The 56,471-nt window shown below is 68.8% G+C and carries 52 protein-coding genes (2 of these 52 cut by a window edge); 25 read left to right on the top strand and 27 right to left on the bottom strand.

Annotation, left to right across the window (positions count from 1 at the left end):
* From bioD to aceK, 8 genes are all read right to left on the bottom strand, one after another.
* A protein-coding gene (gene bioD, locus HWX22_RS02590; protein WP_059703257.1) for a dethiobiotin synthase crosses the window boundary here: on the bottom strand, positions 1-454 show its 5' portion. It extends 266 nt beyond the left edge of the window; 454 of the gene's 720 nt are visible here — the first part of the coding sequence; its start codon is at positions 452-454; its stop codon lies off the left edge, out of view.
* Positions 451-1,683, bottom strand: coding sequence for an 8-amino-7-oxononanoate synthase (bioF, locus tag HWX22_RS02585; RefSeq protein WP_175914996.1), 1,233 nt, complete (start codon positions 1,681-1,683; stop codon positions 451-453). The genes bioD and bioF overlap by 4 nt, the downstream gene beginning before the upstream one ends.
* A 23-nt stretch (positions 1,684-1,706) precedes the next feature.
* A complete protein-coding gene (gene bioA / locus HWX22_RS02580; RefSeq protein WP_059523950.1) occupies positions 1,707-3,053 on the bottom strand; it encodes an adenosylmethionine--8-amino-7-oxononanoate transaminase in 1,347 nt (448 codons plus the stop codon).
* Between the two features lie 526 nt (positions 3,054-3,579).
* A complete protein-coding gene (locus HWX22_RS02575; RefSeq protein WP_175909226.1) occupies positions 3,580-4,839 on the bottom strand; it encodes a CocE/NonD family hydrolase in 1,260 nt (419 codons plus the stop codon).
* A 107-nt stretch (positions 4,840-4,946) separates the two neighbouring features.
* Positions 4,947-5,384, bottom strand: coding sequence for a YchJ family protein (locus HWX22_RS02570; RefSeq protein ID WP_175909228.1), 438 nt, complete (start codon positions 5,382-5,384; stop codon positions 4,947-4,949).
* Between the two features lie 39 nt (positions 5,385-5,423).
* Entirely contained in the window at positions 5,424-6,101 is a 678-nt protein-coding gene (locus HWX22_RS02565) for an SDR family oxidoreductase (RefSeq protein WP_175909230.1), read from the bottom strand.
* A gap of 116 nt (positions 6,102-6,217) precedes the next feature.
* On the bottom strand, positions 6,218-6,985 hold the full coding sequence (gene can, locus HWX22_RS02560; protein ID WP_059691403.1) for a carbonate dehydratase: 768 nt from the start codon (positions 6,983-6,985) through the stop codon (positions 6,218-6,220).
* A gap of 67 nt (positions 6,986-7,052) precedes the next feature.
* The gene (aceK, locus tag HWX22_RS02555) at positions 7,053-8,873 is read right to left on the bottom strand and encodes a bifunctional isocitrate dehydrogenase kinase/phosphatase (protein ID WP_175914995.1); all 1,821 of its coding nucleotides are present in this window, start codon (positions 8,871-8,873) and stop codon (positions 7,053-7,055) included.
* A 327-nt stretch (positions 8,874-9,200) separates the two neighbouring features.
* Here aceK and HWX22_RS02550 point away from each other — a divergent pair, with 327 nt between their 5' ends.
* Positions 9,201-10,280, top strand: a complete 1,080-nt coding sequence (locus tag HWX22_RS02550; RefSeq protein WP_175914994.1) for an MBL fold metallo-hydrolase — start codon at positions 9,201-9,203, stop codon at positions 10,278-10,280.
* 16 nt (positions 10,281-10,296) lie between these two features.
* Here the strand turns inward: HWX22_RS02550 and HWX22_RS02545 are convergent, their stop codons facing one another.
* From HWX22_RS02545 to argS, 6 genes are all read right to left on the bottom strand, one after another.
* Positions 10,297-11,937 (bottom strand): ABC-F family ATP-binding cassette domain-containing protein, encoded by a 1,641-nt coding sequence (locus HWX22_RS02545; RefSeq protein WP_175914993.1) that lies wholly within the window; start codon positions 11,935-11,937, stop codon positions 10,297-10,299.
* A gap of 190 nt (positions 11,938-12,127) precedes the next feature.
* Positions 12,128-13,723 (bottom strand): ABC transporter substrate-binding protein, encoded by a 1,596-nt coding sequence (locus HWX22_RS02540; protein WP_059691407.1) that lies wholly within the window; start codon positions 13,721-13,723, stop codon positions 12,128-12,130.
* 539 nt (positions 13,724-14,262) lie between these two features.
* Complete coding sequence (locus HWX22_RS02535) at positions 14,263-15,036, bottom strand: SDR family oxidoreductase (protein ID WP_059465877.1); 774 nt, start codon at positions 15,034-15,036, stop codon at positions 14,263-14,265.
* Positions 15,037-15,055: 19 nt separating this feature from the next.
* The gene (locus HWX22_RS02530; RefSeq protein WP_175909238.1) at positions 15,056-15,697 is read right to left on the bottom strand and encodes a thiol:disulfide interchange protein DsbA/DsbL; all 642 of its coding nucleotides are present in this window, start codon (positions 15,695-15,697) and stop codon (positions 15,056-15,058) included.
* Between the two features lie 69 nt (positions 15,698-15,766).
* Positions 15,767-16,666 (bottom strand): SPOR domain-containing protein, encoded by a 900-nt coding sequence (locus tag HWX22_RS02525; RefSeq protein WP_059691408.1) that lies wholly within the window; start codon positions 16,664-16,666, stop codon positions 15,767-15,769.
* Between the two features lie 95 nt (positions 16,667-16,761).
* Positions 16,762-18,543 carry an arginine--tRNA ligase gene (gene argS / locus HWX22_RS02520; RefSeq protein ID WP_059523968.1) on the bottom strand — a complete coding sequence of 594 codons (1,782 nt, stop codon included), beginning with the start codon at positions 18,541-18,543 and terminating at the stop codon, positions 16,762-16,764.
* A 200-nt stretch (positions 18,544-18,743) separates the two neighbouring features.
* Here argS and HWX22_RS02515 point away from each other — a divergent pair, with 200 nt between their 5' ends.
* Positions 18,744-19,067, top strand: coding sequence for a DUF1840 domain-containing protein (locus HWX22_RS02515; protein WP_059819854.1), 324 nt, complete (start codon positions 18,744-18,746; stop codon positions 19,065-19,067).
* Between the two features lie 117 nt (positions 19,068-19,184).
* On the opposite strand, the gene metH is transcribed toward HWX22_RS02515, so the two are convergent.
* The 5 genes from metH to HWX22_RS02490 all read right to left on the bottom strand — a co-directional run bounded on the left by metH (position 19,185) and on the right by HWX22_RS02490 (position 25,958).
* Positions 19,185-21,902, bottom strand: a complete 2,718-nt coding sequence (metH, locus tag HWX22_RS02510; RefSeq protein ID WP_059523972.1) for a methionine synthase — start codon at positions 21,900-21,902, stop codon at positions 19,185-19,187.
* Positions 21,903-21,948: 46 nt separating this feature from the next.
* Positions 21,949-23,016, bottom strand: coding sequence for a homocysteine S-methyltransferase family protein (locus HWX22_RS02505; RefSeq protein ID WP_059523975.1), 1,068 nt, complete (start codon positions 23,014-23,016; stop codon positions 21,949-21,951).
* A 180-nt stretch (positions 23,017-23,196) separates the two neighbouring features.
* Entirely contained in the window at positions 23,197-23,454 is a 258-nt protein-coding gene (locus HWX22_RS02500; RefSeq protein ID WP_006477667.1) for a DUF3567 domain-containing protein, read from the bottom strand.
* Between the two features lie 245 nt (positions 23,455-23,699).
* Positions 23,700-24,965 carry a DUF3108 domain-containing protein gene (locus tag HWX22_RS02495; RefSeq protein ID WP_175914992.1) on the bottom strand — a complete coding sequence of 422 codons (1,266 nt, stop codon included), beginning with the start codon at positions 24,963-24,965 and terminating at the stop codon, positions 23,700-23,702.
* 117 nt (positions 24,966-25,082) lie between these two features.
* Positions 25,083-25,958, bottom strand: coding sequence for an IclR family transcriptional regulator (locus HWX22_RS02490; protein ID WP_059523979.1), 876 nt, complete (start codon positions 25,956-25,958; stop codon positions 25,083-25,085).
* A gap of 126 nt (positions 25,959-26,084) precedes the next feature.
* Between HWX22_RS02490 and HWX22_RS02485 the strand changes: the two genes are divergently transcribed.
* The 6 genes from HWX22_RS02485 (at position 26,085) to rfaE2 (ending at position 32,114) form a co-directional block, all read left to right on the top strand.
* Complete coding sequence (locus HWX22_RS02485; protein WP_059523981.1) at positions 26,085-27,077, top strand: fumarylacetoacetate hydrolase family protein; 993 nt, start codon at positions 26,085-26,087, stop codon at positions 27,075-27,077.
* A gap of 130 nt (positions 27,078-27,207) precedes the next feature.
* A complete protein-coding gene (locus HWX22_RS02480) occupies positions 27,208-28,035 on the top strand; it encodes an enoyl-CoA hydratase/isomerase family protein (RefSeq protein ID WP_175909246.1) in 828 nt (275 codons plus the stop codon).
* Positions 28,036-28,114: 79 nt separating this feature from the next.
* On the top strand, positions 28,115-28,852 hold the full coding sequence (locus HWX22_RS02475) for a PhaM family polyhydroxyalkanoate granule multifunctional regulatory protein (protein ID WP_175909248.1): 738 nt from the start codon (positions 28,115-28,117) through the stop codon (positions 28,850-28,852).
* Positions 28,853-28,876: 24 nt separating this feature from the next.
* Positions 28,877-30,103 (top strand): patatin-like phospholipase family protein, encoded by a 1,227-nt coding sequence (locus tag HWX22_RS02470; protein WP_059819850.1) that lies wholly within the window; start codon positions 28,877-28,879, stop codon positions 30,101-30,103.
* A 484-nt stretch (positions 30,104-30,587) separates the two neighbouring features.
* The gene (locus HWX22_RS02465; protein ID WP_059451551.1) at positions 30,588-31,466 is read left to right on the top strand and encodes a ferritin; all 879 of its coding nucleotides are present in this window, start codon (positions 30,588-30,590) and stop codon (positions 31,464-31,466) included.
* 162 nt (positions 31,467-31,628) lie between these two features.
* Positions 31,629-32,114 (top strand): D-glycero-beta-D-manno-heptose 1-phosphate adenylyltransferase, encoded by a 486-nt coding sequence (gene rfaE2, locus HWX22_RS02460; protein ID WP_059451616.1) that lies wholly within the window; start codon positions 31,629-31,631, stop codon positions 32,112-32,114.
* Positions 32,115-32,129: 15 nt separating this feature from the next.
* Here rfaE2 and HWX22_RS02455 read toward each other — a convergent pair whose 3' ends face one another.
* From HWX22_RS02455 to HWX22_RS02435, 5 genes are all read right to left on the bottom strand, one after another.
* Entirely contained in the window at positions 32,130-32,372 is a 243-nt protein-coding gene (locus tag HWX22_RS02455) for a hypothetical protein (RefSeq protein ID WP_059511893.1), read from the bottom strand.
* Between the two features lie 174 nt (positions 32,373-32,546).
* Complete coding sequence (locus HWX22_RS02450) at positions 32,547-33,335, bottom strand: type III pantothenate kinase (protein ID WP_059523989.1); 789 nt, start codon at positions 33,333-33,335, stop codon at positions 32,547-32,549.
* A complete protein-coding gene (locus tag HWX22_RS02445; protein WP_175914991.1) occupies positions 33,332-34,252 on the bottom strand; it encodes a biotin--[acetyl-CoA-carboxylase] ligase in 921 nt (306 codons plus the stop codon). The genes HWX22_RS02450 and HWX22_RS02445 overlap by 4 nt, the downstream gene beginning before the upstream one ends.
* Positions 34,253-34,567: 315 nt before the next feature.
* Entirely contained in the window at positions 34,568-35,413 is an 846-nt protein-coding gene (locus tag HWX22_RS02440) for a tetratricopeptide repeat protein (RefSeq protein WP_175914990.1), read from the bottom strand.
* A gap of 14 nt (positions 35,414-35,427) precedes the next feature.
* Positions 35,428-37,491, bottom strand: coding sequence for a bifunctional 2',3'-cyclic-nucleotide 2'-phosphodiesterase/3'-nucleotidase (locus tag HWX22_RS02435; RefSeq protein WP_059819848.1), 2,064 nt, complete (start codon positions 37,489-37,491; stop codon positions 35,428-35,430).
* A 320-nt stretch (positions 37,492-37,811) separates the two neighbouring features.
* On the opposite strand from HWX22_RS02435, the gene HWX22_RS02430 reads away from it, so the two are divergent.
* The 10 genes from HWX22_RS02430 (at position 37,812) to HWX22_RS02385 (ending at position 46,914) form a co-directional block, all read left to right on the top strand.
* Complete coding sequence (locus tag HWX22_RS02430) at positions 37,812-38,936, top strand: ABC transporter permease (RefSeq protein ID WP_059819847.1); 1,125 nt, start codon at positions 37,812-37,814, stop codon at positions 38,934-38,936.
* Complete coding sequence (locus tag HWX22_RS02425; protein ID WP_175914989.1) at positions 38,933-39,874, top strand: ABC transporter ATP-binding protein; 942 nt, start codon at positions 38,933-38,935, stop codon at positions 39,872-39,874. Before HWX22_RS02430 ends, HWX22_RS02425 begins: the two co-directional genes overlap by 4 nt.
* A 27-nt stretch (positions 39,875-39,901) precedes the next feature.
* Positions 39,902-40,837, top strand: a complete 936-nt coding sequence (locus tag HWX22_RS02420) for an MlaD family protein (RefSeq protein ID WP_175914988.1) — start codon at positions 39,902-39,904, stop codon at positions 40,835-40,837.
* Positions 40,838-40,899: 62 nt separating this feature from the next.
* Entirely contained in the window at positions 40,900-41,523 is a 624-nt protein-coding gene (locus HWX22_RS02415; RefSeq protein WP_059691471.1) for an ABC-type transport auxiliary lipoprotein family protein, read from the top strand.
* A gap of 19 nt (positions 41,524-41,542) precedes the next feature.
* A complete protein-coding gene (locus HWX22_RS02410; RefSeq protein ID WP_175914987.1) occupies positions 41,543-42,694 on the top strand; it encodes a VanZ family protein in 1,152 nt (383 codons plus the stop codon).
* 159 nt (positions 42,695-42,853) lie between these two features.
* Positions 42,854-43,171 (top strand): ferredoxin, encoded by a 318-nt coding sequence (locus HWX22_RS02405; RefSeq protein WP_011694422.1) that lies wholly within the window; start codon positions 42,854-42,856, stop codon positions 43,169-43,171.
* A gap of 13 nt (positions 43,172-43,184) precedes the next feature.
* Entirely contained in the window at positions 43,185-43,829 is a 645-nt protein-coding gene (locus tag HWX22_RS02400; RefSeq protein ID WP_059691419.1) for an alpha/beta hydrolase, read from the top strand.
* A 485-nt stretch (positions 43,830-44,314) separates the two neighbouring features.
* On the top strand, positions 44,315-45,631 hold the full coding sequence (locus tag HWX22_RS02395; protein WP_059703286.1) for a D-alanyl-D-alanine carboxypeptidase family protein: 1,317 nt from the start codon (positions 44,315-44,317) through the stop codon (positions 45,629-45,631).
* A gap of 48 nt (positions 45,632-45,679) precedes the next feature.
* Positions 45,680-46,606, top strand: coding sequence for a D-amino acid aminotransferase (locus tag HWX22_RS02390; RefSeq protein ID WP_059524008.1), 927 nt, complete (start codon positions 45,680-45,682; stop codon positions 46,604-46,606).
* Complete coding sequence (locus tag HWX22_RS02385; RefSeq protein WP_059524041.1) at positions 46,606-46,914, top strand: YbeD family protein; 309 nt, start codon at positions 46,606-46,608, stop codon at positions 46,912-46,914. The genes HWX22_RS02390 and HWX22_RS02385 overlap by 1 nt, the downstream gene beginning before the upstream one ends.
* Here HWX22_RS02385 and HWX22_RS02380 read toward each other — a convergent pair.
* On the bottom strand, positions 46,898-47,887 hold the full coding sequence (locus HWX22_RS02380; protein ID WP_175914986.1) for a transcriptional regulator GcvA: 990 nt from the start codon (positions 47,885-47,887) through the stop codon (positions 46,898-46,900). The genes HWX22_RS02385 and HWX22_RS02380 overlap by 17 nt on opposite strands.
* 102 nt (positions 47,888-47,989) lie before the next feature.
* Here HWX22_RS02380 and HWX22_RS02375 point away from each other — a divergent pair, with 102 nt between their 5' ends.
* From HWX22_RS02375 to HWX22_RS02350, 6 genes are all read left to right on the top strand, one after another.
* Positions 47,990-48,316 carry a DUF2917 domain-containing protein gene (locus tag HWX22_RS02375; RefSeq protein WP_059524043.1) on the top strand — a complete coding sequence of 109 codons (327 nt, stop codon included), beginning with the start codon at positions 47,990-47,992 and terminating at the stop codon, positions 48,314-48,316.
* Between the two features lie 83 nt (positions 48,317-48,399).
* Entirely contained in the window at positions 48,400-49,155 is a 756-nt protein-coding gene (gene lipB / locus HWX22_RS02370; protein WP_057928547.1) for a lipoyl(octanoyl) transferase LipB, read from the top strand.
* Entirely contained in the window at positions 49,148-50,140 is a 993-nt protein-coding gene (gene lipA / locus HWX22_RS02365; protein ID WP_057928546.1) for a lipoyl synthase, read from the top strand. Before lipB ends, lipA begins: the two co-directional genes overlap by 8 nt.
* Before the next feature lie 257 nt (positions 50,141-50,397).
* On the top strand, positions 50,398-51,414 hold the full coding sequence (tauA, locus tag HWX22_RS02360) for a taurine ABC transporter substrate-binding protein (protein WP_175909268.1): 1,017 nt from the start codon (positions 50,398-50,400) through the stop codon (positions 51,412-51,414).
* A 48-nt stretch (positions 51,415-51,462) separates the two neighbouring features.
* On the top strand, positions 51,463-52,260 hold the full coding sequence (locus HWX22_RS02355; protein WP_175909270.1) for an ATP-binding cassette domain-containing protein: 798 nt from the start codon (positions 51,463-51,465) through the stop codon (positions 52,258-52,260).
* Positions 52,260-53,213, top strand: a complete 954-nt coding sequence (locus HWX22_RS02350; protein WP_059819841.1) for an ABC transporter permease subunit — start codon at positions 52,260-52,262, stop codon at positions 53,211-53,213. The genes HWX22_RS02355 and HWX22_RS02350 overlap by 1 nt, the downstream gene beginning before the upstream one ends.
* 43 nt (positions 53,214-53,256) lie before the next feature.
* On the opposite strand, the gene ggt is transcribed toward HWX22_RS02350, so the two are convergent.
* Positions 53,257-55,140, bottom strand: a complete 1,884-nt coding sequence (gene ggt, locus HWX22_RS02345) for a gamma-glutamyltransferase (RefSeq protein WP_175914985.1) — start codon at positions 55,138-55,140, stop codon at positions 53,257-53,259.
* 70 nt (positions 55,141-55,210) lie between these two features.
* Entirely contained in the window at positions 55,211-56,173 is a 963-nt protein-coding gene (locus HWX22_RS02340) for a LysR family transcriptional regulator (protein WP_059691426.1), read from the bottom strand.
* A gap of 250 nt (positions 56,174-56,423) precedes the next feature.
* Here HWX22_RS02340 and HWX22_RS02335 point away from each other — a divergent pair, with 250 nt between their 5' ends.
* Positions 56,424-56,471: the 5' end (the start) of a 3-hydroxyacyl-CoA dehydrogenase NAD-binding domain-containing protein gene (locus HWX22_RS02335; protein WP_175914984.1), read on the top strand. It continues 2,094 nt past the right edge of the window; the window shows 48 of its 2,142 coding nt (coding positions 1-48); its start codon is at positions 56,424-56,426; the stop codon falls past the right edge of the window.

Raw genomic sequence — 56,471 nt, 5'->3', positions numbered from 1 at the left:
GCCGCATGCCGACGACGAGCACGACGGGCAGGCCGAGCGCGACCGCGAGGTCGGCCGTGTCCTGCGTGTCGTTCAGCGGCACGCGGAAGCCGCCGACGCCTTCGACGACGACGACGTCCGCGCGCGTCAGCGCTTCGCGGTGGCTCGCGACGATCGTGTCGAGGTCGAGCGTCACGCCTTCCTGCGCGGCGACGATGTGCGGTGCGGCGGGTGCCTTCAGCAGGAACGGCGTGCGCAGCTCGGGCGGCAGCGCGACGTTTGCGGCCGCGTCGAGCTGGTCGGCGTCCTCGTTGTGCCAGACGCCGTCGCGTTCGTACGCGCCGGCGGCGACGGGCTTCAGCGCGGCCGCGCGCAGCCCGTGCCGCGCGAAGCCGTGCAGCATCGCGGCCGACACGAAGGTCTTGCCGATCTCGGTGTCGGTGCCGGTGACGAAGAGGGAAAGCGGGGCCGTCATGCCGCAGCTTCCTCGGGGGGCAGCGAACGTGCGTGAGCGTCGGGGTGGTCCGCCCCCTCGCTGGCCTCGATCAGCGCGGTTTCGAGCCGCGCGAGATCGTCGAACGAATGCGCGGCCGACAGCGAGATGCGCAGCCGCGACGTGCCGGCGGGCACCGTCGGCGGCCGGATCGCGGGCACCCACAGGCCGTGCGCGTCGAGCGAGCGCATCGCCGCGAGCGTCGCGTCGTTGCTGCCGATCACGAGCGGCTGCACGGCCGTATGCGAGTCGACCGGCTGCCAGCGCGTCATGCGCAGCAGCGCGCGCGTGCGCTCGATCAGCGCGGCGAGGTGCGCGCGTCGCGCATCGCCTTCGTCGCCGCCGATCACCTTCAGGCTCGCCGAGACCGCATGCGCGACGGCCGGCGGCGCGGCCGTCGTGAAGATGTAGCTGCGCGCGCGCTGGATCATCCATTCGATCACGGTCTCGTGCGCGACGACGAACGCGCCCGCGACGCCGGCGGCCTTGCCGAGCGTGCCGACGTACACGAGGTTCGGCGAGCGCAGCGCGGCGGCCGCGAGCGCGCCGCGGCCTTGCGGGCCGAGCACGCCGAAGCCGTGCGCGTCGTCGACGACGAGCCACGCGCCGTGGCGTTCGGCCAGCGCGACGAGTTCGGCGAGCGGCGCGATGTCGCCGTCCATGCTGAACACGGTGTCGCTGACGATCAGTTTCGTTTCGGCGTCCGATGCATCGAGCAGCGCGGCGAGCGCGGCCATGTCCGCATGCGGGTAGACCTGCACGGTCGCACGCGACAGCCGGATTCCGTCGATCAGCGACGCGTGGTTCAGCGCGTCCGAGAAGATCGTCGCGTGTTTGCCGGTGAGGGCTGTCATCGCGGCGAGGTTCGCCATGTAGCCGGTGCTGAAGTACAACGCGCGCGGTGCATCGGAGAAGCCGCCCGCGAAGGCGGCGAGTTCGTCCTCGAGCGTCGCGTGCGCGCGCGAATGGCCGCCGAGCAGATGCGAGCCGCCGCTGCCGGAGCCGTAGCGCTGCGCGCCTTCGCCGAACGCGGCGACGAGCGCGGGGTGCGCGGCGAGGCCGAGGTAATCGTTGCTCGCGAAGCCGACGATGTCGCGGCCGTCGACGCGCATGTGCGCGTCGCAGGCGGTGTCGGCGGTGCGGCGCACGCGTCGCAGGCCCTGCGCGTCGAGTTCGGCGAGGCCGCGCTGCAGCGTGTCGAGCAGGGGCATGGTCGTTTCCCGTGAGGATTGCTTCATCGCGCCACCTCCGCGAGCGTCGCGTCGAGCGTGTCGCGCGTGCGTTGCGCGAGCCACGCGATGTCGTCGTCGCTCATCACGTACGGCGGCATCAGGTACACGGTCGTGCCGATCGGGCGCAGCAGCAGCTCGCGTTCCAGCGCGCGTTCGAAGAAGCGCCGCGAGAAGCCGCGTGCCGCGTCGCCGTCGAGCGCGACGTCGAAGGCGAATAGCGTGCCGCGCTCGCGCAGGTGACGCACCTGCGGGTGCGCGTCGAGCGGCGCGAGCGCGGCGCGCATCGCGGCCGACTTGCGCGCGTTGCTCGCGAGCACGTCGTCGCGCGCGAACAGGTCGAGCGTCGCGACCGCCGCGCGGCACGCGAGCGGGTTGCCGGTGTACGAATGCGAATGCAGGAAGCCGCGCGTCGTGTCGTCGTCGTAGAAGGCCGCGAACACGTCGTCGCGCGTGAGCACGAGCGACAGCGGCAGGTAGCCGCCGCTGATGCCCTTCGACAGGCACAGGAAATCGGGCCACACGCCGGCCTGCTCGCAGGCGAAGAAGGTGCCGGTGCGGCCGCAGCCGACCGCGATCTCGTCGGCGATCAGGTGCACGCCGAATTCGTCGCACAGCGCGCGCAGCCCGCGCACGTACGACGGATCGTGCATCGCCATGCCGGCCGCGCATTGCACGAGCGGCTCGACGATCAGCGCGGCGATCCGGTCGGCGCGTTCGGCGAACAGACGCCGCACGTCGTCGAGCGCGCGGCCCGCGACGTCGGCGGCCGTCTCGCCCGGCAGCGCGCCGCGTGCGTCGGGCGACGCGACCACGTGTGCATGGCGGATCAGCGGGTCGTACGCATCCTTGAACAGCGCGACGTCGGTCACGCCGAGCGCGCCGATGGTCTCGCCGTGATAGCTGTTCGCGACGCACACGAATTCGCGCTTGTCCGCGCGGCCGCGGTTGCGCCACGCGTGGAAGCTCATCTTCAGCGCGATTTCGACCGCCGACGCGCCGTCCGACGCGAAGAACGCATGACCGAGCGTGCGCGCGGTGAGTGCGTGCAGCCGCTCGGCGAGCTCGATCGCCGGCTCGTGCGTGCAGCCGGCGAGCATCGCGTGCTCGAGCGTGTCGAGCTGGTCCTTCAGCGCCGCGTTGATGTCCGGGTTCGCATGGCCGAACAGGTTCACCCACCACGAGCTGATCGCGTCGAAGTAGCGGCGCCCGTCGCGGTCGTACAGCCACAGGCCCGCGCCGCGCGCGACAGGGATGAGCGGCAGGCGCTCGTGGTGCTTCATCTGGGTGCAGGGATGCCAGACCGCGCGCAGGCTGCGCGCGACCCAGTCGTCGGTGGCTGGCGTACTCAAGGCAACTCCGGGGGTAAAACGGCGGCGGGCATCGAACGGGATGCCGCGCGGCGACGGACGGAAAACGCGCTGAGATTAGCGTGTTCCGCCGCACGTTGCACTACCGGTTACAAACACCGCAAAGCCTTGCTGGGCGGGAGTTCGGCGCAGATGCGAGGTGCTCGGGACGGTACGCGCCAGAAGCCCAGAAATGACCGCAGATGACGACGTTCGAGTGAGACCCCCCGACAGAAAAAAATCGTGGGCAGGCGGATGCCGACGGGCGAAAAATCGGGGCGGGAAGCGCGACGCGACGTGCACGGTCGCCGGCGAATGGCGCGCGGATTCCGGCGCGGCCGGGGTTCAGGAAACGCCCGAAAACGACCCCGGACGGCGTTGCGGGCCAGGCGCTCTTCGGGCGGCACATGCGGCCGCGTGAACGGGCGTGCGAACGCCGCCGCGGGCCGCGGCGCGCGTTCATGAAACGGAGAAGGGGGAAGGGGAGAGACGCGGGCAGCGCCCGCCCCGGAGCGCCGCGGCTCGCGCGTCAGCGCGAAGCCAGTGCGCGCGAGTTGGCGCTGCCGTCGTCGGCCGTTTGCGTCGCGTTCGCGTTCCACACGACGCGGTCGTTGACCGCATACAGCCGACATGCGCCCGCACCCTGCTTCGAGCAGTTGTCGAGCGCGAGCGCCATCGGATCGTCGCCGCCTTCGGCCCACGACCATGCGCCTTCAGCGGACACCGCGAATGCACGGCTCGGATGCTGGTTCAGGAAGCGGCGATAGCCTTCGCGGCCGGCTTCGTCGAGGAACGGCACGGCGTCGACCGCATCGATCGACGCATAGCCGGTCGCATTCGGTTCGTGCGGGTTGGCGACCGCGTAGCGCACCGAGGTCGGCAGATTCAGGTCCGCGAGGAACGCATTGACGGCCGGCCACCACACGGGCACGCCGTCGCGATCGACGATCAGCCGGTGCGCGTCGTCCTTGTAGCGGCCGAAATCGATGAATTGCGCCTGCGTGCCGTGCGACACGTACGCGTCGTGCATCTGCGCGACGAGCGCGGGAGTCCACACCGAATCGTTGTCGCCGTACAGCCACAGCGAACGTACAGCCGTATGCGCGCCGTAATGGTCGAACGCATCGACGAGATTGCGCTGCCAGCCGTCGCACAGATCCTGGCGCAGCCCGCCGGAGAAGTTGATGATGCCGCGCACGCCGGGCGCCGCTTCGGTGCCGTACGCGACCGACACGAGGCCGCCGTGCGACGTGCCCGCGACCACGATGCGCGACGCATCGACGTACGACTGGCGCGACATGTAGCGGACCGTCGCGTCGACGTCGGCGGCCTGCGTGAGCCCGTTCTTGCCGACGTTGCAGCCTTCCTGCTGGTACGAGCCGCCCGACCCCGCGAAACCCTGGCGGTTTGGCGCGATCACCGCATAGCCGCGGCGCACGAATTCGCGCGCGAACGCGAGCGGCCGGCTGCGCGGCTGCTGATGGAGGTCACCGGTGTTCTTGCCGTGGTTGAAGACGACGAGCGGGAAGGGGCCGGGGCCGTTCGGCTTGAACAGCGTGGCCTCGAGCATCACGGCGCCCGAGGCATCGGCCGGAATGCTGATGATTTGTTCGTTGAGGTTGGCGGCGACCTGCGGGAGGCCCGAATCGCCGTAATCGAAGCGCTCGGCGTGGGCGAGCGAGCCGCCGGCCGTGGCCGCGCCGGCGTTTGCGCCCGGCAGCGCACCGGCCTGAGCGGCCGACAGCGCACAGGCCGCCATCCATCCCACCAATACCTTGCTGAACGCCATTCGTAAGCCCTGCCATGCAACATGACCAATCTGAGGGCCATCCTAGCCCGACAAATTCAGGTTGTGCAATGCGGGAATTACCCGGCGTCTGACATGGCAACTATTTATCAGCGTTCACTTACTTCGCCGTCGACATAGCGCCAGAAACCGTGCTCGTCGCGGGTGAACCGGCTCGTCTCGTGGAGCCGGTACGCCCGCCCGCCGACCTTGTAGCGGGCCACGAATTCGACCTCCGCGTGCCGTTCGTCGAGCGGCGCATGGCGCTTGATCGCGAGGCCGAGCCAGCGCGGCGCGTCGGGCGCATCCGGGTCCGCATCGAGATCGGCCGGACAGGTGCGCGCGTCCCAGGTCGCGCGCAGGTAGTCGGTCGCGCCGAGCACGTACGCGCTGTACCGCGAGCGCATCAACTCGAGCGCGGTCGGCGCGGCTTCGCCGTCGTCGATGAAGCGGCCGCAGCAGGCCGCATAGCGCGGCGCCGGGGCTTTGCCGGCAGGCGCCGGGGACGCGCCGCCGCACGGGCACGCGTCAGGTCGGTTCAAAATCATGCGAATCGCGAATTAACGACGTCGGGTTGTGATGCCGGCTCACCAACTGAGCTCGACGCCGTCGTACTGGAAGAAACGGCCGTTGGACTGCGAAACGTCCGCGCCGGCCTCCGCGATCACGCGGCGCATGCCGGTCACGCTGGTTTCCGGATCGATCGCGGCCTGCGCGCCGCCCATGTCGGTGCGCACCCAGCCGGGATGGAGCGAGATGCATGCGGCGTGGCGCGTCTGCAGCGACGCGATGCGCAGCACGTCGTTCAGCGCGGCCTTGCTCGCGCGGTACAGCCAGCCGGTCGTGCCGGTCGCCTCGGCGATGCTGCCCATCCGGCTCGAGACGACGGCCAGCACGCCGCGCGCGTCTTCGACGAGCGGCAGCAGGATCGGCAGCAACTGCATCGGCCCGCGCACGTTCGTGTGCATCACCGCGTCGAAATCCTCGGCGCCGATGGTTTCGACGCCTTCGGTGCGCGGCCCGTACACGCCCGACACGAGCACGGCGGCGTCGAGCCGTTCGCCGTCGAGCTTCCAGCCGAGCGCCGCGATCTGTTCGGGCTGCGCGATGTCGAGTGCGTGCGCGTGCGCGCCGAGTTCGCGCAGCGCGGCGAGCGACGCGTCGTCGCGCGCGGTCGCGATCACGTTCCAGCCGTCGCGCCGGTATTGCCGGACGAATTCGCGTCCGAGGCCGCGCGATGCGCCGACGATCAATACGGTTTTCATGTTCGCCGCTCCTTCGCAGTGCACCGCCGTCGCGGCAGTGTCGGTGTCAGATCAGTTCGATGCCCGTCGCGGCCGGGCGCGCGATGCGTCTTCGGCCGCGACGGCGCGGGCGTACGTTACTTCGCGTCGTCGCACGGCTTCAGCGTGTCGGCGACCGCCTGCGCGACGTCGTCGAGCCGTGCGGCATCCGCCGCGACCATGTCGTTGTCGGGCGCGTGCTGGCCCCGCGCGGTCAGCGCCGCGACGCAGCGCTTGTAGGTCGCATCGAGCGCGTCGAAGTTCGACACGGACATCCCGAGGTTGCGCATCCGCCCGTCGTGCACGCCGTACACGAGCCCGTGCACCGTGAGCGACTGGCCGCGCGCCCACGCGTCGTTGACGATCGTCGTGCGGCACACGTTGACGACCTGCTCGATCGAGTTCAGCTCGATCAGGCGGCGATAGCGCGCCTCGCCGACCGGCCATTCGTCGAGCAGCGCCGCGTGGCGCTCGCGCACGTCCTGCACGTGATGCAGCCAGTTGTCCGCGAGGCCGACGCGGCGGTTGTGGAGCGCCGCGTTCACGCCCGAGCAGCCGTAGTGGCCGACGACCATGATGTGCTTCACGCGCAGGATGTCGACCGCGAACTGGATCACCGACAGGCAGTTCAGGTCGCTATGGACGACGACGTTCGCGATGTTGCGGTGCACGAACACTTCGCCCGGCGGCAGGCCGATGATCTGGTTCGCGGGCACGCGCGAATCCGAACAGCCGATCCACAGATATTCCGGCGCCTGCTGGTCGGCGAGACGCGCGAAGAAGTCGGGATCGTCGGCGAGCTGGCGCTTGACCCAGGCGTCGTTGTTGTCGAACAGATGTGAAAGCGGATTGTCTTGGGTATTCATCGGTGTGGATTCCGTTGGCGGAAAGCGGGTCGATAACGGGTTCGATTCGATTGGATCCGGTCGCGTGTCAGGCGGCGCGCTGCGCGTCGCCTGCGTCGTCACCGGCGTCCGGCGTCGCGTCGAAGCGCGCGGGGAAGCGCACGCTGAAGCGCAGCGACGCGTCGTACGGGAAAAAGTCGGGCAACTCGCCCTGCAACAGCTTGTCCTTGCTGGCCTGCCACAGCGCGGGCTCGAAAAAATCCGCGTGATGCTTCATGAAGACCGTCCGCACGCGCGGGTCGCCGAGCAGGAACGGTCCGTAGGTTTCCGGAAAGATGTCGTGCGGGCCGACGGTATACCACGGCTCGCCGGACAGTTCGTCTTCCTCGTTGCGCGGCGGCGGCACGCGCCGCACGTTGCAATCGGTCAGGTACTCGATCTCGTCGTAGTCGTAGAACACGACGCGGCCGTGACGCGTGACGCCGAAGTTCTTGTACAGCATGTCGCCCGGGAAGATGTTGGCCTTCATCAGCTCCTTCACCGCGTTGCCGTATTCCTTCACGCCGTGCTCGACGTCCGCGTCGGTGCCGTTCTGCAGGTAAAGGTTGAGCGGCGTCATCCGGCGCTCGATGTACAGGTGCTTGATCACGAGATTGCCGTCCTCGTATTCGAGCAGCGACGGCACTTCCTTCTCCAGCTCGCGCACGAGCGCATGGTCGAGCCGCGACAGCGGCAGCGCGACGCTCGAATACTCGAGCGTGTCGGCCATCCGCCCGAGACGGTCGTGGCGCTTCACGAGCTGGTACTTTTCCATGATCTGCGCGCGCGTCGTTTCCTTCGGCGGCGGGAAGTGATCCTTGATGATCTTGAACACGTACGGGAACGACGGCAGCGTGAACACGAGCATCACGAGGCCCTTGATCCCGGGCGCGATGATGAAGCGGTCGCTCGAATGCGACAGATGGTGCAGCAGGTCGCGGTAGAACAGGTTCTTGCCTTGCTTTTGCAGCCCGACCGACGTGTAGATCTCGGCCTTCGGCTTGCCCGGCATGATCGTGCAGAGGAAGTCCACGTAAGCGGACGGCACGCCCATGTCGACGAGGAAATACGAATGCGAGAAGCTGAAGATGATCTGCAGCAGGTCGCGGCGCAGCAGCACGGTGTCGAGCGCGAGCAGGCCCGGGCGCACGTGGCGGATCGGCACCGCGAACGGCAGCACGCGATCGGCGTTGATAATGCGGCCGACGATGTACGCGCTCTTGTTGCGGAAGAAGAGCGACGACAGCACGTGGATCTGGAAATTCGGCGCGGCGTCGAACTCGCCGAATTCGTCGGCGATCGCCTGCATCACGCAGCCGATGTCGCGCGTGAGATCCTCGAACGGCGGCTCGAGCTGGAAGTTCGTGACGATGCGCTCGAGCGTGGCCGCGAGGCCGTCGGTGCCCGGGTAGTACGCGCGATAGGTCGGCTTCGCGGCCGGCTCGTCGTTCTCGAGGTATTCGGTCGAGATCGCGGGGCGCACGAAGATGAAATCGTTGCTGAAATACGAGCGGTGCAGGATCTTGCAGCACACCGAATTGAAGAACGTCTCCGCGCACTCGGGCTGGCGGTGCGACGTGAGCAGGCCGATGTAGTGCAGCTTGATCTGCTGCCACACTTCGTCGTCGATGTTCTCCGCGTCGTATTCGTCCTCCAGCACCTCGACGCATTCCTGCACGCGATCGTCGTACGACGTGATCCGCTCGCGCGCCAGCCGCTGCAGGCCGTGCCAGTCGCCGCGCTCGAATAGCGTCTTCGCCTCGACGGCGGCTTCCCGGAAGATCCGGTAGTGGCGGTCGAAGTATTCGAGCATCGTCTGTGCGACGTCGAAACCGATCTGCGACGACAGCAGTTTGGGGAAGTGATTCATCGCGTGCAGGCTCGTTCGAGAGGGACTGTAAGCACTCGCCATTTTAGCGCCCAAGTCGGCGTTTCAATGACTTTCGGGGGCCGGCGCCAAGCGCCGTCAATGCGCGGGTTGTGCGCCGTTACATGCCGTTCGGTGCATCTTCGCGTAAAGATACGGGTACGGAATCGATTCTGACACGAACTTTTTTTGACCGTCCGGCGCCCCGCCGGGCACGCGTTTCGCGCGACGGCGATAGAATCGACGCGATGCCCGCCGCGGCCTGCCGCCCGCGCGCGCGCCCCGCATTCGCACGGGCATTTGCCCTGACAACGACGAGACGCCCCACCGATGAACGCACTGGAACACCAACTCGACTATCCCTTCGCCGACACGCTGCCCGCCGCGGGCGACACGTTCGAGGTCGCGCCCGGCGTGCGCTGGCTGCGCATGCCGCTGCCGTTTTCGCTGGATCACATCAACCTCTGGCTGCTGCGCGACGAGATCGATGGGCAGGCCGGCTGGACGATCGTCGACTGCGGGATCTCGTCGGATGCGATCCGTACGCACTGGGAACAGATTTTCGACACGCATCTCGACGGGCTGCCGGTGCTGCGCGTGCTCGTCACGCATTGCCATCCCGATCACTTCGGCCTCGCGAACTGGCTCTGCGAAGGCGGCGACAAGGGCCGCTGGAACGTGCGGCTGTGGATGACGCTCGGCGAATACATGTTCGGCTGCCTGATGGCGGCCGGCAACGGTTCGAACGCCGGCGGCGCGGCCGCGGCCGATCATTTCGCGCGCCACGGCCTGACCGATCCGGTCGCGCTCGAGAAGCTGCGCAGCCGCCGCAGCTACTACTCGGACCTCGTGCCGGCCGTGCCGCCGCGCTACCGGCGCCTGCGCGAAGGCGACGCGGTGAAGATCGGCGCGCGCACATGGCGCGTCGTCACCGGCTACGGTCATTCACCTGAACATTGCGCGCTTCACAGCGAAGCGGACGGCGTGCTGATCTCCGGCGACATGGTGCTGCCGCGCATCTCGACCAACGTGTCCGTGTTCGACCTCGAGCCGGAAGCCAACCCGCTCGCGCTGTACCTGGAATCGCTCGGCCGCTACGAGACGATGGCGCCCGATACGCTCGTGCTGCCGTCGCACGGCAAGCCGTTCCGCGGCGTGCGCACGCGCATCGCGCAGTTGCGCGCGCATCACGACGCGCGGCTCGACGAAGTGCGCGTCGCCTGCGCGGAAAAGCCGGCGAGCGCGGCCGACATCGTGCCGATCATGTTCCGCCGCCGCGAGCTCGACATCCACCAGATGACCTTCGCGCTCGGCGAGGCGCTCGCGCACCTGAACCTGCTGTGGCTCGCGGGCGAACTCGTGCGCGAGCAGGGCGACGACGGCGTGCTGCGTTTCCGTTGCGCGCGCTGAGCGCGCGTCGTCGCCGTCACGCGACGGGTTCGTAACGCCACCCGTCGCGCTGCCATTGCATCGTGTGCGTCGGTGCGAGCGCCGCGAGAAACGCGTCGTCGTGCGACGCGACCACGAGCGCACCGGGGAAGCCGGCCAGCGCGGCTTCGATTGCGCGCACCGATTCGAGATCGAGGTGATTGGTCGGCTCGTCGAGCAGCAGCAGCTGCGCGGGCGTGCCGCGCCACAGCGCACACGCGAGCGCGGCCTTCAGCCGTTCGCCGCCGCTCAGGCGGTGCACCGGCTGCGTCGCGCGCGCGGCATCGAGCTGCAGCAGCGCGAGCCGGCTGCGCAGGTCGCCTTCGGCGAGCGGCGTATCGAGGCGTCCCAACTGCTCGACGATCGAGCGTTCGGGGTCGAGCAACGCGAGCCGCTGATCGAGATACGCAGCGCTCACGTGCGTCGTGCACGTCCCGGCGCGCGGCGCGAGTTCGCCGGCGAGCATGCGCAGCAGCGTCGATTTTCCGCAGCCGTTCGGGCCCGTCAGCGCGATGCGCACGGGGCCGCTGGCCGACCACGTGATCGCGTCCGTGCGGCCCGCGGTGCGCCACGGCAATTGCGCGCGCTCGAGCGCGAACAGCTGGCGGCGCGCGCTCACCTCGGTGCCCGGCAGCGACACGAGCACCGGCGCGTCGGCTTCGACGCGCGCGGCTGCTTCCTGCACGCGCGCATCGAGCGTCGCCTTGCATTCGCTCTGGTGACGGCGGATGGTCCCCATGATGCTGCGAGCCGCCCCCTTGCGGCTCTGTCGCGCCATCGACGACAGGTTGGCCGTCTTCGCGTTGCGCAGCGAGCCGGCCGCGTGGCGCTGGATCGTGTCGTGTTCCTGTTCGAGCCGGCGCCGCGCGCGCCCGCGCTCGGTGCGCGCATGCTCGAGCGCGGCCTGCGCGGCATCGTGTTGCGCATCGCGTTGCGCGCGATACAGCGCGTAGTTGCCGCCGTATGCGCGCACGCCATGCGGGGTCAGCTCGACGATGCGTTGCACGTGCGCGAGCAACGCACGGTCGTGACTGACGACGACGACACCGGCGCGCCAGCCGTCCAGCGCGCCGCGCAGCCATGCACGGCCCGGCGCATCGAGGTGGTTGGTCGGTTCGTCGAGCACCAGCAGCCCGGCTTCCGACAGCAACGCGCCGATCAGCGCGACGCGCGCCATCTGGCCGCCGCTCAACGCATGCGCGGGCGTGTCGGCGCGCACGTCGTGCAGGCCGGCCGCGTCGAGCGCCGCGCGCAGCCGCTCGGCCAGGTCCCAGCGATCGCCGATCAGGTCGAAGTCGTGCGCCGTCGCGCGCCCGTCCGCGAGGCGCGCGAGGGCCGCGAGCGGCGCGTCGAGCGCGGCGATTTCCGCGACGCTCCGCGTGCCGGCCCGCGCGTCGTCGTGCTGCTGCGCGACGTAGACGACCGGCGTCTGCCGGTCGATCGTGCCCGCGCTCGGCGTGCGCCGGCCCGCGATCAGTTGCGCGAGCAGGCTCTTGCCGACGCCGTTGCGGCCGACGATGCCCGTCGGCGTGCGATCGATGGAAAGGTCGAGCGAATCGAACAGCGTGACGCCGTCGTCGAAGCGGAAAGAAACGTGATGAAGCGCGACGAGCGCGCCGGTCGGCGTGGCAGCAGCCATAAGCACCTCCGAAAATGCGTGAAACCCTTCGCGCGGCGTGCGTGGCACGGCGGCGAAAACATTTTTTGGAAGGCTTAGTTGTTCACTTTGGCTGGCGTCCGGTATGAGGAATGAGCGCGCAGTGTAGCAAGCGCGGCGCGCGGGCCGCAAGCGACGGGCGAGCGTGCCGTCGCTTGCGCGCCACGTGCGGTTACTGCACGGCGACCGCCGCGAAGTTCTGGCGGCCGAACGGGCTGACGTGATAGCCGCTCACGTTCGCGCGCGTGAGCGCGGCTGCGGTCGGGTAGCCGAGCGGAATCCACAGCGCCTGGTCGTGGATGATCTTCTGCGCGGATTCGTACAGCTTCGCGCGCCTGGCCTGATCGGCGGTCGCCTTGCCGTCGGCGATCAGCTTGTCGAGCTGCGCGTCGCAGAAGCGCGCGAAGTTGATGCCCGACTTCACCGCGTTGCAGCTGAACAGCGGCGACAGGTAGTTGTCCGGATCGCCGTTGTCGCCGGCCCAGCCCATGAACAGCATGTCGTGCTGGCCGAGCTTCGCCTGCTTGATCAGCTCGCCCCACTCGATCACCTTCACCTCCGCCTTCACGCCGATCTTCGCGAGATCGGCCTGCAGCAGTTCCGCGCCGGCCTTCGGGTTCGGATTCAGCACGCTGCCCGTCGGGCGCGTCCAGATCGTCGTCGAGAAGCCGTTCGGGAAACCGGCCTGCGCGAGCAACTGCTTCGCCTTCGCGGGATCGTACGCATACGGCGCGACGTCCTTCGCGTAGCTCCACGTGTTCGGCGGATACGGGTTGTTCGCGGCCGTCGCCGTGTTGTCGAACACCACCTTCAGGTAGGTCGCGCGATCGAACGCGAGGTTCAGCGCCTCGCGCACCTTGTCGTTGTCGAGCGGCTTCTTCTGCGTGTTCAGCGCGACGAACGCGGTCATGAACGCGGGCGTCTGCACGACCTTCAGCGCGCTTTCGCCCTTCGCGGCGAGCACGTCCTGCGGCTTCGGCGACAACGCGATCTGGCATTCGCCGGCCTTCACCTTCTGCATGCGCACCGACGCGTCGGGCGTGATCGCGTAGATCAGCCGGTCGACCTTCGGCTTCGTGCCCCAGTAGGCCGGGTTCACGTCGTAGCGGATCAGCGCGTCCTTCGTGTAGCTCTTCAGCACGAACGGGCCGGTGCCGATCGGCTTCGCGTTCAGGTCGGCCTGCTTGCCGGCCTTCAGCAGCTGGTCCGCGTATTCGGCGGAGTAGATCGACGCGAAGCCCATCGTCAGGATCGGCACGAACGTCGCGTTCGGCTCGTTCAGCACGAACTTCACCGTGCTGTCGTCGACCTTCGCGACCGACTTCACGAGCTTCACGAGGCCCATCGACTGCGCGTGCGGGAAGCCGCTCGCGCCGGCGACCTTGTGCCACGGGTTCGCATCGTCGAGCATCCGCGAGAACGTGAACACGACGTCGTCCGCATTCAGCGGGCGGCCCGGCTTGAAGTAGTCGGTGGTCTGGAACGCGACGTTCGGGCGCAGGTGGAACGTGTACGTGAGGCCGTCGGCGCTCGCTTCCCATTTGTCGGCGAGCGCGGGCACGACCTTCTTCGCGGCTTCGTCGTACGATACGAGCGTGTTGAAGATCACGTCGGCCGATGCGTTGGTCGTGACGAGCGAGTTGTACTGCACGACGTCGAAGCCGTCCGGGCTCGATTCCGTGCAGACGGTGAGCGGCTTGGCGGCGGCGAGGCCGGGAGCGGCGAGGGCGGCGGCGAGCGCGGCCGCGGCGAACAGCTTGACCTGCATAGGTTCTCCCTTGTGACTTGTGATTTTTTGCCGGGTGTCGGAATGCGGGCGCGGCCCGACAGCGGGTAGGCCGGCGCGGCTGGCGAATAGCATACCGTCAAAGCGCGCCGCGCGTGAAAAAAGGCGCCGGAACGCGGCGAGTTGAGCGAAAAACGGCTGCGTTCGCGACGGAATGCGTGTTGGGGCGGCGCAGCGGTGGGGGAGGCGAGGCAGGTGCAGCAGTGAATGGCGGGCGGGCGAGGCTGTTGCGGGGAGACTGCAAATTGAGGCGGGCCGGTGCGAATTTGCTGGGGCGGCGGAAGGGAGAAGCGGAGAAGCGGAGAAGCGGAGAAGCGGAGAAGCGGAGAAGCGGAGAAGCGGAGAAGCGGAGAAGCGGAGAAGCGGAGAAGCGGAGAAGCGGAAGGATCGCGGCGTGCGATCCGTGATACGGACAACAGAAGGAAGCGCCGCACGCGACGGGGCGGCGCGACAGACGCGCCGGACACCCGATGCACCCGATGCGCTCAGTGCGCTCAGTGCGCTCAGTGCGCTCAGTGCGCTCAGTGCGCGCCGGCTTTCGGCTTGCGCGGCGCCTTTTCGAACAGACGGTCGTAGAGCCAGCGCGGCAGCACGTGCAGCACCTTCGCAACGACGCCCATTTGCCACGGAATCACGCGGAACGCGTGCTGCCGGGCGATCGCGCGTGCGGCGCGGGCCGCGAAGCGGTCGGCGTCCATCAGGAACGGCATCCGGTACGGGTTGTGCGCGGTCATCGGCGTGCGGATGTAGCCGGGCGCGATCGTCACGACGCCGACGCCGGCCGGGCGCAGCTCGACGCGCAGTGCCTCGAGATACTTGATCGCGGCCGACTTGGACGCGCTGTACGCGCCGGAACCGGGCAGGCCGCGCACGCCCGCGACGCTCGCGACGCCGACCAGCGTGCCGTGGCGCGCGGCCGTCATCGGGCCGACGAACGGCTCGAACGTCGCGACCATCCCGTAATAGTTGATGTCCATCACGTTGCGGAACGTGGCGAGATCGCCTTGTCCCGTGACGGCGCCCTGGCTGATGCCGGCGTTCGCGATCACGACGTCGGGGCAGCCGTGCGCGGCGATGAACGACGCGGCGGCCGTGGCGAGCGCATCGGCGTCGCGCACGTCGGCGGAGTAGACGGAGACGGACAGCTTGGGAAAGCGTCGCGCGAACGCATCGAGGGCCTCGGTGCGGCGCGCGACGAGTGCGAGCGTGGCGCCCTGGCGGGCGTATTCCTCGGCCATCGCGAGGCCGAGGCCGCTCGACGCGCCGGTGATGAAGACCTTCAGCGGAGTTGTCATGCCGGCGCGCGGGCGGGGATCAGAGCTTCTTGTCCTGAACCTGCTTCACGAGGTAATCGAGCACCTGCGCGGTACCCGGAATGCTGTTCGTGTAAGCCGGACCCGTCTTGTACTTGCCCTGGACGACGACCGTCGGCACGCCGTCGATCGCGTAGTTCTTCAGCAACTCGGCCGATTGCTTCACCTGGCCCTGCACGCTGAACGAGTTGTACGCGTCCATGAACTGCTTCTTGTCGACGCCTTGCGTCGCCAGGAAGTCGGCTTGCGCCTGCGGCGTCAGCAGGTAGTTCTTCTGCTTGTGGATCGCGTTGAAGATCGCCGGCGTGACCTTTTCCGAGATGCCGAGCGCCGACACCGCGTAGAACAGCTTCGAGTGCGGGACGAAATCGTCGCGGAAGGCGACCGGCACGCGCTTGAAGTCGATGTTGTTGCCCTGCTTCTTCACCCAGGCCTCGATCGTCGGCTCGAATTCGTAGCAGTGCGGGCAGCCGTACCAGAAGAACTCGATGACCTCGACCTTGCCGGCCGGCGCCGACACCGGCTGCGGCGACTTCATCACCTCGAAGTCCTTGCCGGACACCGGTGCGGCCGGCGTTGCCTGGGCGAAGCCGGCGGTGGCCAGGCCCAGGGACAGAAGGAGCGTGCTAAGCAGTTTTTTCATGTTGTAGACGTCGAATCAGTTGCTCGGGTTACGAAACGTAACGGGTTCTGCGTGGGCGCGGCCGGTTGCTTACTGCTTCGTGAAACGGATCACCGCCGTGTCGACACCTGCATCGGACAGGCGCTGACGGGCCGAGTTCATATCCTCGAATTTCGAGAACGGGCCGACGCGCACGCGGAAATAGGTCACGCCGCTGACATCGCGCTTCGACACCTTCGACTCGAAGCCCTGGAAGCCCAAGCGCGCGCGCTGCTGCTCGGCGTCGCCTTCCGTCTTGTACGCGCCGACCTGCAGGAAGTAGCCGGTGTTCGCGTCGTTCGCGGTCGGCGGCTTCGCTGCCGCGGAGGACGTCGCGGACGGCGCCGGCTTCGGCGTGTTCGCGGCCTGTTGCTGTTGCTGCTGTTTCTGCGCGGCAGCCTGCTGCGCCTGCTTCTGCGCGGCGAAGCGCGCGAGGTCGTCCTCGCCGCCTTGCTGCTGTTGTTGCTGTTGCTGCGCCTGCTGCGTCTTCTTCGGCGGCGGCGTGTTGTCGGCCGGCTTCGGCGCGACGGCGACGCCGTTGCCCGACGACGCATTGTTCGACGCGGTGGTGTTGCTCGAGCCGGTCGTGCCGTTCGTGTTGCCCGACGGCGGCACTTCGACGATCTGCGGCTCGGGCAGCAGGCCGCCCTGGGTCTGGTTCGCGGCCTGGCCGGGCGCGGTATTGGGCGGCGCGGGCTGCGCGGCCTGCGGCACCGGCTGGCCGGGCGTCTTGCCTTGCAGCGCGCGGTTCGGGTCGAACTGCTGCGGCTGGCTCGCGCCGTTGTCGGCGGGCGGCGGCGCGACCTTCGACACGAACGGCGACGGCGAACGCGTGATGTAGAGCGCCACCACCACCGCGATCGCGAGGCCGACGATCAGGCCCAGCACGATTCCAAGAAATGTCCCTCCGGCTTGTTTCGATTGCTTCGAAGTTCGGCGTGGTTGTGCCATTGCTTGAGTCACCTGCAAAAAGAATCGTGAAAAGGCCGCGGCGGGCATCCGACGGCGGCGCCCGCTGCGGCCATTCGCAGCCCGGTTCGGGCCGCTTACATCTTGGCGGGCGCGGACACGCCGAGCACCGCCAGACCATTCTCGAGCACCTGCCGGGTCGCGGCGAGGAGCGCGGCGCGCGCGTTGCGCGGCGCTTCGTCGTCGACCAGCACGCGCTCCGCATTGTAGAACGAGTGGAATTCACCAGCGAGATCGCGCAGGTAGAACGCGACCGCGTGCGGCGCCAGTTCGTTCGCCGCGTGCGTGAGCATGTCCGGATACTCGGCGAGCTTCTGCATCAGCGACACGGCCTGCGGGCTCGTGAGCTGCGACAGGTCGGCGCCGGGCAGCTGCGCCGCCTCGACGTTGTAGCGCGACTTCAGTTCGTTGAGCACCGAGCAGATCCGCGCATGCGCGTACTGGACGTAATAGACCGGGTTCTCGTCGTTCTGTTTCAGCGCGAGGTCGATGTCGAACACGAATTCGGTGTCGGCCTTGCGGGAGATCAGGAAGAAACGGACCGCGTCGCGGCCGCGCGTGATGGTCGCCTCGTCGATCAGGTCGGGTGCCGCTTCCTGGCCCGGCGCCGCGCCGCCCGACCATTCGATCAGGTCACGGACCGTCACGTAGCTGCCCGCGCGCTTCGACAGCTTCACTTCCTGGCCGTCGCGCATCACGGTGACCATCTTGTGCAGCACGTAGTCGGGATAACCCTTCGGAATGCCGACGTGCAGGCCCTGCAGGCCCGCGCGCACGCGCGCGATCGTGCCGTGGTGGTCCGAGCCCTGGATGTTGATCACCTTCGTGAAGCCGCGCTCCCATTTCGTCACGTGGTACGCGACGTCCGGCACGAAATACGTGTACGTGCCGTCCGACTTGCGCATCACGCGATCCTTGTCGTCGCCTTCGTCGGTCGTGCGCAGCCACAGCGCGCCGTCCTGCTCGTAGGTCATGCCGGCCTTGATCAGCGCGTCGACCGTCTTCTCGACCCGGCCTTCGCTGTACAGCGACGACTCGAGGTAGTACTGGTCGAATTTCACGCCGAATGCCTGCAGGTCCATGTCCTGCTCGTGACGCAGGTACGCGACCGCGAACTTGCGGATTGCGTCGAGATCGTCGATGTCGCCCGCGCCGGTGACCGGTTCGCCGTCCTTCGCGGCCACCGTCTCGCGGTTCAGGTAGTCGCGTGCGATGTCGGCGATGTATTCGCCGTTGTATGCGGCTTCCGGCCAGCCCGCGTCGCCCGGCTTCAGGCCGCGCGCGCGCGCCTGCGTCGAGATCGCGAGGTTGCCGATCTGCACGCCGGCGTCGTTGTAGTAGAACTCGCGGTGCACCGCGTAGCCCTGGCTCGCGATCACGTTCGCGAGCACGTCGCCGAGCGCCGCCTGGCGGCCGTGGCCGACGTGCAGCGGGCCGGTCGGGTTGGCCGACACGAACTCGAGCAGCACCTGCTTGCCCTTTTCGCGCTCCGACGTGCCGAACGCGCGGCCCTGGTCGAACACGGCGGCGATCACCGCCTGTTTCGCGGCGGCCGTCAGGCGCAGGTTGATGAAGCCGGGGCCGGCGATTTCGGCCGCGTCGACGAGCCCTTGCGCGGCCGGCTGGGCCGTGAGGGCGGCGACGATCTTCTCGGCGAGCTGGCGCGGGTTCGTGCCGAGCGGCTTGGCGAGCTGCATCGCGACGTTGCACGCGACGTCGCCGTGCGCGGCGACCTTCGGGCGCTCCAGCGTGATGGCAGGGGTGACGAATGCCGCGTCGGCGCCTTTCAGCGCGTGTGCGACCTGCGTGACGCTATCCGCGAGCAGGGCTTCGAGGGTCTGTTTGTGTGCTGGCAGCATGCTGGTAGAAGGCTTCGTTGGTGGCGGCCGGAAACGCCGGCCGGCCGGCGCGCTTTTTAAGCGCGCGTTTCAGGGATCGCAGAATTTTAACAGGTGCTAATATGCCGCTCAGGCGCCCCGCGTCCGCGAGGCCGGACGCCGGTCTGCCGGCGTCCCCCAACTGCGCCGCGCGGGCACAACAAGATGAAAAGGGAATTGTCATGATTACGTTCAAGAGCAAGGCGGCACAGGATCTCGACGTGCTGAAGGATTTCGCCGTATACGTGCTGGGCCTCGTCGGCAAGCAGCTGGGCGAACGCGGCGTCATTACGCACGACGAACTGGACCACGCGATCGCCAAGCTGGAAGGCGCTGTCGCGCAGGCGAAGCAGGAGCGCGCCGAGCACGCGGGCCATTTCCACGAGGACGAAGACGACCACGCGCACCACGAAGTGCCGCCGAGCCTGGCGCAGCGCGTCGCGCCGTTCCTGTCGATGCTGCGTGAAGCGAAGGCCGGCGAGGCCGACGTGCACTGGGGCTTCTGAGCTTCGTTGCCCGGCCGACGCGGCCGCAGGATTGATCAGGCAAGAAAAAGCCCGCGCGACGCGGGCTTTTTATTTGTCTGATCAAAAGGCGGCGAGGCCGCCCCGGTCGGACATCGATCAGAGCTGCGGCGCGAGCGCGCGGCGCGCGTCGTCGAGCGACAGGGCCATGCGTTGCGCGTAGTCCTCGAGCTGATCCTGACCGATTTTCCCGACCGAGAAATACGTGCTGTCGGGGTGCGCGAGGTAGAAACCCGACACGCTGGCCGCCGGCAGCATCGCCAGCGAATCGGTCACGCTCATGCCGATCTCGTTCGCCTGCAGCACGTCGAACATGTCGCGCTTCACCAGGTGGTCGGGGCACGCCGGGTAGCCGGGCGCCGGGCGGATGCCCGCGTACTTTTCGGCGATCAGCGCATCGTTGTCGAGCGTCTCGCCGCTCGCATAGCCCCACAGCTCGCGGCGCACACGCGCGTGCATCGCCTCGGCGAACGCTTCCGCGAAGCGGTCGGCCAGCGCCTTCAGCATGATCGCGCTGTAGTCGTCGTGGTCGGCTTCGAACTGCTTTTCCTTCACGTCGACGCCGAGCCCGGCCGTGACCGCGAACATCCCGATGTAGTCGGCGACGCCCGATTCCTTCGGCGCGATGAAGTCGGCGAGCGAGCGGTTCGGGCGCATCACGCCGTCGACCACCGGACGCACGCTCTGCTGGCGCAGGTTGCGCCACGTCATCAGCACTTCCGAGCGCGATTCGTCGGTGTAGATCTCGATGTCGTCGTCGTTGACCGTGTTCGCCGGCAGCAGCGAGATCACGCCGTTCGCGGTCAGCCAGCGGCCCTGGATCAGGCGCGCGAGCATCGATTTCGCATCCGAGAACACGCGCCGCGCCGATTCGCCGACGATCTCGTCGTTCAGGATCGCCGGGTACGGGCCCGCGAGGTCCCAGGTTTGGAAGAACGGGCCCCAGTCGATGTAGTTCGCGAGCTCGTTCAGGTCGTAGTTCCGGAACACGCGGCGGCCGATGAACTTCGGCTTCACGGGCTGATAGCCGGCCCAGTCGATCTTCGTCTTGTTCGCGCGCGCTTCGGCGAGCGTGACCATCGGCTGCGCCTTGCGGTTCGCGTGCTGGTCGCGGATCCGTTCGTAGTCGGACTTCAGTTCGTCGAGGTACTTTGCCGCGCCTTCGTCCGACAGCAGGTTCGACGCGACCGACACCGAGCGCGAGGCGTCCGGCACGTAGACGACGGGGCCTTCGTAGTGCGGCGCGATCTTCACGGCCGTATGCACGCGCGAGGTCGTCGCGCCGCCGATCAACAGCGGAATCTTCTTCACGCGGAAGTAGTCGTCGCGCTGCATCTCGGACGCGACGTACGCCATTTCCTCGAGGCTCGGCGTGATGAGGCCCGACAGCCCGATGATGTCCGCGCCCTCGACCTTCGCCTTCGCGAGGATCTCGTTACACGGGACCATCACGCCCATGTTGACCACTTCGAAGTTGTTGCACTGGAGCACGACCGACACGATGTTCTTGCCGATGTCGTGCACGTCGCCCTTCACGGTCGCGATGACGATCTTGCCCTTCGCACGCACGTCGCCGCCCGCTTCCGCGAGCAGGCGCTTCTCTTCCTCGATGAACGGAATCAGGTGCGCGACCGCCTGCTTCATCACGCGCGCCGATTTCACGACCTGCGGCAGGAACATCTTGCCCTGGCCGAACAGGTCGCCGACGATGTTCATCCCGTCCATCAGCGGGCCTTCGATCACGTTGATCGGGCGGCCGCCGGCCGCGGCGATGGCCGCGCGCGCTTCTTCCGTATCTTCGACGATGAAGTTCGTGATGCCGTGCACGAGCGCGTGCGCGAGGCGCTTCTCGACCGGCTGATTGCGCCACTCGAGGTTCTCCTCCTTCTTCGCGGCGCCGGTCTTGAACTTGTCGGCGATCTCGAGCAGACGGTCGGTGGAGTCCGCGCGGCGGTTCAGGATCACGTCCTCGACGCGCTCGCGCAGCTCCGGGTCGAGATCGGCATACACGCCGAGCTGCCCCGCGTTCACGATGCCCATGTCCATGCCCGCCTGGATCGCGTGATACAGGAACACGGTGTGGATCGCCTCGCGCACCGGGTCGTTGCCGCGGAACGAGAACGACACGTTCGACACGCCGCCGCTCACCTTCGCGTACGGCAGGTTCTGCTTGATCCAGCGGGTCGCCTCGATAAAGTCGACCGCGTAGTTGTTGTGCTCCTCGATGCCGGTCGCGACCGCGAAGATGTTCGGGTCGAAGATGATGTCTTCCGGCGGGAAGCCGACTTCGTTCACGAGGAAGTCGTACGAGCGCTTGCAGATTTCGGTCTTGCGCTCGTAGGTATCGGCCTGGCCCGTCTCGTCGAACGCCATCACGACCGCGGCCGCGCCGTAGCGGCGGATCAGGTTCGCGTGGTGGCGGAACGCTTCCTCGCCTTCCTTGAGCGAGATCGAGTTCACGATCGCCTTGCCCTGCACGCACTTGAGGCCCGCCTCGATGACTTCCCACTTCGACGAGTCGATCATGATCGGCACGCGCGCGATGTCCGGCTCGGATGCGATCAGGTTCAGGAAGCGCACCATCGCCGCCTTCGAATCGAGCATCGCCTCGTCCATGTTGATGTCGATCACCTGCGCGCCGTTCTCGACCTGCTGGCGCGCGACGGCGAGCGCCTCGTCGAACTGGCCGTTGAGGATCATCCGCGCGAATGCCTTCGAGCCGGTGACGTTGGTGCGTTCACCGACGTTGATGAAGAGCGTCCCGGACGTGACGTTGAACGGCTCGAGGCCGGCAAGGCGCATCATGTGATCGGTCATGGCGGTGCGAATTCGTATGAGGTAGGGCGGGCGTTGGGGCGGTCGGTCAGGCGGCGTCGCTGTACTGGCTCGGCCAGCGGCGCGGTTTCACGTCGGCGAGCGCCTTCGCGATCTCGGCGATGTGCTCGGGCGTCGTGCCGCAGCAGCCGCCCGCGAGGTTCACGAGCCCGGCCTGCGCGAATTCCTTCAGCAGGCCCGACGTGACGTCCGGCGTCTCGTCGAAGCCGGTGTCGCTCATCGGGTTCGGCAGGCCCGCGTTCGGGTAGCACGACACGTAGGTGTCGCACAGCTTCGCGAGCTCGGCGATGTACGGGCGCATCAGCGCCGCGCCGAGCGCGCAGTTCAGGCCGAACGTGAGCGGCTTCGCGTGGCGCAGCGAATTCCAGAACGCCTCGACCGTCTGGCCCGACAGGATGCGGCCCGACGCGTCGGTCACGGTGCCCGAGATCATGATCGGCAGGCGCTCGCCGGTGTCCTCGAACAGCTCGTCGAGCGCGAAGAGCGCGGCCTTCGCGTTCAGCGTGTCGAAGATCGTCTCGACGAGGAACAGGTCGACGCCGCCGTCGAGCAGCGCCTTCGCCTGCTGGTAATACGCGTTGCGCAGCTCGTCGAACGTGACGTTGCGCGCGCCCGGGTCGTTGACGTCCGGCGAGATGCTCGCCGTCTTCGGCGTCGGCCCGATCGCGCCCGCGACGAAGCGCGGCTTGGCCGGCGTGCTGTAGCGGGCGGCGGATTCGCGCGCGAGCCGTGCCGATTCGACGTTCATCTCGACGACGAGGTCTTCCATCCCGTAGTCGGCCTGCGCGACCGTCGTCGCGCCGAACGTGTTGGTTTCGACGATGTCCGCGCCGGCCGCGAAGTACTGGTCGTGGATCTCGCTGATGATCTGCGGCTGCGTGAGCGACAGCAGTTCGTTGTTGCCCTTGATGTCGCGCGGGAAATCCTTGAAACGCTCGCCGCGATACGCGGCCTCGTCGAGCTTGTAGCGCTGGATCATCGTGCCCATCGCGCCGTCGAGGATCAGGATGCGCGATTTCAGCAGCGCGGGCAGGTCGGCGCCGCGCGTGTAGGGCGCGTCGAGCGGGGCGGAAGCGGCGAGAGGGGTCGCGGACATGGCGGAAGAGCGGCGAAGACGGGAAAACCGTCATTGTAGCCGGTGCGCCGGGGCGCCGCCCGGCCCGCGCCAACAAACGAAAACCCCCGCCCGGCGAACCGGACGGGGGCTTGGATCGGAGTGCTCGCGGCGCCGCTCGAACGCGGCGAATGGCCCGGCGATGCGCCGGGCCGCGGGTCGTCAGTGCAGGACGACGGGCATCATCATCAGACTGTCGAACTGTCCGAGGAATTCGTCCACTTCGTCGAGCGACGGTTCATCCTCGATCAGCTGCTTCACGTGTGCGCGGAATCGCTCGGCGAGCTCGCCGTCGATGAAGATCTCGCGCTGCGCGTTCTTGTCGACGATTTCGTATCCGCCGGCATTCATCAGATGGTGGCCGGCCTGCGGCGCAAATTCGACGACGCAGTAGTTGGGGCTGTTGTAGATCATTTGCATGGCGGCACTCCTCTTCGCAGTGGCATCTGGCCTTGTTGTCCCGTAGGTGGGGCAGGCCTTGCCGGTTTCAAGGGGCTTGCGCTGCACACCCCGTTCTCCCGTTTGCGTGGGGTGTATCGGGTTAGAAGCCGATATCTATCAAACGTTTCTTATTGTGATCCGGTGCACCGAAATAGTTGTTAAAGAGTGTCATCGGCCATTTTGGCGAGAGCTTTAATCGGTCGAAATTGCCGATTGGTCGATCGTCACTGCACGGGCTGCGACGCTGCCGGCGGCTCAGCCGCTGGCGCCTGCTCGGCGGGCGCCAGCGCGGGTTGTGCCGGCTCCGCGGCCGGTGCGCTGGCAGGCGCGTTCGTTGCGGCTGGGTTCGTTGCACCTTGCGTCGCGCCATCGGCAGGCGCATCGGGCGGGGCGAGCCGGCCGTGCCACAGCAGCTCGATCTGCGAGCCGTTCGGTTCCGATTGTACGAGCCGCGCGGGCAGCCAGCCAAGCGACGGCGCGAGCCACATGTCGATGCGGCGCGTGTCGCCGTCGCGGCGCGGCAGCCGCATGAAGTGGCGTGCGCGGACGATGCCGGCCTGCGTCTGCACGTCCTCGTCGCCGATCACCGTGATCGGCCAGGTCTCGCCGTTGTTGTTGTCGATCACGAAAAACTGCTGCGTGACGCCCGGCTGATACGCGGACGGATTGCCGCGCACGAGCCCCGACAGCTGCATCAGCATGCTGAAGCGGTCCTGCACACCGTCGGGCAGCGGCGCGTTGTTCGGCGTGCGCGTGAAGACGACCTGGCGGATCTCGCGGTTGAAGATCGCGATGTCCTCGGGCCGTTTGCCGCGCTTCTCGACATAGCGGTCGGGCGCGACGCCGAATGCGTCGATGCGGCCTTCGCTGCGATAGCTGAACGGGCCGACGAACGGCACGGGCATCGACACCGACAGGTCGTAGGTGCGGCCGTCGGTGCGCCAATGAATCGTGCCGATCATGTTCTGCATTCCGTTGTAGAACGTGTCGTACTGCAGGTCGCCGGGCGGCGGCGGCGCGAACTTCACACCGCTCGTCGCGGGGCCTGGCGTCGCGGCACCGCCGGCTTCGCCGGCCGATGCCGCCTGCGTGCCGGATGCGCCTGCCGCGCCGCTCGCGGCGGAGGCGGCAGAGGCAGCGGCCGGCGGCGGCTCGCCTTGCTCGGCCGTCTGCGTCGACGTGAGAACCGGCTCGGGCGACGGCGCGGGCTTCGCCGCAGGCTTCGGCGCGGCGGGGGCCGGCTTCGCCGGCGCTGGCTCGGCGGGATGTTCGGTGGGCTTCGGCGCGGGCTGGCGTTCGATCGGCCGCGGCTTCAGCAGCTCGATCTGCACCGGTATCTCGGCGGGCGCGGGCGGCGTGAACGCATCGCGGCTGCGCGTCAGCCACAACGCCGCGAGCGCGTGCAGCACCAGCACGACGACGAGCGCGACGCCCACGCGCAGCCAGTGGCGGGGCAGGGCGTGACGAGGACGGGTGTCGGCAGGCGGCATCGGCGAATCGGAACAGGGTTGGGGCGGTCGCGGCGCGCGGCGCGCGTCACAGCCATCGGACCGCCGGGTGCGCCACGCGTTCGCGGTACATCGCGCGGGTGTCGCACGCCCCGCGTGTCAGGCGTCGCGCGCGTCCGGACTATAGCCGAGTTCGTAAGACAGTTTCTGCGCGCATGCACGCAGCGCGGTGTCCATCTCGCCGCCCCACGCGATGTCGAACATGCCTTCCTGGCCGAGCGCGACGATCGCGAGCGCGAGTTCGCCGACCGCATCGAACACCGGCATGCAGAACGCATGGATCGTCGGCAGCAGCATCCCTTCCACGCGCGCGGCCTGATGCGCGCGCACGTCGGCGAGCACCGCCTCGACCTCGTCGAGCGTGCGTGGGCCGCCGTGATGCGGCGAGCGGCGCGTATCGGCGAGCTCGCGTTCGAGCATCGCCGCGGTCTTGCTGCGCGGCAGGTACGCGGCGAACAGCAGGCCCGTCGCGGAGCCGAGCAGCGGCATCACGTCGCCGAGCTTCAGCGACGCCTTCGCGGGGTGGCTCGATTCCATCCAGTGCACGATCGTCGGCCCCTGGTTGCCCCACACCGCGATGCCGACCGTCTGGTCGACGCGGTCGCGCAACTCGGTCAGCGCGATCCGCGCGAGCTTCACGCCGTCGACGCGCGCGAGCCGCGCGAGCCCCATCTGCAGCGCGAAGCCGCCGAGTTCGTAGCGGCCCGACACGGGATCCTGCGACACGACGCCGAGCCGCGAGAAGCTGACCAGATAGCGGTGCGCCTTCGCCGGGCTCATGCCCGCGCGCTGCGCGAGATCGCGCAGCATCATCGCGCGCGGCTCGCTCGTCAGCACGTCGAGCAGGCGGAAGCCGACCTCGATCGACTGGATGCCGGAGCGGACCTTCTCGCCGCCTTCGCCGTGCTCGCCGGAGCCGGTGTCGTCGGTGTCGGAATCGGCGAGATCGTCGTCGGGAAGCGGGCTGGCGGGCATGGGCAACGGGGCGCGACAAGGCGGCAAGGGTCGGGACGAAAACGGCGCGCACGATCGTGGCGCGCCGCACGGATTCACCATCGTAAAATAGATTCCCTCCATCGTCACTACAACGGCAGACACCCCATGAAACTTGCATCGCTGAAGGACGGCACGCGCGACGGCCAGCTGATCGTCGTGTCGCGCGACCTGCACACCGCGGCGATCGCCGATGCGATCGCACCGACGCTGCAGCGCGTCCTCGACGACTGGGCGTTCTACGCGCCGCAACTGCGCGATCTGTACGACGCGCTGAACCACGGCCGCGCGCGCAACGCGTTCGCGTTCGACCCGGCGAACTGCATGGCGCCGCTGCCGCGCGCGTTCCAGTGGGCCGACGGCTCCGCGTACGTGAACCACGTCGAGCTCGTGCGCCGCGCGCGCGGCGCCGAGATGCCGCCGGAGTTCTGGACCGATCCGCTTATGTACCAGGGCGGCAGCGACGATTTCCTCGGCGCGCGCGACGACATTGTGTGCCCGTCCGAGGAATGGGGCATCGACTTCGAGGCCGAGGTCGCGGTGATCACCGGCGACGTGCCGATGAGCGCATCACCCGACGACGCGCTGAAGGCCGTGCGGCTCGTCACGCTCGTGAACGACGTGTCGCTGCGCAACCTGATTCCGGCCGAACTCGCGAAGGGCTTCGGTTTCTTCCAGAGCAAGCCGGCCACCGCGTTCGCACCGGTCGCGGTGACGCTCGACGAGCTCGGCGACGAATGGCGCGAAGGCCGCGTGCACCGGCCGATGATCGTCCACTGGAACGGCAGGAAGGTCGGCCAGCCCGACGCGGGCACCGACATGGTGTTCCACTTCGGCCAGCTGATCGCGCATGCGGCGAAGACGCGCAACCTGCGTGCCGGCTCGATCGTCGGCTCGGGCACGGTGTCGAACAAGGACGCGAAGCGCGGCTACTGCTGCATCGCCGAGAAGCGCTGCCTCGAGACGATCGAGCACGGCGCGCCGCAGACCGAATTCATGCGCTACGGCGATACCGTGCGCATCGAGATGTTCGACGCGGCCGGCAAATCGATCTTCGGTGCGATCGAGCAGTCGGTCGCACCGCCCGACGGCGCGGCCTGACGTCTGCGCGAAACCCGGCGCGAAGCCCGGCGCCGGCCCGCGCGCCGGGTTTCGCCTGATGTTTGCCCGCGCGGGCTTGGCTACACTCGATTCAGGCGTTTCAGCATTTTCAAGAACCCGGGAGCTGCGCATGACCGATCTCGCCGCGTACGGCGGTTACGAAGCATTGAAGGTGACGCGCCGCGATCATGGCGTGCTGGACATCGTGATGAGCGGCGAAGGCGCGAACCGCAGCGGCCTCGCGACCGCGAACGAGCGCATGCATCGCGAACTCGCCGACATCTGGCGCGACGTCGACCGCGATCCCGACACGCGCGTCGCGGTGATCCGCGGCGAGGGCAAGGGCTTTTCGGCGGGCGGCGATCTCGCGCTCGTCGAGGCGATGGCGAACGACTTCGACGTGCGCGCCCGCGTGTGGCGCGAGGCGCGCGACCTCGTCTACAACGTGATCAATTGCAGCAAGCCGATCGTGTCCGCGATGCACGGCCCGGCCGTCGGCGCGGGGCTCGTCGCCGGGCTGCTCGCCGACATCTCGATCGCCGCGAAGGATGCGCGCATCATCGACGGCCATACGCGGCTCGGTGTCGCGGCCGGCGATCACGCGGCGATCGTGTGGCCGCTGTTGTGCGGGATGGCGAAGGCGAAGTATTACCTGTTGCTGTGCGAACCGGTGAGCGGCGAGGAGGCCGAGCGGATCGGCCTCGTGTCGCTCGCGGTCGAGCCGGCCGACCTGCTGCCGAAGGCGTACGAGGTCGCTGAGCGGCTCGCGCACGGGTCGCAGTCGGCGATCCGCTGGACCAAGTACGCGCTGAACAACTGGCTGCGCAGCGCCGGGCCGACCTTCGATACGTCGCTCGCGCTCGAATTCATGGGCTTCTCGGGGCCCGACGTGCAGGAAGGCATCCGCTCGCTGCGCGAGCGGCGCCCGCCCGATTTCCCCGGCGACGCACCGTTCTGACGCGCGTTATGATCGGATCAAGGGCGGCCGCGCGACTCGTGCCGGCCGCATCGCCCACCCAGTCAACCAGGATGCCCGTATGACGACCGATGCCTCCGGCTCCAATCCTTTCGCCGGCTTTGCCGGTTTCAAGCCTGCCGACATGCTCGACCGGATGTGGGACATGATGCGGATGTCGCCGTTCGGCGGCATGGCGTCGTTTCCCGGCGCCGCGTCGGGGCTGCCGCCGTCGCTGTCGAGCATGTCCGACATGATGGCGCCGCTCACGAGCGTCGAGGAGCTCGACAAGCGGATCACCGATCTGCGCGCGGTCGAGCAGTGGCTCAAGCTCAATCTCGGCATGCTGCAGTCCGCGATCCAGGCGCTCGAGGTGCAGCGCGCGACGCTCGCGACGCTGCGCGCGTTCGGCGCGTTCGCGCAAAGCTCGATGTCGGCGGCCGAGGAGGCGGCGGCCGCGGCCGCGCAAGCGGCGTCCGCGCCGCGAGCACCGGATACCGCTGCCGCGGCTGACGAACCGCCCGCAGGCGACGCCGCGCAGCAGGCGTTCGATCCGGCCGGCTGGTGGAACCTGCTGCAGGCGCAGTTCAACCAGCTCGCGAGCCTCGCGATGACGCAGCCGGGCGCGCAGCCCGCGGAGGCGGGCGCCGCGCCGTCCGGGCAGGCCGCATCGACGGCGCGGGCGGAGCAGCCCGCACCGGCCGCGGCCGCCGCGCCGCGCAAGCCGGCCGCGAAGCGTGCGAAGCCGGCCGGCTCGGCCGCGGCGCGCGCGGCGGCCGCCTCGTCGCCCGAAACGCGTCCGCCGAAGCGCTCGACGTGACGCCAACCGGATAGCAGGTCGATCATGCGGCTCGCGCTCGTGCTGATGGGAGGCGGCGCACGTGCCGCCTATCAGGTCGGCGTGCTGAAGGCGCTGGCCGAGATCGCGCGCGAGGCCGATCCGAACCGGCACACCGTGCCGTTCACGGTTGTCTGCGGCTCGTCGGCCGGCGCGATCAACGCGACGTCGATCGCGAGCCACGCGGACGACTTTTCGCATGGCGTGCGTCGTCTGCTCGAATTCTGGGAACCGCTGCGCGCGGACTACGTGTATCGCACCGACTGGCTCGGCATCGCGGCGGCGGGCGCACGCTGGCTCGCGACGATGACCTTCGGCTGGGCGGCGCGCCGCTCGCCGCGCGGGCTACTCGACAACGCGCCGCTCGCACATCTGCTGCAGCGCGAGCTGAGCTTTCACCGGATCGAGCAGATGCTCGAGAGCAGGCTGCTGCACGCGCTCTCGATAACGGCGCTCAGCTATTCGAGCGGCCGGCACCTGACGTTCTACCAGGCCGCCGAGCCGATCCAGGCATGGCGGCGCGCGCAGCGCACCGCGCGGCTCGTCGATCTGTCGGCGTCGCACCTGCTCGCGTCGTCGGCCATTCCGTTCGTGTTTCCGGCCGTGCCGCTCGTGCTCGACGGCCAGATCGAATATTTCGGCGACGGCTCGATCCGGCAGGTCGCGCCGCTGTCGCCGGCGATCCACTTCGGCGCGAACCGGATCGTCGTCGTCGGCGCGGCCGACCCGCGGCCGGAGATTCCGGCCGCGAACGGCTCCGGACGGGTGCGCGGTTACCCGACGCTCGCGCAGATCGGCCAGCAGGTGCTCGCGAGCGTGTTTCTCGACTCGATCGGCTCGGACATCGAGCGGATCGAGCACATCAATCAGATGATCGAGCACTTGCCGCACCAGGTCGAAGTGGACAGCGGCTGGCGGCACGTCGACGTGCTCGCGATCGCACCGTCCGAGCGCATCGAGCTGATCGCCGCGAAGCACCTGAAGCAGATGCCGGCGACGATGCGCGGGCTGCTCGGCGCGATCGGCGGCAGCCAGCCGGCCGGCGCATCGTTCGCGAGCTACCTGCTGTTCGAGGAGGCCTTCACGCGCGAGCTGATCGAACTCGGCTATCGCGACGGGCGCGCGCAGCGCGACACGCTGGCGAACTGGATCGCGGGGGCCGACGGCGGCAGCGGGCCGGCATCCGGCCTGCCGCCGGAGAGCGGCCGCGCGACCGGCGAAATACGGGTCTGATACGCGCGGAGCGGGGCCGAAACGGACGAAACTTACATATCGGTTGCGTTTTCGCGACGGCCGCCCGCGACCGATCGCCGCACCGACGTTGGCGGCGCGCGACCGGTTCCACGTCTCGGAACCGTCATGCGCGCGTGCTATCATGGCCGCCGCCGTATACACCATATCGAGCAGCCCGCCGGTCCGGCGGTCGCACGGGAACCCGTCCGGGAACCGCGTGGCGCCGGGCGGGCTCGCCACCGAGCCGGCCTGCGCCGGCCCCCACATCAGGCACGCGCGGCCGGTTCCGTTCGAGCAGAGCGGGGCCGCGGCGTGCTGCAAGGCGGCGGCGCGGCCGCCCGGTTGCCGGACGCGGAAACTGCGTCGGGGGGCTGGATACACGCGTAAAATTAGAGTCTTGGCTGCAAAAGGCGCGCTCGCGCGCCCACGCGGCAACAGTCACGTTTAGAGAAGTCGCATTGCGCAGAACAGGGGTGGGACCATCATGAACACCATGCTTTATCCGGAACTTTACAGGTCGCTCGAAGCTGTCCGCTGGGACATGGAGAAGGACATTCCGTGGGACAAGTTCGACGCTTCGCTGCTCACCGACGAGCAGGCGAAGACGATCAAGATGAACGCGATCACCGAATGGTCGGCGCTGCCCGCGACGGAGATGTTCCTGCGCGACAACCAGCACGACAGCGACTTTTCCGCGTTCATGAGCGTGTGGTTCTTCGAGGAGCAGAAGCATTCGCTCGTGCTGATGGAATACCTGCGCCGCTTCCGGCCGGAAATGGTGCCGACCGAAGAGGAACTGCACGCGGTGCGATTCGAGTTCGATCCGGCGCCGCCGCTCGAGACGCTGATGCTGCATTTCTGCGGCGAGATCCGCCTGAACCACTGGTATCGCTGCGCGGCCGACTGGCACACCGAGCCCGTCATCAAGCACATCTACGAAACGATTTCGCGCGATGAAGCGCGCCATGGCGGCGCATACCTGCGCTACATGAAGAAGGCGCTGAACAATTGCGGCGACGTCGCGCGCGCGGCGTTCGCGAAAATCGGCGTGCTGATGGCGTCGGCGCGCCGCACCGAGAAGCCGCTGCACCCGACCAACCTGCACGTGAACCAGGCGCTGTTTCCGCGCGACACCGTGCAGTCGCGCCTGCCCGATCCGGAATGGCTCGAGCGCTGGCTCGACGAGCAGATCCGCTTCGACGGCGAGTGGGAAAAGAAGGTCGTCGAACGGATCCTGCACAACCTGTCGATCCTGTTCGAGCGCACGTTCGCGACCGCCCAGGAGCTGAATCGCTACCGCAAGGAAGTCACCGGCCGCCTGCAGTCCGAAAGCGGCCCGTCGTCGGCCGCGCAACCGGCCTGAGGCCGCGCGGCATCTCGCAGCCGGCGTGAAGCGCCCGGTCGCGATCGCCGCAGTGTATTCCCGCATGAAGCCCGCCCGGCCATCCGGCGGGCTTTTTATCTGGCGCCGCCGTGTTCCGTCGCGACGTGCACCGCGCGCCGCTCACGCCATCCGAAATTCATCATGTCCGCTACCTTCGAACGCAAGCTGATCACCCGCGACGCCCTCGTTGCCCTGCGCGCTTCGCTGCCTTCGCCCGTCGTGTTCACGAACGGCGTGTTCGACATCCTGCACCGTGGCCACGTCACGTATCTCGCCGATGCGAAGGCGCTCGGCGCGTGCCTGATCGTCGGCGTGAACAGCGATGCGTCGGTGCGCATGCTCGGCAAGGGCGACGACCGTCCGATCAACCGCGAGGAAGACCGGATGGCGCTGCTCGCGGCGCTGGAAAGCGTCGACTGGGTCGTGAAGTTCGAGGAAAAGACGCCGGTGTCGCTGATCGAGGCCGTCCGTCCGGACATTCTGGTGAAGGGCGGCGACTACGACATGGACGCGCTGCCGGAATCGGCCATCGTGCGCGGCTGGGGCGGGCGTGCGCTCGCGATTCCGTTCGAGCACGACCGCTCGACCACCGCGCTGCTGAAGAAGGTGCGCGCGCAGCAGTCCTGATCCGGTGCCGCGCCGTCAGGGCGCGGATGCCGCGAGCGGCTCCGCCGTCACGGCCGGCGCGCCGATCGGACCGCCGATCACGGGCTGATCGCTCGCTTGCGCGAGCGGCATCGCATGCAACGCATCGGGCCGAACCTGCCGGGACAGCACGCCCGGTTCGCGCGGGCCGGCCGCCGGAAGCGGCCCGAACACGCCGCGCACGGCGACGAACGCAAGCAGGTTCGCGAGAATGAGAACAGCGATCAGCCAGCGCAGCATCGTCGACACTCCTCGTCGTTGTTCAGTCGTTCAACCGTTTGCTCGGGCCGCATGCACGTGCGGCCGGCTGTCTGCACGGGCGCACGCGCCGGCGCCCGTTTTCCATCCCCACCGTGACGAAGCCCGCACTCGGGCCTGCGTCGACACGGCCGGCGCGATGCCGACCGGTTTCCGTCAATTCCGCGCCGCCGCGTCCGCGGCGATCAACGCAAGCCCCGACAGGATCAGCGCGTCGTGCCGCGTATGCGGCAGCGTCAGCGCGCGCGCGACATCGTCCGCCGCGCCGCCTGCCAGCACGAGCCGCACGGGTGCCTGCCACGCATCGGCGAGATCGCGCCATGCGCGCTCGATCAGCCCCGCCTGCGCGTACAGGCAGCCCGCCGACAGCGAGCGCGGCGTATCGACCTGGAACGGCTCGGCCTGCGCGCCCGCGAGCAGCCCGCTTGCGATGTCGGTGGTCAGCGTCGGCAGCTGCGCGGTGTGCGTGCCGAGCGCGCGCATCATCAGTGCCCAGCCCGGCGCGATCAGCCCGCCGGTGAAACGACCGTCCGCGCGCAGCGCTTCGAGCGTCGTCGCCGTGCCGAACGTCGCGATCAGCAGATGCTCGCCCGGAAACGCCGCCCGTGCGCCGATCAGGCCGGCCCAGCGATCGCTGCCGAGCTGCTCGGGCGTCGTATAGCCGTTCGTCACGCCGCATTGCGCGGGCCGCGAGCGGATCGTCGTGCGCGCCAGGCCCGGCCAACGGGCGTCGAGCAGCGCGTCGAGCCGCGCGGCCACGTCGGCGCCCGCGACGTTCGAGATCCATGCGCCATGCGGACGCGGCAGGGCCGACCAGTCGGGATCGGCACCGCCGTCGCGCGTATGGCCGAACGCGCCGGTGTCGACGAGCGTGCGCTGCGCGTCGGCGAGCGCCCACTTGATCCGGCTGTTGCCGGCGTCGATCAGCAGATGCGGTTCGTTCATTGCGCTTCGCGCAGCGATATGTCGCCGGCCGCGATCGCCTGGATGCCGTCGGGCGTGTCGAGCAGCAGCTGGCCGGTCGCGTCGATGCCCGTCGCGATGCCGCGTACGCGTTCGACGCCCTGTTCGAGCAGCACGACTTCGCGTCCCGCGTATGCGTGCAGCGCGTGCCAGCGCGGCAGGAACGGCGCGAGCCCGTCGGTGCCGAACTGCGCGAGTGCGGGCGTGAGCGCGTTCAGCGCCGCGGCGAGCGTATCGGTGAGGTTCGCCGACGCGCACGCGGCCGACAGCGCCGCCGGCGGCAGCCCGCTCGCGAGCGTCGCTTCGCGCGCACGCAGCGCATCGACCTGCGCGGCGACGGCTTCCGCGCCGCGCACGTTGATGCCGAAGCCGATCACGACGGCGGTCGCGTCGGCGGTGGTCCAGACGGTTTCGATCAGGATCCCGGCAAGCTTGCCGACGATGCGCGACGTGCCGTCGTCGGCGGTCGTCAGCAGCAGGTCGTTCGGCCATTTGAGCGCGACGCGCGTGCGGGCGTCGAGCGGCAGCGTGGCGATCCCTTCCGCGAGCGCGACGCCGATCGCGATGCTGAGGCCGCCGAGCGCGTCGACGGGGCGCGGCACGATGCAGCCGACCGAGCACAGCAGCGCGTTGCCGGGCTGCGCGAACCAGGGACGGCCTTGCCGGCCGCGGCCCGCCGTCTGCTCGAACGCGACGCGCACGAGCGGCGCGGGCAGCGCGTTCGCGGTGCGCGGCAGCGCCTTGAGGCGCGTCGCGACGTCGGCGTTGGTCGAGCCGGTGGCGGCGACGATGTCGAGCGGCCACGCGCGCGGCGCGGCGTCCAGGTGCGCCTCGAGCCGGTTGCGCGCGATGTGCGCGTCGCCGGAATCGGGCGTGTCGGAGGAGGTGGGGGCGTTCATGGCGCCTATTGTAGCGACAGGGGGCCGTGCGTGACGGGCGGCGCGCACGACGGGCGGGGCCGGGGCGGCGGCCCGCACGCGACCTGTGCAAAGCCGGCGCCCGCGCGGCTTGGTGCTTCTCGATCTGCACCAGCGCCTTGACGCCGTCTTCGGACGTTTTCGCGGGCAAGCAGCGTCCTGCCCTTCAGGGCCGGGGTCTCGGCAGGCCGATACGAGGATCGGCCCGCCGCGCTTCGATTCCCGTTGCGGGTGGTCGATGCGCGGGGCGTCAGCTCGCTCCGTCGCCGCGTTCGTGCCCGCGCGGCCGACGCACCGTCACGGCGCGACGACCGGATGCTTCAACGCATGCGCGGTCTCGATCCACTGCGCATGGAATTCGTCCGCGTCGGGCTTGAGCCCCAGCTCGCCGTTGCGATAGGCCATCGCGAGCGTTTGCACGGCTTCCGGCAGCTCGTGTTCCGCCGCACGGCGATACAGCGCGAGCGCGCGCGCTTCGTCGCGCGGCACGCCGCTGCCTTCGCGGTACGCGTTCGCAAGCATGAAATCCGCGACCGGGATGTCCGCGCGCGACGCGATCTCGAACCAGTGCGCGGCCTGCACCGGGTCGGCTGCGATGCCGTAGCCGCTGCGATAGATCAGCCCGAGGTAATACGCGGCGGCCGGATCGCCGTGGCCGGCCGCTTCGCCGAGCAGCGTGCGCGCGCGTGCGTAGTCTTTCGGGAGGTCGCCGCTGCCGAGCAGCAGCGCCTTGCCGAGCGCCAGCTGCGCACGCCGCGCGGCCGGCGTGTCGGCTTTCGTGTCTGCTTGCGCGGCGGTTTCGAGCCAGCCGCGCCCTTCGTCGCGCAGCCCCGGCTCGCGCGCATCGACGAGCGCGATGCCGAGCGCCGCCTGCGCGTCGCCCGAGCCGCGCCGCGCGAGGGTGCGCAATTGCGCGAGAGCGTGCGGCTCGACGGCCTGCGCGACCATCGCCTGCCATTCGTCGAGCTGCGCGGCGCTCGGCGCGGGGCCGGCGGCGCGCCAGCCCGTCGCCGCGACGACGGCCGCAACGGTCACGGCCGCCGCCGCGAGCAGCGCGGCCGGCGGGAGTTTCGCGCGCAGCAGGCGCCGCGCGGCGGCGGCGAAGCCGGCCTCGGCAGGCCGCATCGTCCGGATCGGTTGCATCGCAGGTCTCGTGGTCATTGCGTGAGGTCGATCTCGTAGATGGCGAGGTTCTTGCCCGAGCCGTCGTCGGCCGCGACCTGCGTGAGGCCGGTCAGGCCGGCTGCCGCCGCGTCGCCGAGCCGGTTCGGCGCGGACGTGAACTGCACGTGCGCGACCGAGCTCGCCAGCTTCGTGAAGCGCCAGCTGCGCTGCGCGCCGTCCGCCGCGCGCGTGATCGCGCCGCGCTTCTTGATGAACGCGATCAGCACGTCGCGGTTCGCGTCGGGCGACGCGAAGATCGTCTTGCTGCCGTCGAGGCCCGGGAAGTTGCCGCCGCCGCTCGCGCGGTAGTTGTTGGTCGCGACGATGAACTGCGCGTTCGGGTCGATCGGCGCGCCCTTGTACGTCAGGTTCCTGATCCGGCTGCCGACCGGCTGCGTGACGTCGATTTCGTACGCCAGATCCGCGGACGTGAACATGTCGAAGTTGTAGCCGGGGAAGCTGCTGACGAGTGGCTGCACGGTCGCCTTGGTCGGATCGATCGTGTTGAAGCGCTTCGCGGCCGTCTCGAGCCAGTTCTTCACGTCGCTGCCGCTCACCTTCACCGCGTACACGGTGTTCGGATACAGGTACAGGTCGGCCGCGTTGTTGATCGCGAGCGCGCCGGGCGCGACGTCGGTGTAGTCACTGCCGCCGCCGAAGCCGCTCTTGAACGGCGCGCTGACCGACAGCACCGGCAGCGACGCGTATTGCGGCAGGTTCGCCTGCACGTAGGTTTTCACGTAATCGGCCTGCGCCTCGTTGACGATCTGGATCGCGCCCGGATCGCCGACGTCCGCGAAGTACGAGTTCATCCGGTAGTCGGTCGAGCCGATCGGCGTCTTCACGTAGTCGATCGTCGCCTGGTGCTCGGCCGCGATCGCGGCGGACACCGACGGATCGGCGTCGACGTAGCTCTTGTCCGCGTTCTGGATCGGCCGCGCCTCGACGGTCGTCAGCGACTTGTCGACGCTCCACGTCTTGCCGTCGAACTTCAGGCCGAGCTTGATCACGCCGAGATGCTTGCCCCAGTAGTTGGCCATCACGGTCGGCACGCCGTTGACGGTGCCCTTCGCCTTGTCGACGCCCGGCAGGTTGAACTGCGCCACGGTGCTGTTCGCGTCCGGGAACACCTGGTGCGAGTGGCCGATCAGCATCGCGTCGATGCCGGGCACCGTCGACAGCCACCAGCTGCCGTTTTCCATGGTCGGCGAATACGCGGCATTGTCGAGGCCGCCGTGCGAGATCGCGACGACGAGATCGGCGCCCTTCGCGCGCATCTCCGGAATGTACTTCTCGGCCGCTTCCTTCAGGCCGGTCGTGTAGACCTTGCCGTCGAGCCAGCGCTTGTCCCAGCTCATGATCGCGGGCGGCGTGAAGCCGATGATGCCGATCTTCACCGGCGCGCTGACGGTCTTGCCGTCGGGCGCGACGGCCGTCACGGTGCGGGTCAGGATCGTGTACGGCGTGAACAGCGGCGCGTTGGTCCGCGCGCTGATCACGTTCGCGAGCACCTGCGGGAAGTTCGGGCCCGCGCACTTCTTCTGCTGCGCGGGGGCCGGCAGCCCGTCGACGTCGAACGTGTTGCCGGTCACCTGCGACAGGTACGGCAGCCCGTAGTTGAACTCATGGTTGCCGATCCCGCCGCCGTCGAACTTCGCCGCGTTCATCACCTTGTAGATCGCGAGCGTCTGGTCGCAGCCGATCGGGTTCACGAGCGCCTGGTAATCCGACAGCGCGGTGCCCTGGATCGTGTCGCCGTTGTCGAGCAGCAACGTGTTCGGATACTGCGCGCGCGCCTGCGCGATCAGCGTCGACACGCGCTCGAAGCCGAGCGATTTGTCGGCGGCGAGCTTGAAATAGTCGTACGACAGCACGTTGGTGTGCAGGTCGGTCGTTTCGAGCAGCGCGAGCGTGGCCGTCGTGCCGGCGGGCGCCTGCGTCTGCGACGACGGCGGAGCGGTGACGTCGTCGCCGCCGCAACCGGCGAGGGCGAAGGCGAGGCTGGCGAGCGCGGCGGCGGCGGTCACGCGGCGGCGGGAAAGCGGGGGGAGACGCATCGATTGTCCTGTTTGGTGTTCTGTTCTATGAATCGCGAGGAGCGCAGCGAAATGGCGGCGCGGGCGCCGACGGCCTGACGTGCGGCGCGTGAGAGTATCGAAAGGAAACGTGACGGAAGAATGAAAGGTCGCGTGCCCGGCACGCCGTTGCGGCGGCGAACGCTGCGCCGTGGCGGGCCGGGTGCCCCTCGACGAGGCGCCTCTGGCCCGGCGTCGGCGCCGGGCGCGCCCGGCTGCGCGCCCCGGCGGCAATCCTCACGTCGCGGCGCCGGACGGTTCGATACAATGGCCGCTGTCATCCTTTTGCAAACAACCCGCCCTTGGACTTCGACACACCTCCCGGCCTGTCGGTCGACGCCGGCGGCCAGGGCCAGACGGTGCGCCTGACCGGCCAGTGGACCGCGCTCGCGCTCGCGCGCAATCGCGGCGAGGTCGCGCGCCGCGTCGCGGGCATCGCGTCCGGGCGCGTGAGCGAATGGGATCTGTCCGGCATCGAGCGGCTCGATCACGTCGGCGGCCAGGCGCTGTGGCGCGTATGGGGCCGCAAGCTGCCGGCCGGCGTCGAGCTGACCGCCACGCAGCGCACGATCTTCGAGCGGATCGAGCGTCTCGACAGCCAGCGCGAGGCACCCGAGCGCGTCGTGCGGTTCGATCCCGTCACGCGCCTCGGCCAGGCGATCTTCACGTTCGGCGAACACCTGCAGGGCGGCATCGCGATGTTCGGCCTCGTGATCCTCGACGCGCTGTCGGTGCTGCGCCGGCCGCAGACGATGCCGTGGAAGGAAACCTCGGCGAACATCTACAGCGCCGGCGCGCAGGCGCTGCCGATCACCGCGCTGGTCGCATTCCTGATCGGCATCGTGCTCAGCTATCTGTCCGCGCAGCAGCTGCAGATGTTCGGCGCGAATCGCTACATCGTGAACATCCTCGGGCTGTCGGTGATTCGCGAACTCGGGCCCGTGCTGTCGGCGATCCTCGTCGCGGGCCGCTCGGGCTCGGCGATCACCGCGCAGATCGGCGTGATGCGCGTGACCGAGGAGCTCGACGCGATGCGCGTGATGGGCATTCCGCACGGGCTGCGGCTGATCCTGCCGCGCGTGCTCGCGCTCGGCGTCGCGATGCCGCTGCTGGTGATGTGGACCAACATCGTCGCGCTGACGGGCGGCGCGCTCGCCGCGAAGTTCGTGCTCGGGATCGACGTCAACTATTTCGTGCGCTCGCTGCCGGGCGTCGTGCCGATCGCGAACCTGTACATCGGCCTCGGCAAGGGCGTCGTGTTCGGCATGCTGATCGCGCTGGTCGCGTGTCATTTCGGCTTCAGGATCAAGGCGAACTCGCAAAGCCTCGGCGAAGGCACGACGACGTCGGTCGTGTCGTCGATCACGGTCGTGATCCTCGCCGATGCGGTGTTCGCGATCCTGTTCCAGAACGTGGGGCTCGGATGAACGCGTCGAAACAACCGGCGGCTGGTGCCGCGCCGGCCGATGCCGCCAGCGCACATGCCGCGGCAGTCGGCGCGGGCACGGTCGGCACGCCGCCGGCGGCCGCGCACGGCGACGACCTCGTGATCGAGGTGCGCAACCTGACGAAGCGCTACGGGCGCAACATCATTCACCAGAAGCTCGATTTCGACGTGCGGCGCGGCGAGATCGTCGCGATCGTCGGTGGCTCGGGCTCGGGCAAGACGACGCTCGTGCGGCAGATCCTCGGCCTCGAGCGGCCGACGTCGGGCACGATCAAGGTGTTCGGCGAAGACACGTCGAAGATCGACGACGCGAGCGCGCGGATGATGCGCACGCGTTCGGGGATGCTGTTCCAGCAGGGCGCGCTGTTCTCGTCGATGACGGTGTTCGACAACGTCGCGCAGCCGCTGCGCGAGCTTGGCCGCGTACCGCCGGACCTGCTGCACGACATCGTGATGCTGAAGCTCGAGATGGTCGGGCTGCCGTGCAAGCACGCGTCGAAGATGCCGGCCGCGCTGTCGGGCGGGATGGTGAAGCGGGTCGGTATCGCGCGTGCGATCGCGCTCGAGCCCGAGCTGCTGTTCCTCGACGAGCCGACCGCCGGGCTCGACCCGCAGGCGTCCGACGAATTCGTCGAGCTGATCGCGACGCTGCACCGCACGCTCGGGCTGACCGTCGTGATGGTGACGCACGATCTCGACACGATGGTCGCGTTGTCGACGCGCGTCGCGGTGCTGGCCGATCGCAAGGTGCTTGTGGCGGCGCCGGTCGAGGAGGCCGCGAACGTCGACCATCCGTTCATCCACGAATATTTCCTGGGGCTGCGCGGGCGCCGCGCACTGCAGGCGCTGCCGCCCGAGCGGCGCGCGAAGCTGCCGAAGGCGGCCCTCGAACCGGCGCCGTCGAGCGTCGAGTTGTAAGCAAGGCAAGAAGCAAGGAACCCGCGAATGGAAAACAAATCACATGCGTTCTGGGCCGGCCTGTTCACGATCGCGCTGACGCTGGCGATCGCGGGCACCGTGTTCTGGTTCAACGTCGATCGCACCGTGCGCGTGCCGTACGACCTGCTCGCGCGCACCAACGTGACGGGCCTGTTCCCCGACGCGGCCGTGCGCTTTCGCGGCCTCGACGTCGGCAAGGTGCAGTCGATCGGCTTCGACCGCTCGCATCCGGGCCAGATCCGGATCCGGATCCTCGTCGACCACGACGCGCCGATCACGCAGTCGACCTACGGCAGCCTCGGCTTCCAGGGCGTGACGGGCATCGCGTTCGTGCAGCTCGAAGATACGGGCCGCGATCTGGCGCCGCTGCCGTCGTCGCCGAAGGCGATCGCGCAGATCCCGATGCGGCCGAGCCTGTTCGACCAGATCCAGGAGCGCGGCGACGTGTTGCTGCGGCAGCTCGAACTGGCGGCGAAAAGCGCGAACGCGCTGATGTCGCCGGAGATGCGCGAGCAGCTGCGCGCGACGGCCGAAAGCCTGCAGCACGCGGCGGACGGCGCGACGACGCTGTCGAAGCAGCTCGCGCCGGCGGTGGCCGCGCTGCCGGAAACGATGCACCAGGTCGATCGCGCGATGGCGTCGGCGAACACGCTGCTGCAGCCGAACGGGCCGCTCGTGGCGAACCTGAACAAGGCCGGCTCGGCTGCCGAGCAGGTCGGCGTCGCGCTGAACGACCTGAACGCGCGGGTCCAGTACGACACGCTGCCGCGTTTCAACGTGCTGGCCGGCAGCGTCGGCGATGCGTCGCGGCAATTGAAGGACGTCGCCGGTGAACTCGGCCGCAACCCGAGCAGTCTGTTGTTCGGTTCGCCCGGCTCCGCGCCCGGCCCCGGCGAGGCGGGCTTCGTCTGGCCGGGGGCAGGGGCCGCCGCCGGGAAATGAAGCAGATCGCCAGCCCGGGCCACGACGTCATCGAAACCGGAAACATCATGCAGGAACATGCCATGCCACGAATCCTTGATCGCGCGCTGCGTCCCGCCGCGACCGCGCTCGCGATGCTGACGCTCGTGTTCGCCGCCGGCTGCGCCGGCAACGGCGCGGCGCTGTCGAACGTCCGCTACGACCTCGGGCCGGCCGCATCGGCCGTCACGGCCGGCACGGGCCCCGCGCTGAAGGTGCTCGACGTCGCCGCGCCCGACGCGCTCGACACGGACAAGTTCGTCTACCGCCTCGCGTATGCGGATGCGCAGCGCACGGCCGTCTATCGCGACAGCCGCTGGACCGCGCCGCCCGCGCAACTGCTCACGCAGCGGCTGCGCGGCGCGCTGTCGTCGCGCGGCGCGGTGCTCGAAGGCTCCGACGGCGTGCGCGCGCCGACGCTGAAGGTCGACCTGAACGAATTCGAGCAGGTGTTCGACGGGCAGTCGCAGAGCCACGGCGCGGTCACCGCGCGCGCGACGCTGATGCAGGACGGCAAGGTGCTCGGCCAGCGCACGTTCGTCGCGCGCGCGCCGTCGAGCACGCCCGACGCGGCCGGCGGCGCGCGCGCGCTCGCGGCCGCGAGCGACGAGCTCGTGTCGCAGATCGCCGCGTGGGTCGGCGTGCAGGCGTACGCGGGCAACCCGTGACGCAGCGCGCGCAGCCGCGATGAGCGCGCCGGGCACGTCGCGCGCGTCGTCGCTGGCGCGGCAGGCGTTCGCCGCGTATGCGGCGCTCATCGTCTATGCATCGCTGTATCCGTTCGACGGCTGGGTATCGCTCGGCATCGGGCCGTTCGACTACCTGTTCGCGCCGATGCAGCGTTATGTGACCGCGTTCGACGTGGTCACCAACGTGCTCGGCTACATGCCGTTCGGCGCACTCGGCGTGCTCGCGCTGCATCCGCGCTGGCGCGGGGTGGCCGCGACGCTGATCGTGGGCGGCCTCGGCGTGCTGCTGTCGGGATCGATGGAGGCGCTGCAGACCTACCTGCCGACGCGCGTCGCGTCGAATCTCGACCTCGCGGCCAACGCGCTCGGCGCGCTGCTCGGCGCGGCGCTCGCGGCACCGGCCACCGGCGCGCTGCTCGACCGCGGCGCATTGCGCCGGCTGCGCTTCGCGTGGTTCGAGGCCGACGGCGCGACGCCGCTGCTGCTTGCCGCGCTGTGGCCGTTCGCGATCCTGTTTCCGTCGCCGTTCCTGTTCGGCATCGGCGACTGGCCGGCCGCGCTGTGGGAGCGCGCCGACGGCTCGATGCAGGACGCGCTGCTCGCATGGCTGCCGGCCGCGTGGCGCGTGAGCGAATGGCCCGAGCGCGTCGACGGCTGGCTGTCCGATTCCGCGTGGGAAGCCATGCTCGGCGGGTTGATGCTGTTCGCCGCGCTGGCGATCGCGTCGCTCGCGATGCGCGCCCGCGCGCCGCGCGTGCGGCTCCTGATCGCGTTCGTCGCCGCGACGCTTGCGCTGAAGGCGGCCGCGACCTTCATGCAGTCGAGCACCGGCCTCGTCGTCGTGTGGGCGACGCCCGGCGCGCGGCTCGGCATCGAGCTCGGCTTCGCGGCGGCGCTGCTCGCATTGCGCGTGCCGGCCGCGTGGCGCGCGCTGCTCGCGGCGCTCGCGCTGCTGGCCGGTGTGGCGCTCGTCAACCTGCTGCCCGTCAACCCGTTCTTCGACTTCACGCTGTCCGGCTGGCGGCAGGGCCGCTACGTGCACTTCAACAGCATCGCGCGCTGGCTCGCGTGGATCTGGCCCTACGCGGCGCTGATCTGGCTCGGTCAGCGGGTCGAGCACGCGTGGCTGCCGGCCGCGCGGCGGCGCTGACGCGGCGGGAGAGGTAACGGGCGGCGCGGCCGCGCCTCGCGTGGGTCGCGGGCAGCCGCGCGCGCCGGTCGCTATAATCGTCCGCACATCCGTTGCCGCGCGCAACGGCAATCGCCCCTTCTTTCCGCCCGGCGCCGCGCCGGGCCGCACGTCACCATCATGGATTCCTACTACCAGCACCACGTCTTCTTCTGCCTGAACCAGCGCGAACCGGGCGCAGAGCGTCCGAGCTGCGCGCAATGCGACGCGCAGACCATGCAGGAGTACGCGAAAAAGCGCGTGAAGGAACTCGGCCTCGCGGGGCCGGGCAAGGTGCGCATCAACAAGGCCGGTTGCCTCGACCGCTGCGAGGAAGGGCCGGTGATGGTCGTGTATCCGGAAGGCACGTGGTACACGTACGTCGATCAGGCCGACATCGACGAGATCGTCGAATCGCACCTGCGCGACGGCAAGGTCGTCGACCGCCTGAAGATCTGAGCGGGCCGGCCGAATGAACGTTCATACGCAGAAGTCGCTGATCCCCGGCCCGGTCGGGCAGATCGAAATCGCGGTCGACCTGCCCGACGCGGTGCGCGAAGGCGGCGCCGCGCCGCGCGGCATCGCGCTCGTCGCGCACCCGCATCCGCTGTTCGGCGGCACGATGGACAACAAGGTCGCGCAAACGCTCGCGCGCACGCTGGTCCAGCTTGACTACGTGGTGTACCGGTCGAATTTCCGCGGCGTCGGCGCGACCGAGGGCGTGCACGACAACGGCGTCGGCGAGGCCGACGACCTGCTCGCCGTGCTCGCGCACATGCGCGCGCAGCCCGCCTATGCGGACCTGCCGCTGGTGCTCGCAGGTTTCTCGTTCGGCACCTTCGTGCTGTCGCACGTCGCGAAGCGGTTGCGCGACGCGGGCGAGACGATCGAGCGGATGGTGTTCGTCGGCACGGCCGCGAGCCGCTGGCAGGTCGCCGACGTGCCGGAGAACACGCTCGTGATCCACGGCGAAACCGACGACACGGTGCCGATCGGATCGGTCTACGACTGGGCGCGGCCGCAGGAACTGCCGGTCGTCGTGATCCCCGGTGCCGAGCATTTCCTGCATCGCAAGCTGCACGTGCTGAAGCGCATCATCGTCGACGCGTGGCGCTGATCCGCTGAACCCGGCGTGCGGCGCCGCTGCCGCACGACCGCGATGTCGCCGCGCGCGCGACATCGCGCCGCATCGTGTCCCGACGCGATCGCACATACCCGCTCCCGCACGGCGCAACCCGGCTTGCACGGCGCCTGCGCACGCCTTTCGCGCGGCTTCGAGCACGATTCTCCACAGCGAAGCCGCGCTATCCTCCCGAAGCCTGTGTGTGGCCACCTGAGCCCTGGTTCGCGAAAACGCCGTTCGCGGCCACGTATAATGGCCGCATTTCGCGTCGCCCGCGGCCCGGCCGGGCCCATGCGGCGCTCGTTTCGCCGCCTGTCCGCCCGCTCGCGACGGCCGCGAACCGAACGCGTCCGCACGAGTCCAACCGGCGCGTTTCGCGCCGTCCGACGCAGTCGGACGAACGCCGGAACGCTCGCCGCCTTGCCGTTCAACCCCTGCGCGTTTCGCGCCGCACTTTCTGCCACCAGCCTGAATCGATCATGCGTCTGTCTCCCCAAGGCCTCAAGTCCCTCGCTTCTTCCATCGCCTTCGGCACCGCCGCGCGCAACGTCGCGCTGGGCGTGATGCTGCCCGTCGCACTCGCGTCGACGATCGTCGTCGCCGAGGCGAAGCCGGCCGCCAAGGCCAAGGCCGCGCATGCCGCGCCGGCCGCCGCCACCGAGCAGTTCACCGGCGCGCCCGCGACCTTCATGCCGGGCGCGGTGCCGCCGCCGGGCGTGAACGCGCGCTCGTGGGTGCTCGTCGATGCGACCAGCAACACCGTGCTCGCATCGGGCAACGCGGACGAACGCGTCGAGCCCGCGTCGCTGACGAAGCTGATGACGGCCTACCTGGTGTTCGAAGCGCTCGACAAGAAGAAGATCTCGATGGAGCAGATCGTCACGCCGAGCGTAGCGGTGCGCCGTGTCGGCACTGACGAGTCGCGCATGTTCATCGAGGCGAACAAGCCGGTGTCGGTGCACGACCTCGTGTACGGGATGATCATCCAGTCGGGCAACGACGCCGCGATCGCGCTGGCCGAACTGGTCGGCGGCAGCGAAGGGCAGTTCGTCACGCTGATGAACGACGAGGCGGCGCGCCTCGGCATGAAGGGCACGCACTTCGCCGACGTGAACGGCATGCCCGACCCGAACCACTACACGACGGCCGGCGACCTCGCGAAGCTGTCCGCGCACCTGATCCGCGATTTTCCGCAGTACTACAGCATCTTCTCGGAGAAGGAATTCAAGTACAACAACATCCGCCAGGGCAACCGCAACCGCCTGCTGTGGCTGGATCCGACGGTCGACGGCCTGAAGACGGGCCATACGCAAGCGGCCGGCTATTGCCTGATCGCGTCGGCCAAGCGCGCGATCCCGGGTGTCGACAGCCAGCGCCGTCTCGTGTCGGTGATGATGGGCGAGCAGAAGGAAAGCGAGCGCACGCAGGACAGCATGAAGATGCTGAACTACGGCTATAGCGCGTTCGACGCGGTGCGCCTGTTCAAGGGTGGTCAGGCGATGTCGACGCCGCGCATCTACAAGGGCAAGGAAAACACCGTGCAGGTCGGCGTGAAGGGCGACCAGTGGGTGACCGTGCCGCGCGGCCTGGGCGACAAGGTCAAGCCGGAAGTCGAGGTCAACGCGCCGCTGATCGCGCCGCTCGCGGAAGGCCAGCAGGTCGGTACCGTGAAGATCGTCGCCGACGGCAAGACGCTGTCGGAGTTCCCGGTCGTCGCGCTGCAGGCGGTGCCGGAAGCGGGTATCTTCGGTCGTATCTGGGACTCGATCCTGCTGATGTTCAGCAAGAAGAAGTAAGCACGACGGGCCTTTGTTTTCACGACTTCATCCCCATCTGGTATAGCCATGAGCCAAGCCGAATTCGAACCGATCGTCTACCTCAGCGTGTCGTCGCAGGAGGAGCTGGTGCCGCTGTCGCAAGCCCGGGTCCCGGTGCTCGACCGCGGGTTCATCTTCGGCGATGGCGTGTATGAAGTCGTCCCCGTTTATGCGCACGACGGCGCGCACGTGCCGTTCCGGATCGAACAGCATCTGGAGCGGCTCGCGCGCAGCCTGAAGAAGATCGGCATCGACGATCCGCATGACGCGGCCGGCTGGCGCGCGCTGATCGAGCGCGTGGTCGCCGCGAACGCGGAAGGCCTCGGCGACGGCAATGCGCTCGTCTACCTGCAGGTGACGCGCGGCGTCGCGAAGCGCGGCCATGCGTTCCCGGCGAACGCGGTGCCGACGGTGTTCGCGATGACGAGCCCGCTGCGCCTGCCGTCGGACGAGGAGCGCGCGCGGGGCGTGCGCTGCGTGACGGCCGAGGATCGTCGCTGGCTGCATTGCGACATCAAGTCGATTTCGCTGCTTGGCAACGTGCTGATGGCGCAGCATGCGGCCGAACGCGATGCGTTCGAGACGATTCAGCTGCGCGACGACAACGTGACCGAAGGTTCGTCGTCGAACGTATGGATCGTGAAGAACGGCGAGCTGATGGCGCCGCCGCGCAGCAACAGGATCCTCGAAGGGATCCGCTACGCGCTGGTCGAGCAGCTGGCCGAGGAATGCGGCATTCGGTTCGTCGCGCGCGAAATCAGCGAGGTCGAGCTGCGCTCGGCGGACGAGATCATGATCACGTCGGCCACGAAAGAGATTTTGCCCGTCACGTCGCTCGACGATCTGCCCGTGCAGGGCGGCAAGCCGGGCCCCGTGTTCGCGGCGTTGTACGACGCGTACCAGCGTGCGAAGGCACGCGAGTTTGAACAGTTTGACCTAACCCGGAGAAAATGATGAGCGAACCGACCAAAACCATCGAGGTCACCGGCGCGATCGATACCCGGAAGGAGTCGCTGCTGGAGTTTCCGTGCGATTTCCCGATCAAGATCATGGGCAAGGCGCACCCGGAATTCAAGGACACGATCTTCAAGGTCGTGGCCGTCCACGACAACGAGATCGACGTCGAGAAGATCGAGGAGCGTGCCTCGAGCGGCGGCAACTACACCGGCCTCACGATCACCGTGCGCGCGACGAGCCAGGAACAGCTCGACACCATCTATCGTGCACTGACCGGCCATCCGATGGTCAAGGTCGTGCTCTAAGCGCCGCTTTCCATCCTCCTTCCTGCGCGCACTCGGCGGGGGTCTTCCCCGCCGCGCGCCGCGCGTCCAGCTCGTCGCACAGCAGCTTGTATTCGGCGACTTCCTGAAGCAGCCACGCCCTGAACGCCTGCACGCGCGGCGTGTTCAGGAGCGGCGGCGGACACACGAAAAAATAGTGCCACGGGCTCTGCCCGTCGATGTCGAACAGGCGCACGAGGCGCCCGTCCAGCAGGTCGTGCACTGCGAGCGAGCGGCGCACCAGCGCAATGCCCTGGCCGTCGATCGCGGCCAGCAGCAGGTTCGACGAATCCTGGTACAGAATCCCCCGTTTCGGCTCGGTCAGCGTATCGAGCCCGGCCGCGTCGAACCACGGCCGCCACAGCTCGTCGTCCGAGCGCAGCAGGTTGTAGTGCACGAGATCGGCGGGCGTCCGCGGCAGGTTGCCGCCGTTCAGCGTCGGCGAGCACGCCGGAAAGAACACCTCCTCGAACAGCGGCTCGACGTGCAGCCCCGGATAGGTGCCGGAGCCGAAGCGGATCGCGAGGTCGACGTCGTCGCGCGCGAAATCGGTGAGCGAGTTGGTCGACTGCAGCTCGACGTCGATTTCCGGATGCCGCTCGATGAACGTGCCGATGCGCGGCGTGATGAAGCGCGCCGCGAACGACGACAGCATCGACACCACCAGCCGTCGCCCGCGGTCGCTTGCGCGCACCTCGCGCGTCGCGTCGGCGATCACCATCAGCGCGGTGCGGACCTGCTGCGCGTAGCGCATGCCGGCGTCGGTCAGGCACAGCCGCTTGCCGTTGCGCGTGAACAGCTGCACGCCGAGCTCCTCCTCGAGCGCGCGAACCTGGTGGCTGACCGCGCCGTGCGTGACGTACAGCTCGTCGGCGGCGCGGGAGAAATTCTCGTGGCGGGCGGCGGCTTCGAACGCGCGAATCGCGTTCAGCGCAGGCAGCTGGCGGAGGTCCATTTGCTAATTTTCCTCACATCGACGTGAAAATTGGTCGTTTTGTCGGACGCCTTGAAGTGACTACGATTGTAGCCATCGAAGCATTTATTGGCGGAGACGATCATGCAAGAAATTTCTTCAAGCATCACGTTCGAAATTCCCGCGGGCGAAACCGTGCCGATGAAGGTGCAGCGCAGCACCCGTCTGACGGTGCAGTGCGGGCCGGTGTGGGCGACGCGCAGCAACGACGTCGAAGACTACTTCCTGGTCGACGGCGAGACGCTCCGGCTGCGCCGCGGCGAGCGGCTGTGGCTCAGCGCGGAAGGCCGGCAGGGCGCGCATGTGGCGTTCTCGGTGTCGCGGCCGGCCGGGGAGATCGCGCGCGGCGCGCTCGCACGGCTGCGCGATCGCGTGAATGCGCTGCTCCACGACGGCTGGCGCACCGTCTGACGGGCCTTTCCTCCGACGGATACGCACGATCCGTCCCCTTCCGGAGCCGGCGAGACGCATGGGTTTTCGGTAAACTACCGCCCATGTCCGTCTCGCCGGTTGCCATCGTGTCCACGCCTGTCGCTGTTTCCGAATCGCCCGCCGGGTCTCCGGTTCAGCCCGTCGCGCCGGTCACCGTGCGCTGGCGCGGCAGCGAGGCCTACGAGACGAGCTTCGACGCGATGCGCGCGTTCACCGACACGCGCACGGCCGACACCGGCGACGAAATCTGGGTCGTCGAGCATCCGCCCGTCTACACGCTCGGCCAGGCCGGCGACCCGGCCCACCTGCTGGTGGCCGACAGCGGCGTGCCGCTCGTGAAGGTCGACCGCGGCGGACAAATCACCTACCACGGCCCCGGCCAGATCGTCGTCTACCTGCTGCTGGACCTGCGCCGGCGCAAGCTGATGGTGCGCACGCTCGTGACGAAGATCGAGGAAGCCGTGATCGAAACCCTCGCGGCGTATAATCTCGCTTCGGTCCGCAAGGCGGGCGCGCCGGGAATCTACGTGGCATCCGGCGTGCACGAAGGCGCGAAGATCGCGGCCCTCGGCCTGAAGATCCGCAACGGCTGCAGCTATCACGGGCTGAGCCTGAACGTGAAGATGGATCTGCGCCCGTTTCTCGCGATCAACCCGTGCGGCTATGCCGGACTGGAAACCGTCGACATGGCGAGCCTCGAGGTTGCCGCCGACTGGAACGACGTCGCCCACACGCTGGTGGGGCGTCTGATCGCCAACCTCGACGGCGAATCCGCGGCCGCCGACAAGCCGCAGGCACTGGAACATTCGAATGACTGACGTTACCGCTTCCCCCGCACCGGCCGATTCGGCCGCGACCCCTGCCTACGATCCGACCGCCAAGCAGAAGGCGCAGGCGAAGACGGCGCGCATCCCGATCAAGGTCATTCCGATCGAGAAGCTGAAGAAGCCGGAATGGATCCGCGTGAAGGCGGCCACCGGCAGTTCGCGCTTCAACGAGATCAAGACGATCCTGCGCGAGCACAACCTGCATACCGTGTGCGAGGAAGCGAGCTGCCCGAACATCGGCGAATGCTTCGGCAAGGGCACCGCGACGTTCATGATCATGGGCGACAAGTGCACGCGCCGCTGCCCGTTCTGCGACGTCGGCCACGGCCGTCCCGATCCGCTCGACGCGGACGAACCGAAGAACCTGGCCCGCACGATCGCCGCGCTGAAGCTCAAGTACGTGGTGATCACGAGCGTCGACCGCGACGACCTGCGCGACGGCGGCGCCGCTCACTTCGTCGAGTGCATCCGCGAAGTGCGCGAGCAGTCGCCGGAAACGCGCATCGAGATCCTGACGCCGGACTTCCGCGGCCGTCTCGACCGCGCGATCTCGATCCTGAACGCGGCACCGCCCGACGTGATGAACCACAACCTCGAAACGGTGCCGCGCCTGTACAAGGAAGCGCGCCCGGGTTCGGACTACGCGCACTCGCTGAAGCTGCTGAAGGACTTCAAGGCGCAGCATCCGGACGTCGCGACGAAGTCGGGCCTGATGGTCGGCCTCGGCGAGACCGAAGAGGAAATCCTGCAGGTGATGCGCGACCTGCGCGCGCACGACGTCGACATGCTGACGATCGGCCAGTACCTGCAGCCGTCCGAGCACCACCTGCCGGTGCGTGCGTACGTGCATCCGGACACGTTCAAGATGTACGAGGAAGAGGCGTACAAGATGGGCTTCACGCACGCGGCCGTCGGCGCGATGGTGCGTTCGAGCTATCACGCCGATCTGCAGGCGCACGGGGCCGGGGTGGTCTGAGCGCCGCGTTCGCGCATCAGCCTCACATCTCATGCAGTTGAAGAAGCCCGCAGCGATGCGGGCTTTTTCGTTGGTGCGGCCGCCGCCTGCGCGTTCGCACGACAATCGCCATCCGACCGGACGCGCGATCCGGTCGAACGTGGAAAGCAAAGCTGAAACGGCATCGATAGCTTCGCAGGATAAGTTCGCTCCCGCCGCGCGCAAAGCTCGTAAAGTCGGCTCTCCCGCAGCAATGCCCGCATTCGAAGGAGAGCCGCATGTCCCGTTTCAGCTTCGTCCGCCGCGCCGCCGTCGCGCTGACCGCCTTTGCCGCGCTGGGCGCGGCGCACGCCGAATCGCGCGAAGTCGTGATCGCGTATCAGGACATGGTCGTGCCGTGGCGCTACGCGCAGGCGAGCGGTGAAGTCGAAAAGGCGACCGGCTACAAGGTCACGTTCCGCAAGCTCGACAGCGGCGCCGACGTGATCCGCGCGCTCGCGTCGGGCTCCGTGCAGCTCGGCGAGGCCGGGTCGAGCCCGATCGCGGCCGGCCTGTCGCAGGGGCTCGACATCTCGCTGTTCTGGGTGCTCGACAACATCAACGACGCCGAGGCGCTCGTCGCGCGCAACGGCTCCGGCGTGACCAGCGTCGCCGCGCTGAAGGGCAGGAAGATCGGCGTGCCGTTCGTGTCGACGTCGCATTTCCATACGCTCGTCGCGCTGCAGGCCGCCGGCGTGAATCCGAACGACGTGAAGATCGTCAACCTGCGTCCGCCCGAGGTCGCGGCCGCGTGGACGCGCGGCGACATCGACGCGACCTACATCTGGGATCCGGTGCTCGCGAAGGTCAAGCAGTCGGGCACCGTGCTGACGACGTCGGGCCAGGTCGCGAAGCAAAGCGGCAAGGCGACCTTCGACGGCTTCGTCGTGAGCCGCAAGTTCGCGCGCGAGAACCCCGAGTTCGTCGCGCGCTTCGTGAAGGTGCTTGCGTCCGCCGATGCCGACTACCGCGCGCATGCGGCCGCGTGGAAGGCCGGTTCGCCGCAGGTCGCGGCGGTCGCGAAGGTGTCGGGCGCGAACGTGCAGGACGTGCCCGCGAGCCTCGCGCTCTACGCGTTCCCGACGCCGGCCGAGCAGGCGTCGCCGACGTGGCTCGGCGGCGGTGCGCAGTCGGGTGCCGCGAAGTCGCTCGCGGCCACCGCCGCGTTCCTGAAATCGCAGGGCACGATCCAGACGGTGCTCGCCGACTACTCGGTCGGCGTCGATCCGCAGTTCGTGCAGAAGGCCGCGCGCTGAGCGCGGCGCATCAGGCGACTCAGGCCACTCATCGCGGAGCCCTTGATCATGAGCATGCTGGAAGTCCGTCAGGTATCGGTCGCCTATCCGGGCGAACGCGGTCGGCCGACGACGCAGGCGCTCGCGCGCGTCGACCTGCGCATCGATTCCGGTGAATTCGTCGTCGCGCTCGGCGCGTCCGGGTGCGGGAAGACGACGCTGCTGAACTGCATGGCCGGCTTCGTCGCGCCGACGACGGGCGACGTGCGCGTCGACGGCGTGCCGGTCGCGGGCCCCGGCGCCGATCGCGGCGTCGTGTTCCAGAAATATGCGTTGCTGCCTTGGCTCGACGTGCTCGAGAACGTCGCGCTCGGGCTGCGCTTCGCGCGCGTGTCGAAGGCGGAGCGCGAAGCGCGCGCGACGGAGATGCTCGCGCTCGTCGGCCTCGAGCGCCATGCGCATGCGCGCGTGTACGAACTGTCTGGCGGGATGCAGCAGCGCGTCGGCATCGCGCGTGCGCTCGCGAGCGATCCGCGCGTGCTGCTGATGGACGAGCCGATGGGCGCGCTCGACGCGATGACGCGCGGCACGATGCAGGCGCTCGTCCTCGACGTGTGGGCGCGCACGGGCAAGACGGTGTTCTTCATCACGCACGACGTCGAGGAGGCGCTGTTCCTCGCGACGCGTCTCGTCGTGATGACGCCCGGCCCCGGCCGCATCGCGGAAACCTTCGAGCTGCCGTTCGCGCGGCGCTACGTCGAATCGCGCGATGCGCGCGCGGTGAAGTCGTCGCCGGAATTCATCGCATGGCGCGAGCGGCTGATCGCGTATCTGCATCGCGACGAGGCGGTCGCGGAGGTCACGTGATGCACGAATTCGCGCGGCAGGGCGCGTCCGTCGGGCGCGGCCGGATCAGTACTTTGCACAGGCAGGACGACATGAGCACGCAGGATTCCTGGGCGGCCGACCGAGTGGCCGGGAGGGGCGAGCAGGACGAGCGCACGACGCGGCGCAAGGCGGCGCGGCCGTCGCGCCGCTACCGCTTGCCGGGCCAGGGCAAAACCGCGGGGCTCAGCGCGGCGACGGTCGCGGCGCTGGCCGTGCTGTGGTGGAGCGCAACGCATTGGCAGTGGTTGCCGCCGCTGTTCCTGCCCGCGCCGGAAGCGGTGTGGGCGGCATTCGTCGATGCGTGGCACGGCCGCATCCAGGGCGGCCTGCCGCTGTCCGAGCATCTGCTGTGGAGTGCCGCGCGCGTGTTCGGCGCATTCCTGCTCGCCACCGCGATCGGCGTGCCGGCCGGCGTCCTGATGGGCGTGAGCCGAGTCGCGCGCGGCGTGCTGGATCCGCTGCTGGAGTTCTACCGGCCGCTGCCGCCGCTGGCGTACCTGCCGCTCGTCGTGATCTGGTTCGGCATCGACGAGACGGCGAAGCTGGTTGTGATCTTCCTCGCGTGCTTCGCGCCGATCGCAATGGCCGCCCGCGCGGGCGTGCGCGCGGCGACGGTCGAGCAGATCAACGCCGCCTATTCGCTCGGCGGCAGCTTCGCGCAGATCGTGCGCCACGTCGTGCTGCCGGCCGCGCTGCCGGAAATCCTCACCGGCCTGCGGATCGCGATCGGGTTCGGCTGGACGACGCTCGTCGCGGCCGAGATGGTCGCCGCGACGGCCGGGCTCGGGCAGATGGTGCTCAATGCGTCGAGCTTCCTGCGCACCGATATCGTCGTGATGGGCATCCTGATCATCGGCGCGATCGCGTGGCTGTTCGATCTCGCGATGCGCTGGGTCGAGCGGCGGATCGTGCCGTGGAAAGGGCGCGGATGACACGCAGCAGGCGGCGCATTCACGCCGCCTCTGCCGGCCGCCTTCAATCCCCCATCGCGATCCCTTCCCGCCGCGGGTCGGCCCCGCCGAACCACACCGTCTGCCCCTGCACGTTCAGCCGCTGGATCCCCTGCAGTCCGGAATTCATCTCGACGACCTGCACGTCGTGCCCGCGTCCCTTCAGCCCGTCGACGAGCGCGTCCGACACGCGGCCGCGCTCGAGCTGCGTCGGCCCGTTCATCGACCCGATGTTCGGTAGCGCGATCGCCTGCTGCATCGTCATCCCCCAGTCCATCACGCCGATCAGCGTCTTCGCGACGTGGTTGATGATCGCGGGGCCGCCGGCCGAGCCGACGATCATCGTCACCTGCTTCGTCTTCTTGTCGAACACGAGTTCCGGCGCCATCGACGAGCTCGGCCGCTTGCCCGGCTGCACGCGGTTCGCGACGGGCCGGCCGTTCTCGCTCGCCACGAACGAGAAATCGGTGAGCTGGTTGTTCAGCATGAAGCCGCGGACCATCAGCCGCGAACCGAACGCGTCCTCGACGCTGGTCGTCATCGACAGCGCCTGGCCGTAGCGGTCGACGATCGCGATGTCGGACGTCGACGGCAATTCGGGGCTGCGGTCGTCGGCCAGCGCGAGCGTCGCGCCCTGCGGCGTGCCGGCTTGCGCGACGCCCATGCTCGTGTCGCCGATCAGGCGCGCGCGCTGCGCGAGATAGGTCCTGTCGGCGAGGCTCGCCCAGCTGCCGCCCGGCAGCGGCGCGAAATCGGGATCGGCGACGTAGCGCGCGCGGTCCGCATATGCGAGGCGCCCGGCTTCGCTGAACAGGTGCGCGGCGAACGGCGTCGGCTCGTAGCCGAGCTCGGTCCGCACCGGCTTCTGCGCGCCGATCTGCTGCCAGTCGGGCATCGCCTCGAGGATGCCGAGCATCTGCGCGACCGCGAGGCCGCCCGACGACGGCGGCGGCATCCCGCACACCACCGAGCGCCGGTAGTCGGTGCACAGCGGCGCACGCACCTTCGCCTTGTAGCGCGCGAGATCCTGCAGCGACAGCAGGCCCGGGTTGGTCGGGTGCTTGCGCACCTTCGCGACGATGTCGCGCGCGATCGCACCGGTGTAGAACGCATTCGCGCCGCGGTCGGCGACCTGGCGCAGCACGGTCGCGAGCGCGGGGTTCTTCAGCACCGTGCCGGCCGCCTTCGGCGTGCCGTCCTTGTTGTAGAAGTACGCGCGCGCGGCCGGGTCGTTCATCAGGTACTTGTCGTTCGCGATCAGCATCGCCAGGCGCGGGCTGATCGTGAAGCCGTGCTCGGCGAGCCGGATCGCGGGCTGGAACAGCCGGCGCCACGGCAGCTTGCCGTGCGCGCGGTGCGCGGCGTCGAGCATGCGCAGCACGCCCGGCGTGCCGACCGAACGCCCGCCGACGACACCTTCGTAGAAGCCCATCGGCTGGCCGGTCGGGCCGTAGAACAGGCGGTCGGTCGCGGCGGCCGGCGCGGTCTCGCGGCCGTCGTATGCCTGCGTCGTCTTGCCGTCGGCGTACAGCATGAACGCACCGCCGCCGAGCCCCGACGATTGCGGCTCGACGAGCGCGAGCACCATCTGCGTCGCGATCGCCGCGTCGATCGCGGTGCCGCCGGCCTTCAGCATGTCGTAGCCGGCCTGCGTCGCGAGCGGGTTCGCGGCCGCGATCATGAAGTGCTGCGAGGTCCAGCCCGGCTTGTCGGTCCAGCCGGACGAGCGTTCGGGCGCGTGGACGCCGGGCAGCGGCACCGCGGTGCCCGACGCGGCGGTGACCGGGACGACGGCGCCCGACGGCGCGGACGGGGACGTGCAGCCGGCGCTGAACGCGGCGAGCGCGACGAGCGCGAGCGCGGCGACGGGCGTCCAGGGACGCGAATACGGACGAATCCGGTCGAACATTGAACCCTCGGCAACGGTGAATTCGAAGGCGGCGGCGTATGCGCGGCACGCGCTCCGCACGGGCGGCGCGCTATTGTCGCCGCGCGGCCGGCGGGTTGTCACCCGACAGGAAACCCTGACGCATCCCGTCGGGCCCGCCCCGGCCGGTCTTCCCGGCCTGTTCGAGGATGAACTCTATGAACGTCGCGGTCGCGCGCGTGTGGTGCCGGTTCGGCATGTAGAGCATGTACATGTGCGTGCCGAAGATGCTGAGCCGGTACGCGTCGAGCGAGGTGACGACCGTGCCGCGCCGCATGTCGTCCTGCATCACGTAGTCGGGCACGATGCCGACGCCGATCCCGGCGAGGATCGCCTGGCGCAGGAACAGGAAGTTCTCCGAAATCAGCGTGGGTTCGAGCAGCACCTCGTGGCGTTCGTCGCCGAGATACGCGGCGATCCGCAACTGCCGCCCCAGCACCGTCGCGGTGACGACCGGCGCGGCGGCCAGCGCGCCGAGGCTCGCGGGCATCCCGTGCGCGGCCGCGAACGCGGGCGACGCGCACGCGACGTAGCGCACCGCGCCCATGTCGCGCGCGACGAGGTTCTGCGGCGGCTCGGACATCACGCGGATCGCGATGTCGACTTCGTCGCGCATCAGGTCCTCCACGCGATTCTCGAACACCACGTCGAGCACGATGCCCGGATGTAGCCGCTTGAACGCGAGCAGCCACTCGGACATCACCATCTGCCCGTAGCCGCTCGGCACCGACAGCCGTACGCGGCCCTGCAGGTCCTGGCCGAGCGTCGTCACCGATTCCTGCGCGGCGAGCAGTTCGTTGCGGATGCGCCGGCCGTGCTCGTACAGCTTCAGCCCGATCTCGGTCGGCTCGATGCGGCGCGTCGTGCGGCGCACGAGTTGCTGGCCGATCGAGCGTTCGAGCTGGTTCAGCCGGTAGCTGACGTTCGCGCGGCTCATCTTGAGCCGCTGCGCGGCCTTGCTCAGGTTGCCCGCATCGAGGATCTCGACGAGCAGCGTCAGCGCGTTCAGGTCCATGTCTTGTGTCTCCCGATCCGGCCCGCTTAAGGGCCGGAAACGGTCCGAAAGCATTCAATGTCAAGTCAGACTTGACAGCTTGTAAAGGCGCGCGGGAATTGTCAATGAATCTCGATCAATCGAGAATCGAGTCATGCCCGGCAACCACGCCGGATCGTTTCCCGCCGCGCGGCACCAGGCTCGGGAGCCGGCACCGCTCGCCGGCCCGACGACCGGTTCCGCCCGCGCGGCGCACCGCACTGGAGACACGATGAATTCACCCGCTTCCCCCGAACCTTCCGGCGCCGGCACCGTCACC

Source organism: Burkholderia sp. BCC1638 (genome assembly GCF_902833195.1).
GTDB classification, from domain to species: Bacteria; Pseudomonadota; Gammaproteobacteria; order Burkholderiales; family Burkholderiaceae; genus Burkholderia; species Burkholderia diffusa.
The sequence above is the reverse complement of the archived record's forward strand: the minus strand, read 5'-3'. Positions and strand labels throughout refer to the sequence as shown.

Excerpts from the sequence above, each read along its gene's own strand:
- HWX22_RS02570 (WP_175909228.1), bottom strand. The coding sequence starts at position 5,384 with ATGATTTTGAACCGACCTGACGCGTGCCCGTGCGGCGGCGCGTCCCCG.
- HWX22_RS02340 (WP_059691426.1), bottom strand. The coding sequence starts at position 56,173 with ATGGACCTGAACGCGCTGACGCTGCTCGTCGAGATCCTCGATGCGGGC.
- HWX22_RS02355 (WP_175909270.1), top strand. The coding sequence starts at position 51,463 with ATGAGCATGCTGGAAGTCCGTCAGGTATCGGTCGCCTATCCGGGCGAA.
- HWX22_RS02545 (WP_175914993.1), bottom strand. The coding sequence starts at position 11,937 with ATGGCTGCTGCCACGCCGACCGGCGCGCTCGTCGCGCTTCATCACGTT.
- HWX22_RS02470 (WP_059819850.1), top strand. The coding sequence starts at position 28,877 with ATGCGGCTCGCGCTCGTGCTGATGGGAGGCGGCGCACGTGCCGCCTAT.
- metH (WP_059523972.1), bottom strand. The coding sequence starts at position 21,902 with ATGACCGATCACATGATGCGCCTTGCCGGCCTCGAGCCGTTCAACGTC.
- HWX22_RS02495 (WP_175914992.1), bottom strand. The coding sequence starts at position 24,965 with ATGCCGCCTGCCGACACCCGTCCTCGTCACGCCCTGCCCCGCCACTGG.
- HWX22_RS02515 (WP_059819854.1), top strand. The coding sequence starts at position 18,744 with ATGATTACGTTCAAGAGCAAGGCGGCACAGGATCTCGACGTGCTGAAG.
- HWX22_RS02350 (WP_059819841.1), top strand. The coding sequence starts at position 52,260 with ATGCACGAATTCGCGCGGCAGGGCGCGTCCGTCGGGCGCGGCCGGATC.
- bioF (WP_175914996.1), bottom strand. The coding sequence starts at position 1,683 with ATGCCCCTGCTCGACACGCTGCAGCGCGGCCTCGCCGAACTCGACGCG.
- HWX22_RS02405 (WP_011694422.1), top strand. The coding sequence starts at position 42,854 with ATGGATTCCTACTACCAGCACCACGTCTTCTTCTGCCTGAACCAGCGC.
- can (WP_059691403.1), bottom strand. The coding sequence starts at position 6,985 with ATGAATACCCAAGACAATCCGCTTTCACATCTGTTCGACAACAACGAC.
- HWX22_RS02475 (WP_175909248.1), top strand. The coding sequence starts at position 28,115 with ATGACGACCGATGCCTCCGGCTCCAATCCTTTCGCCGGCTTTGCCGGT.
- HWX22_RS02480 (WP_175909246.1), top strand. The coding sequence starts at position 27,208 with ATGACCGATCTCGCCGCGTACGGCGGTTACGAAGCATTGAAGGTGACG.
- HWX22_RS02550 (WP_175914994.1), top strand. The coding sequence starts at position 9,201 with ATGAACGCACTGGAACACCAACTCGACTATCCCTTCGCCGACACGCTG.
- HWX22_RS02400 (WP_059691419.1), top strand. The coding sequence starts at position 43,185 with ATGAACGTTCATACGCAGAAGTCGCTGATCCCCGGCCCGGTCGGGCAG.
- HWX22_RS02410 (WP_175914987.1), top strand. The coding sequence starts at position 41,543 with ATGAGCGCGCCGGGCACGTCGCGCGCGTCGTCGCTGGCGCGGCAGGCG.
- tauA (WP_175909268.1), top strand. The coding sequence starts at position 50,398 with ATGTCCCGTTTCAGCTTCGTCCGCCGCGCCGCCGTCGCGCTGACCGCC.
- ggt (WP_175914985.1), bottom strand. The coding sequence starts at position 55,140 with ATGTTCGACCGGATTCGTCCGTATTCGCGTCCCTGGACGCCCGTCGCC.
- HWX22_RS02565 (WP_175909230.1), bottom strand. The coding sequence starts at position 6,101 with ATGAAAACCGTATTGATCGTCGGCGCATCGCGCGGCCTCGGACGCGAA.
- HWX22_RS02465 (WP_059451551.1), top strand. The coding sequence starts at position 30,588 with ATGAACACCATGCTTTATCCGGAACTTTACAGGTCGCTCGAAGCTGTC.
- HWX22_RS02435 (WP_059819848.1), bottom strand. The coding sequence starts at position 37,491 with ATGCGTCTCCCCCCGCTTTCCCGCCGCCGCGTGACCGCCGCCGCCGCG.
- HWX22_RS02530 (WP_175909238.1), bottom strand. The coding sequence starts at position 15,697 with ATGAAAAAACTGCTTAGCACGCTCCTTCTGTCCCTGGGCCTGGCCACC.
- HWX22_RS02535 (WP_059465877.1), bottom strand. The coding sequence starts at position 15,036 with ATGACAACTCCGCTGAAGGTCTTCATCACCGGCGCGTCGAGCGGCCTC.
- HWX22_RS02525 (WP_059691408.1), bottom strand. The coding sequence starts at position 16,666 with ATGGCACAACCACGCCGAACTTCGAAGCAATCGAAACAAGCCGGAGGG.
- lipA (WP_057928546.1), top strand. The coding sequence starts at position 49,148 with ATGACTGACGTTACCGCTTCCCCCGCACCGGCCGATTCGGCCGCGACC.
- aceK (WP_175914995.1), bottom strand. The coding sequence starts at position 8,873 with ATGAATCACTTCCCCAAACTGCTGTCGTCGCAGATCGGTTTCGACGTC.
- HWX22_RS02450 (WP_059523989.1), bottom strand. The coding sequence starts at position 33,335 with ATGAACGAACCGCATCTGCTGATCGACGCCGGCAACAGCCGGATCAAG.
- HWX22_RS02415 (WP_059691471.1), top strand. The coding sequence starts at position 40,900 with ATGCCACGAATCCTTGATCGCGCGCTGCGTCCCGCCGCGACCGCGCTC.
- HWX22_RS02575 (WP_175909226.1), bottom strand. The coding sequence starts at position 4,839 with ATGGCGTTCAGCAAGGTATTGGTGGGATGGATGGCGGCCTGTGCGCTG.
- HWX22_RS02485 (WP_059523981.1), top strand. The coding sequence starts at position 26,085 with ATGAAACTTGCATCGCTGAAGGACGGCACGCGCGACGGCCAGCTGATC.
- lipB (WP_057928547.1), top strand. The coding sequence starts at position 48,400 with ATGTCCGTCTCGCCGGTTGCCATCGTGTCCACGCCTGTCGCTGTTTCC.
- HWX22_RS02425 (WP_175914989.1), top strand. The coding sequence starts at position 38,933 with ATGAACGCGTCGAAACAACCGGCGGCTGGTGCCGCGCCGGCCGATGCC.
- HWX22_RS02385 (WP_059524041.1), top strand. The coding sequence starts at position 46,606 with ATGAGCGAACCGACCAAAACCATCGAGGTCACCGGCGCGATCGATACC.
- HWX22_RS02395 (WP_059703286.1), top strand. The coding sequence starts at position 44,315 with ATGCGTCTGTCTCCCCAAGGCCTCAAGTCCCTCGCTTCTTCCATCGCC.
- HWX22_RS02420 (WP_175914988.1), top strand. The coding sequence starts at position 39,902 with ATGGAAAACAAATCACATGCGTTCTGGGCCGGCCTGTTCACGATCGCG.
- HWX22_RS02375 (WP_059524043.1), top strand. The coding sequence starts at position 47,990 with ATGCAAGAAATTTCTTCAAGCATCACGTTCGAAATTCCCGCGGGCGAA.
- HWX22_RS02505 (WP_059523975.1), bottom strand. The coding sequence starts at position 23,016 with ATGTCCGCGACCCCTCTCGCCGCTTCCGCCCCGCTCGACGCGCCCTAC.
- HWX22_RS02540 (WP_059691407.1), bottom strand. The coding sequence starts at position 13,723 with ATGCAGGTCAAGCTGTTCGCCGCGGCCGCGCTCGCCGCCGCCCTCGCC.
- argS (WP_059523968.1), bottom strand. The coding sequence starts at position 18,543 with ATGCTGCCAGCACACAAACAGACCCTCGAAGCCCTGCTCGCGGATAGC.
- HWX22_RS02490 (WP_059523979.1), bottom strand. The coding sequence starts at position 25,958 with ATGCCCGCCAGCCCGCTTCCCGACGACGATCTCGCCGATTCCGACACC.
- HWX22_RS02445 (WP_175914991.1), bottom strand. The coding sequence starts at position 34,252 with ATGAACGCCCCCACCTCCTCCGACACGCCCGATTCCGGCGACGCGCAC.
- HWX22_RS02455 (WP_059511893.1), bottom strand. The coding sequence starts at position 32,372 with ATGCTGCGCTGGCTGATCGCTGTTCTCATTCTCGCGAACCTGCTTGCG.
- HWX22_RS02440 (WP_175914990.1), bottom strand. The coding sequence starts at position 35,413 with ATGCAACCGATCCGGACGATGCGGCCTGCCGAGGCCGGCTTCGCCGCC.
- HWX22_RS02390 (WP_059524008.1), top strand. The coding sequence starts at position 45,680 with ATGAGCCAAGCCGAATTCGAACCGATCGTCTACCTCAGCGTGTCGTCG.
- HWX22_RS02500 (WP_006477667.1), bottom strand. The coding sequence starts at position 23,454 with ATGCAAATGATCTACAACAGCCCCAACTACTGCGTCGTCGAATTTGCG.
- rfaE2 (WP_059451616.1), top strand. The coding sequence starts at position 31,629 with ATGTCCGCTACCTTCGAACGCAAGCTGATCACCCGCGACGCCCTCGTT.
- HWX22_RS02380 (WP_175914986.1), bottom strand. The coding sequence starts at position 47,887 with ATGGACCTCCGCCAGCTGCCTGCGCTGAACGCGATTCGCGCGTTCGAA.